Origin of the sequence: Neorhizobium sp. BETTINA12A, assembly GCF_023006485.1 — a bacterium.
Lineage (GTDB): Bacteria > Pseudomonadota > Alphaproteobacteria > Rhizobiales > Rhizobiaceae > Neorhizobium.
In genome coordinates this window covers 1-53,024 of sequence record NZ_JALBGW010000025.1, presented here as the reverse complement: position 1 = coordinate 53,024, position 53,024 = coordinate 1, and the positions used below count along the sequence as shown (strand labels likewise).

General features: G+C 59.6%; 31 protein-coding genes and 1 pseudogene. 12 read left to right on the top strand and 20 right to left on the bottom strand.

Annotated features, from left to right (window positions below; translation table 11 throughout):
* The 3 genes from MOV61_RS09845 to MOV61_RS09835 form a co-directional block, all read right to left on the bottom strand.
* The coding region (locus MOV61_RS09845; RefSeq protein WP_247136440.1) for a DUF5801 repeats-in-toxin domain-containing protein at positions 1 to 2,254 on the bottom strand (2,254 nt) is incomplete at its 3' end.
* A gap of 562 nt (positions 2,255 to 2,816) precedes the next feature.
* Positions 2,817 to 4,460 (bottom strand): glycosyltransferase family 39 protein, encoded by a 1,644-nt coding sequence (locus MOV61_RS09840; protein ID WP_247136439.1) that lies wholly within the window; start codon positions 4,458 to 4,460, stop codon positions 2,817 to 2,819.
* Positions 4,457 to 5,485 carry a glycosyltransferase family 2 protein gene (locus MOV61_RS09835; protein WP_247136438.1) on the bottom strand — a complete coding sequence of 343 codons (1,029 nt, stop codon included), beginning with the start codon at positions 5,483 to 5,485 and terminating at the stop codon, positions 4,457 to 4,459. Before MOV61_RS09835 ends, MOV61_RS09840 begins: the two co-directional genes overlap by 4 nt.
* 220 nt (positions 5,486 to 5,705) lie before the next feature.
* Here MOV61_RS09835 and MOV61_RS09830 point away from each other — a divergent pair, with 220 nt between their 5' ends.
* Positions 5,706 to 6,269 (top strand): GtrA family protein, encoded by a 564-nt coding sequence (locus tag MOV61_RS09830; protein WP_247136437.1) that lies wholly within the window; start codon positions 5,706 to 5,708, stop codon positions 6,267 to 6,269.
* 40 nt (positions 6,270 to 6,309) lie between these two features.
* Positions 6,310 to 7,380 (top strand): hypothetical protein, encoded by a 1,071-nt coding sequence (locus tag MOV61_RS09825; RefSeq protein ID WP_247136436.1) that lies wholly within the window; start codon positions 6,310 to 6,312, stop codon positions 7,378 to 7,380.
* Between the two features lie 396 nt (positions 7,381 to 7,776).
* Here the strand turns inward: MOV61_RS09825 and MOV61_RS09820 are convergent, their stop codons facing one another.
* From MOV61_RS09820 to MOV61_RS09805, 4 genes are all read right to left on the bottom strand, one after another.
* Positions 7,777 to 8,562: a response regulator transcription factor gene (locus tag MOV61_RS09820; RefSeq protein WP_038545991.1), complete on the bottom strand. Its 786-nt coding sequence runs from the start codon at positions 8,560 to 8,562 to the stop codon at positions 7,777 to 7,779.
* 228 nt (positions 8,563 to 8,790) lie between these two features.
* Complete coding sequence (locus MOV61_RS09815; RefSeq protein WP_247136435.1) at positions 8,791 to 10,191, bottom strand: glycosyltransferase family 4 protein; 1,401 nt, start codon at positions 10,189 to 10,191, stop codon at positions 8,791 to 8,793.
* Between the two features lie 310 nt (positions 10,192 to 10,501).
* A complete protein-coding gene (locus MOV61_RS09810) occupies positions 10,502 to 11,953 on the bottom strand; it encodes an oligosaccharide flippase family protein (RefSeq protein ID WP_247136434.1) in 1,452 nt (483 codons plus the stop codon).
* A 128-nt stretch (positions 11,954 to 12,081) separates the two neighbouring features.
* Positions 12,082 to 18,624, bottom strand: a complete 6,543-nt coding sequence (locus MOV61_RS09805; protein ID WP_247136433.1) for a type I polyketide synthase — start codon at positions 18,622 to 18,624, stop codon at positions 12,082 to 12,084.
* A gap of 433 nt (positions 18,625 to 19,057) precedes the next feature.
* Between MOV61_RS09805 and MOV61_RS09800 the strand changes: the two genes are divergently transcribed.
* The 3 genes from MOV61_RS09800 to MOV61_RS09790 all read left to right on the top strand — a co-directional run bounded on the left by MOV61_RS09800 (position 19,058) and on the right by MOV61_RS09790 (position 25,738).
* Positions 19,058 to 23,548, top strand: a complete 4,491-nt coding sequence (locus MOV61_RS09800) for a MupA/Atu3671 family FMN-dependent luciferase-like monooxygenase (RefSeq protein ID WP_247136432.1) — start codon at positions 19,058 to 19,060, stop codon at positions 23,546 to 23,548.
* A 2-nt stretch (positions 23,549 to 23,550) separates the two neighbouring features.
* Positions 23,551 to 24,201, top strand: coding sequence for a 4'-phosphopantetheinyl transferase (locus MOV61_RS09795; RefSeq protein ID WP_038546001.1), 651 nt, complete (start codon positions 23,551 to 23,553; stop codon positions 24,199 to 24,201).
* Positions 24,202 to 24,541: 340 nt separating this feature from the next.
* The gene (locus MOV61_RS09790) at positions 24,542 to 25,738 is read left to right on the top strand and encodes a glycosyltransferase family 2 protein (RefSeq protein WP_247136431.1); all 1,197 of its coding nucleotides are present in this window, start codon (positions 24,542 to 24,544) and stop codon (positions 25,736 to 25,738) included.
* Between the two features lie 39 nt (positions 25,739 to 25,777).
* Here the strand turns inward: MOV61_RS09790 and MOV61_RS09785 are convergent, their stop codons facing one another.
* Positions 25,778 to 27,367, bottom strand: a complete 1,590-nt coding sequence (locus MOV61_RS09785) for a GMC family oxidoreductase (RefSeq protein WP_247136430.1) — start codon at positions 27,365 to 27,367, stop codon at positions 25,778 to 25,780.
* Positions 27,368 to 27,726: 359 nt separating this feature from the next.
* Between MOV61_RS09785 and MOV61_RS09780 the strand changes: the two genes are divergently transcribed.
* Positions 27,727 to 29,166, top strand: coding sequence for an exopolysaccharide biosynthesis polyprenyl glycosylphosphotransferase (locus MOV61_RS09780; protein WP_247136429.1), 1,440 nt, complete (start codon positions 27,727 to 27,729; stop codon positions 29,164 to 29,166).
* 22 nt (positions 29,167 to 29,188) lie between these two features.
* On the opposite strand, the gene MOV61_RS09775 is transcribed toward MOV61_RS09780, so the two are convergent.
* The 6 genes from MOV61_RS09775 to epsE all read right to left on the bottom strand — a co-directional run bounded on the left by MOV61_RS09775 (position 29,189) and on the right by epsE (position 35,378).
* Positions 29,189 to 30,427 (bottom strand): type III PLP-dependent enzyme, encoded by a 1,239-nt coding sequence (locus MOV61_RS09775; protein ID WP_247136428.1) that lies wholly within the window; start codon positions 30,425 to 30,427, stop codon positions 29,189 to 29,191.
* Complete coding sequence (locus tag MOV61_RS09770) at positions 30,427 to 30,660, bottom strand: phosphopantetheine-binding protein (protein WP_038546019.1); 234 nt, start codon at positions 30,658 to 30,660, stop codon at positions 30,427 to 30,429. The genes MOV61_RS09775 and MOV61_RS09770 overlap by 1 nt, the downstream gene beginning before the upstream one ends.
* Positions 30,657 to 32,294 carry an AMP-binding protein gene (locus MOV61_RS09765; RefSeq protein ID WP_247136427.1) on the bottom strand — a complete coding sequence of 546 codons (1,638 nt, stop codon included), beginning with the start codon at positions 32,292 to 32,294 and terminating at the stop codon, positions 30,657 to 30,659. The genes MOV61_RS09770 and MOV61_RS09765 overlap by 4 nt, the downstream gene beginning before the upstream one ends.
* Positions 32,295 to 32,320: 26 nt before the next feature.
* Complete coding sequence (locus MOV61_RS09760) at positions 32,321 to 32,950, bottom strand: serine O-acetyltransferase (protein ID WP_247136426.1); 630 nt, start codon at positions 32,948 to 32,950, stop codon at positions 32,321 to 32,323.
* Positions 32,947 to 33,993 (bottom strand): glycosyltransferase family 61 protein, encoded by a 1,047-nt coding sequence (locus MOV61_RS09755; protein ID WP_247136425.1) that lies wholly within the window; start codon positions 33,991 to 33,993, stop codon positions 32,947 to 32,949. Before MOV61_RS09755 ends, MOV61_RS09760 begins: the two co-directional genes overlap by 4 nt.
* Before the next feature lie 143 nt (positions 33,994 to 34,136).
* The gene (epsE, locus tag MOV61_RS09750; protein WP_247136424.1) at positions 34,137 to 35,378 is read right to left on the bottom strand and encodes an exopolysaccharide biosynthesis GT4 family glycosyltransferase EpsE; all 1,242 of its coding nucleotides are present in this window, start codon (positions 35,376 to 35,378) and stop codon (positions 34,137 to 34,139) included.
* 335 nt (positions 35,379 to 35,713) lie between these two features.
* Between epsE and MOV61_RS09745 the strand changes: the two genes are divergently transcribed.
* The 4 genes from MOV61_RS09745 to MOV61_RS09730 all read left to right on the top strand — a co-directional run bounded on the left by MOV61_RS09745 (position 35,714) and on the right by MOV61_RS09730 (position 40,354).
* Positions 35,714 to 36,964 (top strand): polysaccharide biosynthesis/export family protein, encoded by a 1,251-nt coding sequence (locus tag MOV61_RS09745; RefSeq protein WP_080719223.1) that lies wholly within the window; start codon positions 35,714 to 35,716, stop codon positions 36,962 to 36,964.
* Positions 36,965 to 37,018: 54 nt separating this feature from the next.
* The gene (locus tag MOV61_RS09740) at positions 37,019 to 38,506 is read left to right on the top strand and encodes a hypothetical protein (RefSeq protein ID WP_247136423.1); all 1,488 of its coding nucleotides are present in this window, start codon (positions 37,019 to 37,021) and stop codon (positions 38,504 to 38,506) included.
* Positions 38,507 to 38,573: 67 nt separating this feature from the next.
* Positions 38,574 to 39,365, top strand: coding sequence for a hypothetical protein (locus MOV61_RS09735; RefSeq protein WP_247136422.1), 792 nt, complete (start codon positions 38,574 to 38,576; stop codon positions 39,363 to 39,365).
* Positions 39,365 to 40,354 (top strand): glycosyltransferase family 2 protein, encoded by a 990-nt coding sequence (locus MOV61_RS09730; protein WP_247136421.1) that lies wholly within the window; start codon positions 39,365 to 39,367, stop codon positions 40,352 to 40,354. Before MOV61_RS09735 ends, MOV61_RS09730 begins: the two co-directional genes overlap by 1 nt.
* A 24-nt stretch (positions 40,355 to 40,378) precedes the next feature.
* Here MOV61_RS09730 and MOV61_RS09725 read toward each other — a convergent pair whose 3' ends face one another.
* Positions 40,379 to 41,584: a glycosyltransferase gene (locus MOV61_RS09725; RefSeq protein ID WP_247136420.1), complete on the bottom strand. Its 1,206-nt coding sequence runs from the start codon at positions 41,582 to 41,584 to the stop codon at positions 40,379 to 40,381.
* A gap of 242 nt (positions 41,585 to 41,826) precedes the next feature.
* Between MOV61_RS09725 and MOV61_RS09720 the strand changes: the two genes are divergently transcribed.
* Positions 41,827 to 42,843: a glycosyltransferase gene (locus tag MOV61_RS09720; protein WP_309493798.1), complete on the top strand. Its 1,017-nt coding sequence runs from the start codon at positions 41,827 to 41,829 to the stop codon at positions 42,841 to 42,843.
* Positions 42,844 to 42,881: 38 nt separating this feature from the next.
* Here the strand turns inward: MOV61_RS09720 and MOV61_RS09715 are convergent, their stop codons facing one another.
* Entirely contained in the window at positions 42,882 to 44,456 is a 1,575-nt protein-coding gene (locus MOV61_RS09715) for an O-antigen ligase (RefSeq protein ID WP_247136419.1), read from the bottom strand.
* Between the two features lie 301 nt (positions 44,457 to 44,757).
* Between MOV61_RS09715 and MOV61_RS09710 the strand changes: the two genes are divergently transcribed.
* Positions 44,758 to 46,302 carry a hypothetical protein gene (locus tag MOV61_RS09710; protein ID WP_247136418.1) on the top strand — a complete coding sequence of 515 codons (1,545 nt, stop codon included), beginning with the start codon at positions 44,758 to 44,760 and terminating at the stop codon, positions 46,300 to 46,302.
* A 782-nt stretch (positions 46,303 to 47,084) separates the two neighbouring features.
* Here MOV61_RS09710 and MOV61_RS09705 read toward each other — a convergent pair.
* The 4 genes and pseudogenes from MOV61_RS09705 to MOV61_RS09690 form a co-directional block, all read right to left on the bottom strand.
* Complete coding sequence (locus tag MOV61_RS09705; protein WP_247136417.1) at positions 47,085 to 48,425, bottom strand: HlyD family type I secretion periplasmic adaptor subunit; 1,341 nt, start codon at positions 48,423 to 48,425, stop codon at positions 47,085 to 47,087.
* A gap of 10 nt (positions 48,426 to 48,435) precedes the next feature.
* Positions 48,436 to 50,589 (bottom strand): type I secretion system permease/ATPase, encoded by a 2,154-nt coding sequence (locus MOV61_RS09700; protein ID WP_247136416.1) that lies wholly within the window; start codon positions 50,587 to 50,589, stop codon positions 48,436 to 48,438.
* An 11-nt stretch (positions 50,590 to 50,600) separates the two neighbouring features.
* Positions 50,601 to 52,598, bottom strand: a complete 1,998-nt coding sequence (locus MOV61_RS09695) for a hypothetical protein (RefSeq protein ID WP_247136415.1) — start codon at positions 52,596 to 52,598, stop codon at positions 50,601 to 50,603.
* Positions 52,599 to 52,723: 125 nt separating this feature from the next.
* Positions 52,724 to 53,024: pseudogene (locus MOV61_RS09690) on the bottom strand (hypothetical protein); the annotation flags it as partial.

Sequence of the window (53,024 nt, the reverse complement as noted above, 5' to 3'; positions counted from 1 at the left end):
GATAGATGGTCATCACCTTGCCGTCTTCGGACGGCGTCGCGGTGAAGCCTTCAGGCAGCGTCAGGCCACTGCCGATCCACAGCACTGAACCGGCGCCATCGGCGCCGTAAGAATGCGCGAGTACGCCCGTGGCGTTGACGGAGTCGGCATCATCGCCGTTGCCTGCCGGATTACCGCCGGTCAGCGCATCGTCGTCGAGCTGCACCAGCGAATTCTCGCCGATCGTCGGAATATCGTCGTCGACATTGATGGTCAGCGTGCCCGGCGTTGCAGCCGCATCGCCGTCCTTGTCGGTGACCTGGTAGGAAATCGTGAACTGCACATTGTCTTCCGTCCCCGGGATCGTCCCCTGCGGATGGTTGATCGGTGCAAGCTGGGTGACCTCATAGGCGCCCGTCACCGTGTCGGTGATGGTGATCGAAACGACCGCGCGTTCGCCCTGATAGATGGTCATCACCTTGCCGTCTTCGGACGGCGTCGCGGTGAAGCCTTCAGGCAGCGTCAGGCCGCTGCCGATCCACAGCACCGAACCGGCGCCATCGGCGCCGTAAGAATGCGCGAGTACGCCCGTCGCATTGACGGAGTCGGCATCATCGCCGTTGCCTGCCGGATTACCGCCGGTCAGCGCATCGTCGTCGAGCTGCACCAGCGAATTCTCGCCGATGACCGGAATATCGTCATCGACCGTGACGGAGAAGCTGCCGGTCTGCGAATCGCCATCGGCGTCCGTTGCCGTATAATTGAAAGTCAGCGGAAGAGCATCGCTGTCGGAAGCATGGTCAAGCGGCCCCTTCAGCTCGAACGTCGCCGTGCCATGCTCGGAGGTCGGATCGAGGGTGACGGTGAACACCGCCGGACCTTCGACGCCCTTGTATGCCGTTATGGTCACCGTACCATTGGCCGAAACCGTCGCCTCGCCATAGACGATTCCAACGCCACCCGACGTCAGGTTCTGCGGCAGGCCGTCGCTATTGAAGGCAATCGAGCGACCGAAAGTGTCGCCTTCCGACTCGTCCTTGACATTGGCGTCGGCACCCCAGGAAATGCCAAGAGCTGCCGAACTGACGAGGCTCTCGTGCGGTTCTCCCTCGTCATTGCCATTCGAAAGATCGTCCTCGTTCACCGAAGCGAGCTTCACTGGACCGCTGATCGACGGACCGTCGTCGGCGATATCGATCATGAACGAACCGGTGGATGCGTCGCCGTCCTTGTCGGTAACCGTGAACGAGAAGTTCAACCGCAGAATATCGTCGGTGCTGACCTCGTTGCCATCCGGATGATCAAGCGGCTGGGATTGCGTGAAGGTGAACTCACCAGTGACCGCATTCGTGACGTGGAACGTGAATACCGCGGTGGTAACATCGCCAACCGTGATCGTCCCGGTGACCGTCAGGCCGTCCGGAGATGTCGTGACGGTGACCGGATGGCCGCCTGAGAACAGCGCCTCCGTGGCGCCAGGGGTCGGGGTCGGCCCCTCGTTCAGATCGTTGGCGTTGTTGAAATTGACCGAAGTCACAATTCCAAAGTCGTCGCCGCCGTCGAACTGCAGCACGCCGGTGATGGTCTCGTTACCGGAGATACCGTCAACGAGCACCGATTCGGTCAGAGCGAATGGCGTCGATATATTGATAGCAATCGGCTGATCGTCTGCGCCCGTCTGGGCGTCAAGCCCTCCGCCGCCACCAAAGTCCGTGTCGCCAAGCAGGGATGCCAGCTGAATGGGGCCGTTCTGGTTCCCCTGGATCGAGTCTTCGAACTGAGCGCCGGAGCTGTCGGGGCGGCCGCTTGCGCTATAGGATCCATCGGGGCCGGCCGCGACGTTGATGCCGCTGTCTTCCAGCGCTGCGAAAAGCACCTGCTGGGGAACCTCGACTTCGCCGATCAGCATCGTCGGGATCTTGGTGGCGCCGTTGAGGATGACAATCTCGGTGCCGTCCGCCTGGACCAGGATCAGGTTCGCGCCGTCGACGTGGACATCGTCAATCGCAACGTTTGCCGCCAGGTGAACGATGTTGTTGGCATCCGGGGTCACTTCCGCGGCCGGAGCCGCAGGAGGAGCCACCGGCGCGTTCGGATCCGTCGGGACGCGGCCCGTCGTCGGAGTGCGGCCATCGCCGGCCTGCGCCACCTGGATCTCGTGCTCGATCGGAGAAGGTGTCGAGGAGGATGCAATTTCCTCCTGGATATCCGACGAGAAATTCTCAGTCAGATTTTCTTCCGAGATGTTCGACAGGCGCGGATCTTCAACGGACATGACTCTAACCCCCAATAAAAACTGTGCCGCAATCAACTCCGCCCCCAAATATAAAGCAAGAGTTCCTTAACCTTCGGGATATAGCCGGTTATGTGCGGGGAAAGGAATTGTTGACGGAAGGTTAACTGGGGTCCCGGGAGACGTATTAAAGCCACACATCTTGCCCCTACCGGGCTAAAAACATGGTTTCCAAACGGTATCTTGGATGATTGCTACAGGCATACGCTCGACCTGATCGGGCTAGGGCCGTCTCAGGCAACCGATTCGCCGACGGGAAGAGGGTTGATTCGGCCCGCAATTTTGCCTGGCCGGTGAGCCACAGACCCAATCAGGTTGGGTGTTAGATAAGCCAAGCAAGCTATAACGCGATGATTTTACTGGCTGACATGCGAGGTCTGCTTTGACAGACCCGCGGACTCGCTGCCGGAAACGATGATTGTTCGGTCATTCAAGCAACTTCCGTAAGAAGCCGAGCAATCCGCAAACTATACTATATTAAATTTTAATAAAATTTGTATCATCTCTCTCGGACTCCGGCCTCACCGGATCAGCAAGCTGCGGTTTATGCTTTCGGGCCGAACCGCAAATTGCGGCATTCAGCAAGATGGTGGCCGCTGAGTGAGATATCGGCATCCTCCCGGTAGCCGGAGACATCCGCACCAATTCCCGCATTCGCCAAGGCGCAGCCGGCTTTTGGAGGATTGAGGGTCCAGAAGGCAGAAAGGCCGGACGCGACATCCTCGGCGAAATACGGATAGATCCTGCGGTTTCCGACCTGGGCATAATTCGAACGCCCGAACAGCCCCAGGCTTGCGGCGCCGACGCCCTCCAGTTTCTGTTTGATCCGCAGCATGCCGTCCCTGACCGGCGGCTGAACCTCCAGGGCGCTCCGTCTTCCCTCTCCGTTATTGAGGTATCGCAGGACTGCCCAGAATTCCGAAGGCCCGTTCGTCATGAGGACGGCGTCCGTCGGAGACTGTGCCTCCCATGCGGCTATGATCTCGCGATATCCTCGCTTTTCGAATTTCAGGGTGTAGTTCAGGCCGCCGGCCAACATCAGCAGAACAACGGCCGAGACGACAATCCGCTGTGCGATGGCATGCGTCTTGAAAACCGCATCGGCGTAAAGGGCAAGCGAGATTGCCAGAAACGGCAGGAAGAGCCCCAGCGTCCGGTAGATGAAGACCGGCTTGAAGAACAGCGAGATGGCGAGCAGCACCGCAAGCGGCAACAGGACCAGGAGACCGCCGGGCCAACGGGCCCGGGGTTCGGAAAGCGGCAGAAGTGTCACCAGCGGCAGCATCAGGAAGCCCGCAACGGTCGGCCACGGAAACTCCAGGCCGAGAAGCGTCAGCGTCAGATGGATGCCGATCGCCGGCAGATCGAAACCGGCTATACCCTCCGTCTGCCGGATTGCCCCGATCACCAGCGGATAGAGCGCGGCCAGCGCCACCACCACGTAGATCCCTATCAGGAATAGCAGATCCCGGCCGGAGGCGGCCCGTCTAAGCCGGATCGCCGCATGCAGGAAGAGGAAGAAGGTCACGAAGAACCCGAGCCCGTGGGTGAGGGTTACGGCAAGCCCGAGGCAGAGCGCCGCGATGAGCCGCCCTCTCGACGCATGGCGATCTCTCACCATCGTCTGCAGCACGTACCAGAGGGCGATCTCCAATATGGCGAGCATCGGGTACATGCGGACATTTTCCGCAAAGAAAAGCTGGAGCGGCATCACGGCGAAGATGGCGCCTGCCCAGAGCGCGACGCTGCGGTCGTAAATGCGCCTGCAAGCCTCGTAGATCGCCGCGATGGCTGCAATGCTCAGAAGCGTGGAGTTGAGGATGTACCAGCGGTCGCTGTCGCCGAACGCCGCCCATAAGTGCAGCTGGACATAATAGAGCGGCGGATGCGTGTCGAAGCGCAACGCCGCGAATAGGAGGTCGATCAGCGGGCTTTCGGCCAGCGCGACGGAAAACACCTCGTCTTCCCAGAGCGAGGCGTCGAGGGTCAGGTTGAGAATTCGGAGCGCTATGCCGGCGGCGATCAGCGCGAGGAGAAAGATCGGGATGTTGCCCCATCTCCGGGTATCGCCAGATACGTCCGATGGCTTTCCGCGCCGCGGTGAAGATTTCTCAAATTCGGCGGCAGCGTCCTTGCGCCTGATTGCCCTTTGATAGGCGGTTCGCACGGCGTCCATATTGGCGCTCATGTCGTGGCACGTCGACGGCGCACTCTCGGACCGATCGAAACGAGATTGTCCTGCGGAGCCTGCGCGGCGGGGTTCTGGCGCACGATATAGATCGGTCGCTGCTTGATCTCGGCATAAACGCGTCCGAGATACTGGCCGAGTATGCCGATACCGATCAGCTGGATACCGCCGAGGAACAGCATGCTGACCAGCAGCGACGCATAACCGGGGACTTCGACGCCAAAATACAGTGTCTTGAAGATGGTCAGCAGGCCGTAACCGAAGGACGCGAGCGAGATCGATGCCCCGACATAGGTCCAGATCTCCAGCGGCACGCTCGAAAAGGAGGTGATTCCCTCCAGCGCGAAATTCCAAAGCCGCCAGCCAGAGAATTTCGACTGCCCTGCGATGCGCGGCTCCCGGACATATTCGACAATCGTGGTCTTGAAGCCCACCCAAGCAAACAGGCCCTTCATGAAACGGCGTCGTTCCGGAAGCTGTCTGAGGGCATCGATCACCTGGCGGTCTACCAGCCGGAAATCGCCGACATTGGACGGTATCTCCTGCGAGGCGATCAGATTGTGCAGCCGGTAGAACATCGAGGCGGTGTGGCGCTTGAGAAATCCGTCGCTTGAACGGTCCGCCCGCTTGGCCAGCACCACATCGAAACCTTCGCGCCATTTCGCAATCAGCAAGGGGATGACGTGGGGAGGATCCTGCAGGTCGACATCGATCGGGATCGCGGCATCGCTCTGGCAGGCATCGAGCCCTGCCGTCATTGCCGCCTCCTTGCCGAAATTGCGCGACAGGTCGATAATCCGGATGCGCGGCTCGTCGTGCTGGGCCTCTGTCAGACGATCGAGGGTGCGGTCCCGGCTCCCATCGTTGATGAAGATGAATTCGAACAGGATACCGTCGTCGCGCAAAGGATCCAGGGCTTCCTGGGCCGCTTCGAGAAATGGCGCTATGGCCGCTTCTTCGTTGTGGACCGGAATGATCAGACTGATGGTCGATACGGGCCTGCTCTCGATTGGGCGCTTCGGCATCGCGGTCCTCGCGGGTTCGATGCGGCAATCCTAGGCCGACCTCTCCACCCTTGCCCACTTATGCTTTTGATGGAACCGCCTGTATCTCCGATACGGTCAGCCTTACGCCTTTTGGGCAGGATGATGGCGCGTCTGTCCGACGTGTATGGTCGTCTTGTGAAGATTTCGGCGGACTTCTCTGTCCGCGAAATCATTCGCACTCCTGATTGGGCAGGGTCTGATGATTGAACTAGCTAGATCAGCGGCCGGAACTCAACGCGGATCCGGAACGGCGGCGCTTATCGGACAGATCTGGCGCTTTGCAACCGTTGGGGTCCTCGCGACGGCCGCCCATCTGACCATCTATTCCGTGCTGAGCGAACTTTTCGTTGTCGAGCCCTTGGCGGCCAACGCCATCGCCTTTGTCCTGGCATTCGGAATTTCTTTCACCGGACAAGCGGGGTGGACCTTTCGGGACGATGCGGGTGGACGTTGGCTCACATCCGCCCGCCTGACGCGTTTTCTGGCTGCGAGTGTCGCGGGGTTCGCCTTCAATACGTCGATCGTCTTCGTGATCGTCACGTGGCTGGATTATCCAGGCATCTATGCCCTGCCCTTCATGGCGACCCTCGTCCCGGCCGCGCTTTTTCTTCTCAACAAGTATTGGGTGTTCGGCAACGCATCGGGCGCGGGCGAGATGGTCCCGACCGGGCAACCGGAAACCGGCAAGCCGGTACATTTCGCAGCTTTTCAGAGCGACACCTCCAGATCAAAGGAGAAGGCCGATGCTCCTGACCGGATCTAGAGGACGCAAGCGCCTCGTCATAGCATCTCTCGGATGCCTGTTGTCTGGCGCCGCACTGTCGCAAGAAACCAAGCCGGTCTCCGCTGCACGAAATTCCGCACAGGTGTTCTTCACCGGCCATAGCCTGATCGACAATCCCCTGCCCGACTGGGTGGAGTTGATCGCCAAAAGCCAGGGCAAGACGATTGCCTGGGAGGAACAGATCGTCATCGGCTCGCCCCTGAGGGTTCGCACCCGGGGCGACGACGCCGAAAGCAGCGGCTGGGCCGGATATAAATACGGAAAGAACCGCAATGGCGATGAAATGAATGTCATCGAGGAGCTACTGCACCCGACCCATGTCCGCACCGGACGACCCTACGACACGCTTGTCGTGGCGGAAGGCCACGGGTCGATCGGCTCGATCATATGGGAAAACGCGATCGGCTATCTGCGCCACTTTCACGACCGCCTTCTCGACGGCAATCCGAACGGCCGAACTCTCTATGTCCACACCTGGCTGGATGTCGACAAGGACAAGCCCGCGCTTTGGCTGGAACACGAGACAAACGCGTCGGTTGTCTGGCAATGCATAGCGGAGAAAGCGAGGCTGACGCTGCAGGCTGAAAAACGCCCGGCCAATCTCTCTGTCGTGCCGGCCGGAACGGCGCTGGTGGAATTGGTGAAAAGAACACTTGACGATAAGGTTGTCGGCCTGACCGGAAGCACCAGGCAGAAGCTGGATCGGATTTTCCGCGACAATGTCCATTTGACCGATATCGGCATCTATTTTGTGGCCGCAGTCCACTACGCGTCGATCTATCATCAGTCGCCCGAGGGTGCCGCGGCACCGCCGACCATACCCCGGGATCTTGCAAAGGAACTGCAGAAGATTGCCTGGACCGTGACTCGAGATTTTCTGAAGCAGGAAAGCCTGGACCCGCCGAGCATGGAAGAATGCCGGCACGTCATCGTCGAAAAGGTCTGCCGAAGCTACTGGACGCTGGCCGGTGAGCCGAACGAAGTCGGTCGCTGCCAGAGCTATTTTGCCGAAATCCATCCGAAACCCGGAGACAACCCGTTTGTCTGGCCGGATCCCAATTGGAAGGCCCTGCCAAAGCCGTCGCCCTAACTCCTTGTCATCCCGATGATGGTATGCCCGGCGGGGCCCGACGATCCCGCATCCGACCGCCAGGACACACGAATCCGATCTCACGGTCTCGGCACACCGAACCCCTATCGGCATTGCCCTGACTGCCAGATTGGATGGCGTACAGATTGAATTCGCAATTCGTTTCAGAACGCGCGCGCTGCGCCGTTCCTTCTCTCTCGCCAATGCAATGGCGCATGCACGACCACCAACGTCAAAGAACGATCCCTGCCGGGAGTTCTTCAAGGTCAGGAGGCAGTACCGCGGCGACGCCCCTGTCAGCGTTGACGTGGTTTTTGGTAGTCTTCATGCAGCTGCGAACATTCGGATTTCGCAGCCGTGATATCTTGGGGATGGTCCGTCAGGTGAACGGCGGATCTAGTTAGCCGCTCCGTACGGGAAGAGGTCATTGAGCTTGTAGGCGACCTCGGTTCGATTGGTCGCTTTCAGCTTCTTCATGATATTGCGGATATGAACCTTGACCGTGCTTTCCCGAAGATTGAGCTCGTAGGCAATGATCTTGTTGGCCTTGCCCCTGCGAAGCGCTTCGACCACCGCTTCCTGGCGCAGCGTGAACATCCCCGAGAGCGGCCGATGTTCAGCCGACGGCGTTGCAGCGCTGACCAGATGCCTCATGGAGAGGACGCTGCTTGCAGGAACGAAAATCCCGCCGGCAACTGCCAGGCCGATCGCTTCCACGCAGACGCCGATGCCGACGCAGGACGGAATGAAACCCCGAGCCCCATACTCGAGCATTTTCACGACCTGCGCGAGATCATCGGAGTCGGAGAGCACGATGATCGGCGGCGACTTGAACTCGGTCGTCAATTTCGAGATGTCGGCCGCGAGTGCTGAATCGTCGGCCTTTCGGCTGCCTATATTGAATAGAACGGCTTGAACGGGCGGATAGAGATCTTTCTCTAACTTCCATTCTTCGATGGAGCCGACAGCGCAGACATCCATCTCGAGGCCACGCCCGATGAGGGCTTTGGCAAGGCATTCGCGATCAAGCGCTCTCGCGTCGATGATCACCAGGCATCCATCGTGGTTTACCCCCTCACCGCCGCGATCATCTCGTTCGGCGAGCTTCGGGATGTCATTCATAATGCGAAAGGAATCTGCCACAGCAGGAGAACGGCTGTAGCCGCTTGGTGTGGAACTCATCTTACCCCCTTGCCTGAAGTCTAGGACTGATTGTCCCCTTCAGGAACCGCAACTATAAGTACGCCAACAGACTGTCTTACCACCTCATCAACCTTTTATTAACGTCAATATACAACTGATACGTAATTTAGTCTATCAGCAAGTAAGCAAATAGATAAAAATATTTATCAAAGTGGCGAGCTAAGTTCCGATAGGGAATTGGATATCTGCTTATAGTTAACGCGTACGTCAAAATATAGGCTTTGGACCGCCATACAGGATCCAGTTATAAATCTCGAACATCTGAACCGCCTTGGCATGCCAGCTGTATCTTTCCCGAACACGTCTTGAAGTTGCGTCGCTGAGTAAAGCGACAAGCCCGGGATTGCTTTCCAAGTATTCAAACGCCTTGGTGAAACCGGTAATCAACGTCTCGCGATCGTGGAAGTCTACCGCTATGCCGGATTGATCGTCGATGAGCTCCGGCGGGCCTCCGTAATTGGCAACGATCGGGACGAGGCCCATGGACATTGCCTCCAGAACGACTCCGCCGCCAAACTCCCGGACACTCGGCAATGCCAGCACCTGATATCCGGCCAGTGTTGAAGCCAGGTCCCTTTGCTCCACCCATCCCGCAAATTTGACGGAATCCCGAAGCCCCTTTCGACGCACGGTCTCCTCCAGTTCTTTTCGCTGGGGACCGTCACCGACAATGAGAACTTCGATGTTCAAACGCCCCCGATAGGCGGCCACGGCCTCGATGAGGATGTCTGCGCCCTTATAGGGTACCAGCCTGCCGATGAAGGCGACGGCCAACCTGTTGCCGGAGAGTTCGCGCAACTGAAATGGAAAACGATCCGGATCGGCCGCGTTTTCCGGAATGAGAAAAGCCCTTTCCGCACAGTTCGTGGGAAGCTCGCTCAGCGTATGACCGGACCCCGCAATAAGTGCTGCCGCTTCCGATCGCGTCGTCCGGTAATACGGCATCAGAAAATGGAGCTTCCGAATTGCCGACAGCCACTCGCGCTCACGGCTTCGCACGTCCGAAAAACCTTTCGGCCAAGGCACGCCGCCGTTGAGGGGGCCGAGGACAAAAGGGATGCCATATTTTTTCAGCTTCCTGGCAATCGGGCTTTGGCTCGTGGGACTGAGCGGCGTGATCCTGTGAACCAAGTCGAATTCGCCGGCCATCAGCCGCTTGCCCAGCAGCTTCCACACGTCCCGCTCGAAACTATAATAGGAGAACGAGGAAAAGGCCGTCACGACCGTCCAGCCCTTGTTCTCCCCGCCCCGCAGGCGTTCGCTGAGACGGTAGAAGGCGCGCGCTACCCTTTCGTTGTCGATGGCGACGAAATCGCGCCCCTCGACCAACCCGGCGCGCAAAAGCGCATCCCGGTTCCGTACCTGCGTGACAAGCAGAGCGTCGGTCTTCTGCATGATCGCATGCGCAAGGTTCCAGCCGACCAGCGGCACGCTGGTCCATTCCGGATTCGCTGCCTCGGCAATCAACAAGGGCCGGAGCGCCTTGCCCGGTGATTTCGCGACATTGGAATGAAGCCCGTTCCCGGCACGGCTCTGCTCGGAAAGTTTATCGGCGAAAGCGCGGAAGACCTGTGGAAGGCTATCGGAATGCGGCCCGGCCACGCTCATTGACAAACCCCTTTGCGGTCAACGCCACCAATCCGGTGGAAAAATCTCACCAACGCCAGAACATTCCGGAAATTTATGTTGCCACGCATGGAGTATTTCCAAATTGAATTGATGAAATCCTGCTGACATGACGGCTGAGCAAACACTACTCGCCGACCGTCACAAGTATGTATTGATGATGAATGTTATTTCGCCTTCCCCTCTTCATCAATCTATCGGAAGTGGGAGAACATTACTGCTTTAGGGGTAGGACGGAATCGTCCACCACCACCGCTCGACTGAGGACGGATCGCCTTCTGATTTGGATCGATCAGAATATGCTGCCGGCGTGCTCAAAAATCAGCGTCGCGAGGGTTCCGGCCAGAAAACCGACTGGCCAGGCCAGAAGCACGCCGACTTCATAGGACAAGCTGTGGAGCCCATGGCGCCGATTGAAATAGAATATCACGGCAAAAACTGGCAGCCCGTAAAGGGCGATCGCCCACAGCGCACCGTAAAATCCGAACATATAATAGGCGAGCGGAATCGAGACGAAAATCGAGACCGCCCGGACAAAATTCAGAATGGTCTGGTTTCTGGGTTCGTTGACGGCAAGGTATATCGCCGACAGCGGCCCGAAACGGGTGGTGAGAAGGCTGAAAGACAGTATCTGGATGATCGGCGCGGCCTCCAGATAACGATCGTCATAGAGGAACTCGATGATCGCTTTGCCGCCCGAAAAGATCGCCCCGGCGCTTCCTATGAACACGAGATCGAAGGGAAGGCGAATTTTCAGAAACATGCCGCGCAGCTGTTCGGGCCGCTCCCGCGCCACCTTGCTGAGTGCCGGCATCGCGACGGTTGAGAAAAGCCGTCCGCCTGCGCCCTCAAGCATCGAAATGAGATTGAAGGCCAGGCTATAGAGGCCGAGCATCATGGGGCTCGTCCAGCCGGCAAGAAAGACGCGATCCCCGCTGGCCGCGACCACCGTCAGGATCGACGACAGCATGATCCACCGGCCGAAGCGAATGAGATCCCGAACCGCCTCCTTCTCCCAGGAAAAGCTGTTATTGGCGCCGGGGAGCCACACATGGCTGAGCACGGTAGTGACGATACAGGATACATAGGTCGAAACGACGAAAGCCCAGATCGACCCCGTTTTCCAGGCGAGCAGAACCGCAACGGTAAGGCTGATCACCTGTGCCGTGATCTCGATAACCGTCAGCCGTCCGAGATCCAGATGCCGGAAGGCGGAGATGAGTTTCGTCGATTGCAGGCCCATGATGACCATGCAGAACGACAGTGCCATGATGATCGCAGGAAGCTCGGGAACGGTATAGACCGACCCGGCGGGAAACAGACCGTAATGGGCTGCACGCCCGATCCCGATCGCCACCAGCACACAGGTAAACCAGATCAGGCATCCATGCAGGATCTGCAGCGTCCACGCGGTATCGAGATAGGATTGCTCGTCTCCCATCCGGCTCTGGATCGCTGCCGGCCTGAGGCCGAGGTCGGAGAGCATCGACACCGAGACGTGAACCATCGTGGCAACCGCCATGATGCCGAACATTTCCGGGATCAGCAGGCGCGTCAGGATCAGGCTGCTGGCGATGCGCAGCACCTGCAGCAGGACATACCCCATCATCGACCAGCCGGCCGCCCGCATGATGATATTGCGGAAACGCGGCTGCGCCTCGACCGAAGGAGCGGGCGAGCCGAGCACACCCGCAGGACCGGAAGGTTCGCCATTCCAATCGGGAGAAACTGTTGCTTCGACCACCGCGGGCTCCTTATTTCACTACTCTATTGGCCTGGTTTTGCGTCTGGGAAAGATGTCGCGACGGCGGCCCGCCCAATGGCAAGGCCACGAGCGTGGGCGACGGCATCGAAACGGATTGCAGGGGAACGTTACGCAAGCTCGATCACCGGTTTCTGGGCAACGGTTTTGCTTTGAAGCGGCTGCGCCGGTACGGCGTCCTTTGACTTCCGTTTTTCCACCGCCTCGGCAACGATTGCGCGCATGCGCTCGGCGAGCACGCGAACATAAGGATCGAGCACCATGCTGTCGTGATCTCCCGGCACCTCGGAGACATTGAGTTGCACGACATGCTCGCTCCAGCCGTTGTCGGAAAGCAGGATATCGCGGTTCTCCTTGAGGCAGCGTCCGCCGCTGAGCCGGTAGAAGATGGCGGGCTTCGGTCGGAACAGCGTCACCGCTCCGGCATAGGGTTTCACCTGGTATTGATGAGCCGCCCGCCTGAACGCCACCTCGATCTTCTCGTTGTTGAAATGCTCCGTCGGGCCGGCCTGATGCTCCGCCTCCTGCTTGGCGCGGCCGTTCATCTTGTCGTGCAGACGGTCCTGGAGATACTTGGCGAGATAATTGGCTTTATGCCGGCGGATATCCTGCAGTTTCATGGTAATACGGTCGCGCAGATCCAGCCCCGGTTGCCGCGGCAGCGGCGTGTCCAGCATCAACACATGGGAAACCTCTTCTCCCGCCTCCTGAAGTTGTCGGGCCATTTCGAAGGCGGTTATGCCGCCACCCGAATAGCCGGCGAGAAGATAGGGGCCGTTGGGCTGAACGGTGCGGATTTCGGCGATGTAATCGACCGCCATTTGCTCGAAAGTCGCATGCGGCTCGTGATCTCCGTAGAGACCGCGAGCCTGCAATCCGTAGACTGGCCTGTCCGCCCCCATGGTCATAGCCAGATGGCGAAGGTTCAGGACATTGCCGAACATGCCGGCGCAGATGAACAGCGGGGTTGCTTTTGCATTCTTACCGGGGTTCATCAGTACCAGATGAACCGGCTTTGCCGTCGTCGTCGGCAGGCTCCCCGCGAGCTCGGATCCTGCGGCTTCGCCTCCATCCGGCAGTTCCACAGCGATGCGCTCCGCACATTGGGCAATCGTCGGCGCCTCGAACAGCGTCGAGATCGGCAGGTCGAGCGCGTATTGCTTCTTGATCATCCGAAACAGTCGAACTGCAATCAGCGAATGCCCGCCCATGTCGAAGAAACTGTCGTGGATGCCGACCTTGGCGATGCCGAGGAGCTCCCGCCAATAGCCGGCCAGCGTTTCCTCGATCGGGTTGCGGGGCTCGACGAACTCGCTTTCGAGGTCCGGCCTCTCGAAATTGTCCCCAGACGGCGTCGCGGTTTCGGCAGAGGCCGCGATCCATTCGCGCAGAGTTTCGAGATCGATCGAACTGATGATCGGCTGAGGTTCGGAAGTGGCGAGCGCGCGTTGCAGCGCCGAAAAACCCTCCAACGGAAGAATGCCGTTGCGCACCTGGGTGCCGAGCTTCAGCATCGCCGGAGACAGGGGGGCATGTTTCGGTTTCGCAGCAGCCGGTGCATCCGCCTGGGGTGCGAGACCGAGCGCAAGATCGTTCTCCAGCCTGCGCATGACGAATTTTTCGGCTTCGAAGACAACATTGCCGCCGGGGTCAGTAATCGTCACGTCGAAGGCCGCATAACCCTCGCCGAAATCGTTGCTGTCGGCGAGCCTGACGATGCTGATGATTTCGGCCGGCAGCGGCTCGTGAAGGACCACCCGGCCATAGGTTGCCGGCGCCCAAAGCGAGGTCTCGGCGTCGTAGTCTTTGGCAAGTTCCATGGCAAAGCCGGTCGCAATGTCGAGCAGGCCCGGGTGCAGCAGAACGCCTTTCGAAAGATCATCCGCATAGGAGGGGTCCAGTTTCAGCTCCGCAATCGCCTTGCCGCTTCCGATCGCCATGGAGCGCAACACCGACCAGCGGGGGCCGAAGCGAATATGCTTCTCCTGGACAGCACGAAGCGCGCTGCCGCCTCCGGCAACCCGTGTCTCGTCAAACGAAGAGGCTATAGTGGCGATGTCGATGGTCTCGTGCCTCTGTTGCGGCTGCGGCTTGAGGACGGCTTCGGCGTGCTTGACGAACAGCGCATCCTCGCCATCCGCCGGGCCCGCCAAAACCATGACGCGAAAATGCTCCGCCACCGGTTCCAGCCGGACGCGAACGGCTTTCATCTCTCCGTCGCTAAAGACAAGCGGTCTCAGAAATACGAGGTCCGCCACTTCCGCTGCAAACGGAAGTCCGTATTCCCGAGACGCCTGTGTAATCAATTCCAGATAGCCCGTACCCGGCATGACCGCCTGACCGGACAGAAGACGATGCTCGTCAAGCATCCATTCCGTCTCGGGGCTGACCAGCGCCTCGAGCCAGGGCAATCCCGTCTCGTCCTCTTTCCAGTGATGGAAGAACGGACCCGCTGCCGGGCCGGCAACCGGCCTGATCCATCCGCCGCCTTCCGACGCGCCAAGCGCTCGTGCCGCAAGACCGACTTCGTTCCAGACGCCCCAGTGCAGCGCGACGGTAGCGCGGTCGGTGCGATGGGAGCGGCTCTGCGCGAAGGCATTGAGATAGGCGTTGGCGGCGACGTAATCGACCTGTCCCGCCCGCACCATGTCGGTGCTGGTGGAGGAGAACATCAGGAAGAAATCGAGCGCGACGTTTTCGAATGCCGCATCCAGTACGGTCGTACCGAGAACTTTCGGCGTCAGCACCGTGTCGATACTGTCGCGGGTTTTGGTCTGGATGAGGCCGTCATCGATCGCGCCGGCCGCATGGAAGACACCGTTGATTTCCCCGAAACGGGAAAGCGACGTCTCGACCGCCCGGCTCATCTGCTCCGGATTACTGACATCGCCGACGAGATAAAGGACCTCCGCGCCCTCGTCTTCGAGCCTCCGGATCGCCGAAATCGCGCGCCGCACTCCGTCGTGGCCGTGGGTGCGATCGTAGAATTCCCAATTTTCGCGCGGCGGAAGAACCAGGCGGCCGACAAGCACGATCCGCGCCTGGAACTGGCTCGCGAGCTCGTCCGCAAGTGCCAGAGCGACGTCGCTCAAACCACCGGAGAAGAAATAGACGCCGCCTTCACGCAGTTTCGCCTGCTCGGATGACACTTCTTTTAATGGCAACCGCTGATGGATCTGCGACCAGCGCCGACCTTTACGCAGCGCCACCACTTCCGACCCCGGCTTGGCGTGCAGATCTTCCCAGAGCTGCTCGGTCAATGGCGCCAGGTCCACGGCATCCTTTTTCTCTGCCGAACGAGCAAAAGCGAAACGCTTGCTGTTCCGCTCAGCCCTGGACGGCAGATCGATATCGATCACCTTGACCGTCGCACCGCTCATCTCTTTCGGTAGCACTAGGCCGGGACCGAGAACGGTCGCCTTTTCGGGATAGGACAAGGGCTCGCCCGAAACCTGCTGCATACCGTTGGTGATAACGGTGAAATGTATGTCCGGAACGCTGGCGGCATCCCCCAGAGCCTGGGCGAGATGCAGCATGCTGTCGAAGCCGCACTCCTGGTTTCGATGGAAGAAGTTCGAGCCGGGCCGGAAGGTTTCCGCCTGGGTCAGAAGCCACATATGCACGATCCGCGACGGCAGTCCGCCATCGCCGACAAGTCCCGCAACAAGGGCGTCATATCCCGCACGCCCCAGTTCCGGGCAGAGCATATAATCCTCGGCGCTACGGCGAATGAAAGCATCGCCCAGCGACACCGTCACGACGCGGTGTCCTACCGTCCTCAGCGCATCGACCAGCCGCGCGCCGACGCCGGTATCATCGAGGAAGAACAGCCAGGATTGCGCCTCTTTCTCGGCACCGAGTTCGTAATCCGCAAGCGTCTGCTTCCAGGAGGGACGATAGCCCCAACGTGCGATATCCGGTTCCTTCGAAAGGACAGGCTCGGCGCTTTTGCCTCTCTCATTCGCTCCGGCACGGTCTATAAAGAAGCGCTTGTGCTGGAATGGATAGGCAGGCAGCCGGACCCGGCGCGGCGAACGGCCCTGCCAAAGGCGGTCTATGTCGACATCGAGCCCGGTCGCCCAGGCCCGTCCGACGGCCGAGAGGAAATAAAGCCGATCATCGCCGGCCTCGTCCGGATGCGGCAGGCTGTTGATCACCTGGTTTGCGGGGATCGACCCTTGCGCCTTCGTCAGTGACGACAGAACCCGCCCGGGGCCGACCTCGATATAGATCCGTCCGGGTTCGGCCGAAAGCGCGGCCATGCCGTGCGCGAAATGGACGGTCGAACGAAGGTGGCCAACCCAGTACATCGGATCGGTTGCCTCTTCGGCGCTGAGCGGCAGGCCTGTACGATTCGAGAGGATCGGAATTGCCGGCGCGCGAAGGGTTATACCGCGCAGAAAAGTCTCGAAGGCTTTGAGGATGGGCGTGACCAGCCGCGAATGAGCGGCGATATTGATCGGCACCCGTGTCGCATCGATGCCCTGCGTCACCAGGAATTCCCGGAATGCGTCGAGATCCTCGTTGAGGCCGGACACGACGCAAAGCGACGGCGCATTGACCGAAGCAATATCGAGCGATGACGGCAGCAGTTCGGAAAGCCGGTCGTGATCGAGCGGCACGCTCATCATGCCGCTCGGCTGGATCGTCTCGAACAGTTTCCCGCGCAGGTGCACGAGATTGACGGCGTCCTTGAAGGACATCACGCCGGCAACGCAGGCCGCGGCGTTCTCGCCCATGGAATGACCGATCAGCGCCTTCGGCTTCACACCCCAATCCATCCAGAGGCGGGCCAAACCGACTTCGGTGATCAGGATGGCCGGAAGCTGGAGCGACGGGCGGAGAAAGGCTTTTGCGGTCGCGGCCGTATTTTCCCCGAGCCAGGTGGCGCGGATCTCCTTTGCCGCATCGCTCGGCAGATGGGAAAGCCCCTCTTCGACGATCAGCCGGAATGTCTGATCCTCCTCGTAGAGCCGCTTGGCCATGCCGACATATTGCGCGCCGCCGCCCGGAAACAGGAAAATAGCACCGGCGTTGTTCGGCACCGGCTGATGAACGAAACCGCGGCCGCCGGGGTTCGCGAGGACCGCGACGGCGTCCTCACGGCCACGGACGGCGACCACCATGCGATGGTCGAAATGTTTGCGGCCGTGCTGCAGAGTAAAGCTGACGTCGTCAAGCGAAAGGCCGGGCTGGTTTGACATCGCCAAACCGAGCCGCTCGGCCGCCTGGTCGATCGTCTTGCGCTGGCGGGCCGAAAGGAACAGCAGCATCGGATCGCAATCGGCACCGGCCTGCGCGTCACTTTTGACCACATCCGGCACATAGCGGGTCGGAGCCTGCTCGATGATGGCATGCGCATTGGTGCCGCCGACGCCGAGCGAGTTGACGGCCGCCCGGCGAGGGCCCGGCGCATGCGGCCATTTCACCAGCTTGTTGTTGACCCGGAACGGGCTCTTTTCGAAATCGATCGAGGGATTGGGGCGCTCGAAGCCGAGCGTCGGCGGAATCTCCCCCTCGTTGACGGCAAGCGTCGCCTTGATGAGGCCGACGACGCCCGCTGCTGTATCGAGATGGCCGATGTTCGATTTGACCGACCCGACATGGCAGAAGCCGGTCCGGTCGGTGCTCTGCCTGAAGGCCGCCGTCAGCGCCTCGATCTCGATCGGATCGCCGAGGAACGTACCCGTGCCATGGCACTCGATGTATTGAATAGTGTCGGCATCGACACCTGCGAGACCTTGAGCCTCCAGAACCGCCTCGGCCTGCCCGCTGACGCTCGGGGCCAGATAACCCGCCTTGCTGCCGCCGTCGTTGTTGACGGCCGTGCCCTTGATCACGGCATGGATCACATCGCCGTCGCGGAGCGCATCCGAAAGCCGGCGCAGCACGACTACCCCGACACCGCTGCCGAAAACAGTCCCGGCAGCGCGATGATCGAAGGGCCGGCAATGCCCGTCGGGCGACAGGATCTCACCTTCCTGGAACGTGTATCCGCGCCGATGCGGGAACTCGATCGTCACCCCGCCGGCAAGCGCCATGTCGCACTCGCCTGAAATCAGGCTCTGGCAGGCATAGTGCACCGCGACCAGCGACGTCGAGCAGGCGGTCTGGACGTTGACGCTCGGACCGCGCAGGTCGAACGTGAAGGAGGCGCGAGTCGCCAGGAAATCCTTGTCGTTGCCGGTATGGCGCAACAGAAACATGCCCACCTGATCGATCAGGTTGCGATTGCTGCAGACGTTGAAATAGAAGTAGCTGCCCATGCCGCAGCCGGCGAAGATACCGACCGGGCCGGGCTGATTGTTCGGCGTCCGGCCGGCATCCTCCATGGCTTCCCAGGCACATTCCAGGAAATGGCGGTGCTGGGGGTCCATGATCGCCGCCTCCTTCGGGTTCAGACCGAAGAATTCCGCGTCGAACATTTCCATATCGGGAAGATCGGCGCCGCGTGGAACGTAGTTGGGATGATGGAGCCGCTCGGGATCTTCGCCTTCGGCGATCAGGTCCTCCGGCGAAAACGTGCGGACGGACTCGACGCCGTCTCGCAGGTTCTGCCAGAATTCCGAAACATTGCGCGCACCCGGCACTCTCAAAGCCATGCCGACGATCGCAATATCGCCGGCACTGACCTGGTTAGACCCCTCAAGCATCGATACCGTCCCAACCCGCGGAGGTCGGCCCGATGACATCACCCCAATGAGCCATTGGCCTCGTTCCGCTTCCATTGAAAAACCGCGAGCGCAAACCCGCATTCTCAATGTGCTTCCAGCTAAGAAGCAATCGCAATTACTCCTTTGGAAACCATCATCATCCGTATGGGGGAGAGGCAGGTAAGGCCCGCGATTCAGGCTTAGCCGCGATCATCCGCATGGGTGGTGAGGCGCATGTTGAGTTTTATACCGCCCCCCGTTTCTATCGAAGTGCCTGGAACAGCAACGAGTGGGGACAAGCTTTATGGGCGAATTGAAGTGTGTTTTGATCGGTGGCGGACTATTGCTGGTTCAATGCGCTGAAATTCTGCGGGGGCGCGGACACAAGATCCAGGCCATAGCGACCTCCAATGGATCGGTTCGAAACTGGGCGATGGCCCAGGACATTCCGGTCATAACACCCGAAGGCGATTACGCCGCCCAGCTGACGCAATATGACTACGACTGGCTGTTCAGCATCGCCAACCTGAAAATGGTCCCGGATGCGATCTGGCAGCACGCGCGCATCGGCGCCACCAATTTTCATGACGGCTTGCTGCCGGACATGGCCGGTCTCAACACACCCGCCTGGGCAATCCTCGAAGGTCACGAGCGGCACGGCATCACCTGGCACGCAATCACCGAAGGTATCGACGAAGGCGATATCTATGCGCAGCAGCATTTCGAGATCAGCGCGGACGAGACGGCGCTGACGCTGAACACCAAATGCTTTGAAGCAGGGATTGCGACTTTCTCCGAGGTGCTCGGCGACATCGAGCGCCGTACCCTGATCCCCCACCGCCAGGATTTTAAGAGCCGCACCTATTACGAGCAGCTCAAGCGTCCTCCGGCCGCCGGCACCCTCGATTTTACCGCTTCGGCAAGTGAGCTTTCGCGCCTGGTGCGCGGCCTGGATTTCGGCGCGACCTATCTCAACCCGCTGGCAACGCCAAAGGTCCAGTTTGGCAACGACGTCTTCACCGTCAGAAATCTTCGCGTCCTCGACGGCGAACTGAACGGCGAACCCGGCCTGGTCCTCTCGGTCGGCGCCCATGGCGTGACGGTCGGCACCGCGGACATGCCGGTCCTGCTCGAAGCCATCCGCAAGGACGGCGCCAGGCAGGTGGTCCTTTCCTCGGTGCTGCGCCCCGGCGACCGGCTGCCGCTTATGAACGACCGCGAGAAGGACACGTTATCGCAAGCGGTTTCCACTCTTGCGCGACATGAAGGCTTCTTCCGCCGCATGCTCGAAACCAGCACCGATATCACGCTACCCTATGTAAAAGCGCCAGAAGTCGGCCAGGTACCGGATATTCGCACCATCCCCCTGCCCTTTACCGGACAGCTTTCACGGCAGGAACGGGTTGCGCTGACGGCAGCCTTCCTGAACCGTCTTTCCGGTCAGCCGACGTTCGACCTCGCTTATACGAACGACAGGCTGATAGACCTTGGTGCCCGCCACCCCGGCTATTTCGCCAAGTCCATTCCGCTGCGGATCGACGCCTCGGGGCAGGTCTCGGTCGAGGACCTGCTCGGGCATGTCGACCGGTTGCTCAACGTGCTGGACGAACGCCAGGGTTATTGCCGCGATCTTGTCGACCGTTATCCCGGCCTGATCGCGGCTGAGCTGACGGTCGGTATCGCGGACATCTCCAATCCGGCGCTCACCGATGAAATCGACGGCTGCGCCCTGACCTTCCGGCTTGGCGAGACGAGGGCCGACCTCGTCTACGATCGGGCGCGCGTCGATGAACGGCAGGCGCAGGATCTGGCGACGGCATTTGCGATCCTGGCCTCGGCGTTCGAGGACCACGCGACGTTGCTGCAGGACCTGCCCTTGATGTCGAACGCCGACAGGAACATGGTCCTCTTCGACTGGAACCGGACTGAGCGGGTATACGATACGACCGCCTGCGTCCACCAGCTTATCGAGCGGCAGGTCGACCGGACGCCGGATGCCGAAGCCCTGGCATTCCACGGCCGTTCCCTTTCTTATCGCGAGATGGACGAGCGGGCGAACCGCATCGCGCAAGCGCTGGTCGCTCAGGGCGTCGGCCCGGACGTCACTGTTGGCCTGTACCTGCCGCGTTCGCTCGACCTTGTCGTCGGAGCGCTTGCGATCATGAAGGCGGGCGGAGCCTATATTCCGCTCGACCCGCATTTTCCAGCCGATCGCCTCGCATTCATGATCAAGGATAGCGGCGCCAAACTGGTTCTGACCGAGCGGCGGCTGGCAAAATCCGAGACGCTTGATGGCACCGATTTCCTGTGTGTCGAAGATATCCTGAGAAGCCAGGCCGCAGCCGATCGCCCGGCAACCGACGTGACTTCCAGCAATCTTGCCTATGTCATCTATACGTCGGGCTCGACTGGCCTGCCGAAGGGCGTGATGCTCGAGCATCGCAACGTGGTCAACTTCTTCGTCGGCATGGACGACCGGGTGCCGCGCTCCGCCGATCGTCGCAATGTCTGGCTGGCCGTCACCAGCCTCTCTTTCGATATTTCCGTTCTGGAACTCTTCTGGACCCTTGCCCGCGGCTTCAAGGTCGTCATCCATTCCTCAGAAGTCATCGAAGCCAAGGCAAAGGGCGCGTCTTCCGCCGGGAGAGGCACGCATCTGGATTTCGGCCTCTTCTACTGGGGCAATGACGGCGGAGTTGGTCCGGACAAATACCGTCTGCTGATCGAAGGTGCGAAATTCGCTGATGCAAATGGGTTCGATTCCGTCTGGACGCCGGAGCGCCATTTCCACGCCTTCGGTGGCCCCTATCCGAACCCGGCCGTTACCGGAGCGGCGGTCGCGGCGGTCACCAAAAACCTTTCGATCCGCGCCGGCAGTTGCGTTTTGCCGCTCCATCATCCGGCGCGCGTCGCCGAGGAATGGGCAGTCATCGACAATCTCAGCAATGGGCGCGTCGCACTTGCCTTCGCCTCCGGCTGGATGCCGGAGGACTTCGTGTTGCGGCCCGAAAACGCACCGCCGAAGAACAAGGCGAGCCTGACCCGCGACATCGAGGTCGTCCGCAAATTGTGGCGTGGCGACAGCGTCGATTTCGATTTCGGCGCCGGCACGGTCGCAGTCGTGACCCAGCCGCGGCCGGTCCAGAAGGAACTCCCTGTCTGGCTAACCACCGCCGGCAATCCGGAAAGCTATCGGGAAGCCGCTCGGCTCGGCGCCAACGTGCTCACCCACTTGCTCGGCCAGTCGGTCGACGAGCTTGCGGAAAAAATCCGAATCTATCGGCAGACGCTCACCGAGACCGGCCGCGACCCCGCCGATTACAAAGTCACGCTAATGCTGCACACCCTGATCGGCGAAGATCGCAACGAGGTGCGGGATCTGGCGCGCGGCCCGATGAAGGAATACCTGCGCAGCGCAGCCGCTCTCATCAAGCAATATGCCTGGGCGTTTCCGGCCTTCAAGAAGCCACAGGGCATCGCCCAGCCGATGGATATCGACCTCCAGTCGCTCGCGCCCGAGGAGATGGATGCCATCCTGGAATTCGCCTTCCTGCGTTATTTCGAAGACAGCGGCCTGTTCGGCACGGTCGAGGATGCGCTGGAAAGGCTGGATCAGGTCAAGGCGGCCGGCGTCGACGACATTGCATGCCTCATCGATTTCGGCCTGGCCGACCATATCGTCATGGAAAGGCTGCCGCTGTTGGCCGAAGTGGTCAAGATGAGCAAGAATCCCGTCAGCGAAGAGACCGGAGATGGTTTTGCAGAAGAGATCCGCAAGCATCGGGTTACCCATCTGCAATGCACGCCCTCGATGGCCCGCATGTTCATGATGATCGACGAGGATCGCGCAGCGCTCAGCGACGTCAGGCATCTCTTCCTCGGCGGCGAGGCGCTGCAGGGGTCGCTTCTCGCAGCCTTGCGAACCGTCACCGATGCGACGATTGAAAACATGTACGGCCCGACCGAGACGACAATCTGGTCTTCGACATTCACGGCCGGCCCATCGACAGGCGTCGTGCCGATCGGCCATCCGATCGCCAATACCCAGCTCTATGTGCTCGACAATGCCTATAATCCGGTGCCGCCCGGCGATGTCGGCGAACTCTATATCGGCGGCGACGGCGTCGCCCGCGGATATCACAACCGCGAACAGCTCACGCAAGAACGCTTCCTGCCCAACCCGTTCATGGAAGGCCGGATCTATCGAACCGGCGACCTTGCTCGCTTCGACAGGAACGGCGTCCTGCATTTCCTCGGCCGTACCGATCATCAGGTAAAGATCCGCGGCCATCGCATCGAACTTGGCGAGATCGAAGCGCGGATCGGCACATTCGCCGGCATCCGCGAGGCGGTCGTGGTCGCTCGCAAGGACAACCCCGGCGACGTGCGCCTGGTAGCCTATATCCGCACCGACGGGACGTCCGTCTCCGAACAGGATCTGCGTGCCTATATCGCCGAAACTCTGCCCGATGCGATGATACCATCGCATTTCGTGACGATGGAGGCCTTCCCGCTGACGCCGAACGCCAAGGTGGATCGCAACAAGCTGCCGGCTCCGACGGAAAAGGTCCAGTCCACGCCCGCGACGTTCATAGAACCGTCCAACAGTCTGCAGCGCGACATCGGCGAGGTCTTCAGCCGCGCGCTTGGGCTCGAAAAGGTGGGCATCTTCGACAACTTCTTTGCACTCGGAGGACATTCGCTGCTCGCTGTGCAAGTTCATCGCGAAATGAAGGCAAAGCTGGCACCGGATCTGACGATCACCGACCTCTTCCGTTTCCCGACAGTTGCCCTTCTGGCCGACCATATCGCCGGCAAGGGTAAGGCCGATATCCAGTTGAGCAGGGTGGCCGAGCGAGCCGCATTGCGCCGCAATGCGATGGAACGGCGCCCGACGCTGGTTCGCGTGGAAACGAAGGTCTAGCTATGCTGCTGGAAGGCATATTCGACCCTTCCGTGTCGGTCGCCGAATCCGACCTGTTCGGCGACGTTTCAAAACTCTATCCCGAAGAGAGAACGGCGATCGCCACGGCGGTGAAGAGCCGGCAGCAGGAGTTCACCGCCGGCCGCACCTGCGCCAGGCGGGCCATGGGTCATCTGGGCCTGCCAGATATGGCCATCCCCGTGGGGTCCGATCGTGCGCCGATCTGGCCGGCCGGCATTGCCGGAAGCATCAGCCACTCCACCACCCGCTGCGTCGCAGCCATCGGCCGCCATTCGGACGGCATCAAGGCTCTCGGACTCGATCTTGAGGAAGCGACGCCGCTTGACGACACCTATGCGCAGGAGATCTGCACACCGCGCGAGCGACAGTGGCTCAACCGGCAGCAATGGGGCACTCGCGGACGATTGGTGAAGGCGATCTTCAGCGCCAAGGAATGCACTTACAAATGCCAATACGGCCTGACGCGCACGATGTTCGGCTTTGAGGCGATCCGCATCGAATTGAACCTCGCCGACGGGCACTTCGCCGCTTATTTCGAGATCGATGTCCCGCCCTTCAGGACTGGTGACCGGCTTGTGGGCCGGATCAGGCTGCGCGACGGATATGTCGTCGCCGGCATGATCATCCGCTGAAGCATCGGCCGTAGCCTGCTCGGCCCCTGGCCCAGGCCGCCAACCGCCAAGAACGACGCAGTTCAAGCCCGTTTCAGCATGAGGCAGCCGGCCGGAAGCCAGTGGCGGCATTTTGCCGTAGCCGGCTGCATTCACTCGATCAATAACCATTTTGGCACGAAGAACAGGCTTCAATTGACCCACCTGCCATCAAATGGGCGTAGATAGGTTCGACCTGATCCTACCTGCCCCAAAATAGGATGAGCCCGCGCTCACTCGAACTGTGTAGCGTGGTCAGCTTAGAACGCTCGGCCCTCCCGTTATGATTGACTCCTTGAGACGCTATCGTCGGAGGGAAGTCATGCAACAGGACATACTGGTCGCCGCAGCATTGTTATTGTCCGTCGTTGTCCTTGTTCCGACTGTCTTTTTCGCGATTGAATGTCTCGCGGGAAGCATCGGCCGGCAGAGCACACCGCCGCGTCAGAACGGCCGACGACCGCAAGTCGCGGTTCTTGTCCCGGCGCACAACGAAGAGCTTCAGATCATTGGCACCCTGCAGAGCATCCAAAGCCAGATGCGCGATGGCGATCGGCTGGTCGTCGTGGCGGACAACTGCAACGATCTCACCGCCTCGCTGGCGCGCGAAGCGGGCGCGGATGTCATCGTACGGTTCGATCCGCTTCGCCGCGGCAAGGGCTACGCCCTCGACGCCGGCGTCAGGTATCTCGGCCTGCTGCCGCCGGACGTGGTCGTCATTGTCGACGCCGATTGCTGGCTGGAACCGGGCGCGCTCGATAACCTCGCCCTCATGGCCGCGGCAACGAACGGACCCGTGCAATCCCGCTATCTGATGTTCGCGCCGCCGGACGCAAGCATCAACCTCGCGGTTTCCGAATTCGCATTTCTCCTGAAGAACCGGATCCGGCTTCTTGGACTGGCTAAACTCGGGCTTCCTGCGCAATTGACCGGCTCGGGCATGGCATTTCCCTGGGCCGTCCTGCGTGACGCCGCACTTGCGAACGGCGATCTGGTCGAAGACATGAAGCTTGGGCTGGACCTCGCGCGGATCGGCCACGCTCCGCTTTTTTGCGATGCCGCAGCCGTAAGCAGCAGGTTTCCGTATTCGAAGAAAGGCCTAGAAACACAAGCCTCCCGATGGAACGCGGGCCGCTTGGCGTTAGCGGCACACCTTTTCTCGGCCTTGCTTGACGGCAACACGTTGCGGAACAGGGCCTATCTGGCGCTCGTCGTTGATGCGCTCATACCGCCGCTGACATTGCTGGCAGCGCTTCTCCTGCTCTCACTGTTTCCGGCAGTCTTCCTCGCGACTTCGGGAATTGCGATCGCGCCGTTGGCTATCTCGATCATCAGCATCCTGGCTTTCGATATCGCGCTGTCGGTAGCCTGGTGGCGTCACGGCAGACGCGCGCTTCCCATGCATGCCATGGCTGACATCCCCGGATACATCTTCAAGAAACTGAGGCTCTATCCGCGCCATGTCATCGAAGCCGGCGGGGCCACCTGGATCAGAACTGATCGAACCAGGGTCCACTGATCCGGGGCGAGAGGGGCATTCCCCTTTCGGAAAGTCGGCTCAGGACGCGGGGTCCGGGACGGCCTTGGCCTCCGTCAGGTTCGTCTTTGTCGCTGAGAGTTTCTGAGCAATATGCTCTGCAACACGCAAGGCGTTCGCGGCGACCGTGAGGCTTGGATTGGCCCCTCCGCTGGTCGGAAAGAACGAAGCATCGACGACATAGAGATTGTCCAGGTCGTGCACGCGGTTGTTGGTATCCAATACCGCAGTAGAGGGATCCGAACCAAACCGGCATGTGCCACAGGCATGGCCGTAGTTGAGGTTGACTTCGGAACCGAGCATCATCATCCGGTGCCACTTGAATGCTGTCCGGTATAGTTTGCGGAATGCCTGCATTCTTTGCCGCAACTCGGTATGGATGGTATATTCGAAATACATCCTGGCCGGATCTTCCGGATCGGGCCTGACGCGATTTTCGGGATAAGGCAGATCCTCGAGGATAGAGGTGAATATCGTCGCATTGCCTGAGATAAGGGCGCCGATCATCGCCGGGATGCGCATGAAGGGCTTCAGCGGCTTCAGCCAGATCCAGCCATTCCGGTCGATCAGCGATTTCAGGAAGTGAAGCACGTTGTTGGCGGTCGCCGTCAGACCCGTGGACTGGATGACGCCCAGCTTGAGGCCTTGATATTCGTAGAAATCGCGAAGACCGATAGCCTTTCCCGGCTCTGAAACACGGGTTCTGCCGCGAGGCCAGACAGCGAAGAAATCAGACGCGTGGAACATCAGATTGCGCCCCACGAGATCCGACGTGTTGGCAAGGCCGTTCGGCCAGAACTCGTTCGTGGAATTAAGAAGCAGCAAAGGCGTTGAAAGCGCGCCGGCGGCGAGCACATAGAGCTTTGCGACGATCGCCAGCTCGTTCCCGTTCTTCCGGCAAGACAATTGCGTGACCGCCCGGTCATCGGCCGAGATCTTTTCCACACTGCACTGATCGATGATCATCGCATTGCCCGTCGCGAGCGCCGGCTCGACGAATGCCCGCCGTGCGTCCTGCTTGCAGGACTTGTGACAGATGAAGCCGCCGCATTGGCTACATCCGTCGATATATCGACAGGCCGTGTGAACCCGATAGGGATGCATTCCATTCGACTGCGCGGAGTCGAAAAAGTGCTGGTCGCATCGGGTCATGGCGGGAGGCTCGATGACATCAGATTGCGGCTGCAGCGGGTCCTGGCTGCCGCGAACGTGCAGAAGGCCTTCCGCCTTGCGGTAAAAAGGCTCCAGATTTTCGTAACCGATCGGCCAAGCCGACTTGCCGGACTTGTCGACGATTTTGAAGTCGCTTGGGGAAAACCGTTCGAGCGCTGCAGCATAGATGAGCGTCGAACCGCCGACGCCGCAACCGAGTGCAGGAAAGAAGCGCACGGGATGGGCATCCACCGTGCCGGAAATCTGCTGCGGCCACCGGCCATTTCTCAGGCGTTTCGTTTCATCCGGACTGTCAGGATCATCAGCTTCATCCTGCGGGAACTCAGCCAGACCTTTTTCGATGAAAAGGACGCGATATCCGGCGGCTGCCAAAGCGTATCCCATTGCCGCCCCGCCCATTCCGGCGCCGACGATGGCAACGTCCCATTCAAATTCCATCCACACCCCCAACTCAAAACAAAGGGCTGTGGCGATAAGCCTTCAGCCGGCAGGACCCCTCCGGCGGCTGAGCCCCAATATCCAAAATTGCTGCTAATGTTCATTTTCATCGGCAGAGCAAGACAGTCCCGCCTTCTCGTTCAAAATATAAAATTGATCTATACCATTTAACTTAAGTCAAAATAAAATTACCTCGGAAATCTCGAAGGCAGATTCAACCCTATAGAGGAAAGATTGTATTCAATCGGTCCAGCAACAAAAGTAGGTAATAGGGAGATCATTCTTAGGAGGTAGGCTGGATACATTGTGCCCACCCTCTCCTCGGCTATACTCTTATCGCTGGTAGGGGTTTTTTAACGATGATCACACCATTCGAGCCGAAGATTGGAAATGATTACATCTCGTATGAGCAGAAGTCTCAACGCGGGGGGCCTGAATATCATGTTATCGCCTATGTGGCTGCCGCTGCCGACTTCATCTATCTTCTCGGAGCGACCGGCGTCGGTTTCACGGGTTATCAATATGCCGTTTTCGGATCTGCGCCCGATCCGTCGCTCTTTATCGGGATCGGCCTAGTTCTATCGACGATCTTCGTGCTCGCAATGCACAGCGCGCAGGCCTACAGCCCGGAGAGCATTCAGCTCCTGCGGCCACAAATCCGGCTGATCTGCATTCTGATTCCAAGCGCTCTCGCTTTCCTGCTGACGGTCATTTTCTTTTTGAAAATCGGCACGACCTTCTCGCGCGGAGCGATCTTGATGACAGCTGTCATCTCTCTGTCCGGGCTGATCTGCACCCGCCTGTTCTGGCACTGGTATCTGCCGTCGGCAGCGGCTGCGGCGTCCTTCAAGATGAAACGAGTACTCCTGATCTGTCATGAGGAGTTTTCAGCGGAACACTGGCAGCATAAGGCGGCCGCAAGCGGTATGACACTCGTGCAGGTCCTCCGCCTCTCGGATGAAAATCTGTTGCCCGTGAACGCTCTGCAGAGACTGGGGCAGAGCGAGACCGACAACATCGACGAGGTATTCATCATCTGGCGGGACCCGAATGTCTCCAAGCTCGAATTCTACCTCGGAGAACTCAGACGCTCTGCATCGCCGGTCAATGTCATCTTCGATGGCGTCGTCGGCCGGCTTACCAGTGCTCCGGCCCGCAAGATCGGCGGCATGACAGCATTCCAGACGCAGCGGCCGCCGCTGAACCTTTACGAACGCGGCACCAAGCGCGCGTTCGACATCATCTTCTCGCTATTGGCCATCCTCTCGCTGTTTCCGTTGTTGCTCGTCGTGGCGATCGCCATCAAATGCGATTCCAGGGGTCCTGTTCTGTTCAGGCAGGTCCGCAAAGGATATGGCGGCCGCTCGTTCCGAATTTTGAAATTCCGCAGCATGACCGTCATGGAAGATTCTGCCGATATTCGCCAGGCAACCAGGGACGACCCCCGCGTCACGAGGATCGGGGCCATCATCCGCGCTTCGAGTATCGATGAGTTGCCGCAACTCTGGAACGTCCTCCGAGGCGAGATGTCGATCGTCGGCCCCCGTCCGCACGCGCTCGCCCACGACGAACTCTATGATGCGCAGATCGCCAAATATGCCTTCAGGCGGCATGTCAAACCCGGGCTGACCGGCTGGGCTCAGATCAACAATTGCCGCGGCGAGACGCCGAATATCGAGAAGATGGAAGAACGGATATTCCACGACCTCTGGTACATCAACAACTGGTCGTTCTGGCTCGATATGAAGATCGTCGTCCGCACCGCAATCGAGATCTGCGATTTCGGCAAGGTCTACTGATTCACTGCAAGATCGGAAGGCTTTAAGCCGATGGCAGCGCCGGGATGTGGGTGACATCCCGCATCCCGGCGGCCTCGATGAGGACTTCGCAGGGCGGTGCGTGGCTGATGAAATGGATTGGGCTGGCCGTCAGCCCGTAGGCGCCGCTGTTATGCACGGCAATGAGATCACCCTCTTCGATCCGCGGAAGCATCGCCCCGACGGCGAGCCGGTCGATCGAGGTGCAAAGCGGGCCGACGAGATTGACTTTTTCCGGTTCACCCTGCCCACCGACCTTGTGCATCGTATAGTTCCGATGCATCACCATTCCGAAATGACCGGAAGCCGGCAGGTGATTGTTCATGCCGCCATCGCAGATACCGATCCGCACGCCGCGTGATTCCTTGACCGAAATGACGCGCGTCAGAAAATATCCGGCCTCACCGACAAGATAGCGCCCAAGTTCGAGCACCAGCCGGGTCGCAGTAAATTGCGGCAACGCCTTGAGACCATCGAAATTCGCCGCGATGCCGGCAGCGACGGCAGTCAGGTCGAGCGGCAGATCGCCGTCATGATAGGGAATTCCGAGCCCGGAACCGAACACCAGTTTTTCCGGCTGCGGAATGTAAGCTTCGCAGACCTCCCGGAAAATGCCGATGAAGTTGCGATAGTTCTCGCAGATGGCTTCGGGCTTCAGGCACTGCGTGCCGGAATAGATGTGCAACCCGACGATCTTGAGATTGGGCAGGGCCGCGATCTCAGGCATGTCTCTCGCAACATCTTCCCAGTCGATGCCGAAGGCCGAAGGCCGGCCGGCCATCTGATCGCCAAACCCTTTGGGAACCGTGGTCGGAGCAATGCGGACGAGGACATGCTGGATACGCCCAAGTTCGGCGGCGATGGAATTGGCAAGTACGGCCTCGCGCACCGATTCCAGGATCAGTTCGCCAATGTCGCCTTCGATCGCCTCCCGGATTTCGAACTGCCGTTTTCCCGGACCTGTGAAACTGATGCGCGCGGCTTCCCATCCCGCTGCAAGAGCTGTCCTGAACTCGCCGATGGAGGAGACGTCGAGATATTCAGCCTGTCCCCTCATCAGGGAAAGCAATGCCGGATTGGGATTGCTCTTCGCGGCAAAGCTCAGCGCGAAACGCCCCTCGAAAGCTTGCCTCAGGAGCGCTGCCCGGCTTTCGATCGCCGATGCGAGATAAACATAGGAGGGGGTTCCGAATGATGCCGCCGCAGTCTGCAGCCAGACATCGAGCGCCGAAGAGTGGTTCATCAGGCGCTGGCTTCGGCAAAACGGATGATCCGGGACGGCGTATCGAAATTCTCGAGCGTCACGTCCTCGGCGCGGATGGCAAGGCCCGTCGTCTGCTCGACAAAGGCCAGCAGGTTCACCATCGAGACGGAATCGAGAAGCCCCGAGGAGAACAGTTCGCTCTCGCTGTCCGCATGGGCGATATTCAGGGATTCCCGCAGGTAACCAATCAATTTTCCATGGGTAAGGCTCATTGCAAGTTCTCCCTCGTTTCGGTCACCTTGACTGGGACTGCTGGCGGAGGCGCACTGAGGACAATTTCCCCGCCTTGCATGCATTCGCGGGAAAGGCGCACCACATCCGGTCGCGCCAGTTTGCCGCTCGACGTCCGGGGCATTCCTTCCGCCCACACATGGAACTGGCGCGGCACCATATAGGACGGCATCGCGCGCCGGCAATAACGCAGCAAGGCTTCCTCATCGAACTCGCCGATCGGCGTTATCGCCACATGCACGGTTTGCCCCAGTTCCTCGTCGTCGACACCGAAGGCGACTGCTTCCGCCACCACGCCGCTGCGGCAGACGAGATCCTCGATCTCATCGGGACTGACGCGGAAGCCGCTGGTCTTGATCATCGCGTCGTTACGGCCGATGAACCACAGGTCGCCATCGGCATCGATCCTGACGATATCGCCGCTATAGACGACCGGTTCGTCGCCGATCAGGTGCCAGAGCTCCGGACACGGCCTGATCTTTTGCTCCGTTACCTCAGGCTTGCCCCAATATCCAAGGCTCACAAGCGGGCCGCGGTGAACCAGTTCACCCTGTTCGCCGGGATAGGCGATGCCTTCGCCATGCTTGATGACATACACTTCGGCGCCGGGGATCGCCTGGCCGATCGCGCCCATCTTGCGGGTGAACTTCTGCGGCGAAAGATAGGTGGAGCGGAATGCCTCGGTCAGCCCGTACATCAGGTAGACATCCGCATCCGGGAAAACCCGCGGTATCTGCTCCAGGATATTAAGCGAAATCTTGCCGCCGGAATTGGTGATCCGCCTGAGCGCAGGAAATTCCACGGGGTTGTCTTTCAGCAGCCGCACGATCTGGCTCCAAAGCGGCGGCACGGCGGCGACGCCGGTCACCCGATGCCGCTGCATCGCCAGCACGATTTCAGTCGCCATCGGCACCGCCTGATGAACAACCGTGCCGCCCATCAGCATCATCGTCGTCAGCTGGTTCAGGCCATAGTCGAAGCTGTAGGGCAGGACGCTGAGCAGCCGATCGTCCTCCCTGAGGCCCAGATAGCGCGACACGGACCGGGCGCCGGCAACGATGTTACGATGGGTCAGCATCACGCCCTTCGGCATGCCCGTCGAACCGGATGTGTAGATGATCATTGCAAGTTCTGTGTCGAGGCGCGCAATTTCGTCGCCGGAAAAGTCTTCCGGAAGATGATCCCAAACATCGAATATGGTGTCGGCCGGCAATTTGCCTTTGACCAGGACATTGTCGACCGTGTCGGGTAGTTTGCGTGCGCCAAGCGCCTCGGCGACCCTTGCCTCGACGATCAGCAGGCGTGCGCCGCAGTCGTTGGCGACATATTCGAGCTGCTCGACCGTCCATTGCGTGTTGACGTTGACGATCACTCCACCGACCTTGGCGATGGCGAACATGGCGGTGACTTCTGCGATGCTCTTGCGCAGGTGCACGATCACCCGGTCGCCCGGCCGGATATTGCGGCTCTGAAGATAGCCCGCCAGCCGATCCACCTCGGCCACCACAGCGGCATAGCTCGCTGCACGATGACCGTCGATGATCGCCGGCTTGCCCGGCCTTGCATCAAGGTTGTCAGCCAGAAGCTGATAGAAGTTGGTGGTCAACGCGTTCATGGCAAACTCCTCCAGCGATGGGTGGATCAAGGGCCGGCATCAGCCTTGGTGTGCTCGCTCAAAAACGGGCCGAGGCGGGGATAGATCCTGGCCGGTGAGCCGACGACGATCGAATCCGACGGGACATCGGTGGAGACCGCCGTATTCGCTCCTATCCTCACCCGATCGCCGATCCGAATGTCGCCAAGAATGGTGGAATTTACGCCGATAAAGACGTCATCGCCGATCCTGGGTGCGCCGGCGCTCATGTTCGTGCCGATCGTGACATTGTGCATGATGCCGCATCGTTTTCCGATCACGACCGCCGGGTGGATCGAGATCGACCCCTCGACGTGGATGATGTGAAAACCCTCGCCAAGCATCACCTCGGCCGGGATCCACACGCGCGTCAGCGTTGAAACGACCATGTTGATCGCGCCGTAGATCTTCTGGAAGAACCGCCTGGCGACGTAGCTTCGGCGGCTGCCCGCCCATCGACCAAAGCGATAGACCAACAGCGCGATAAAGGCGGCATTGAGGACCGTCCCGCCGTGACGGTCATAGTCCTTGCGCACCAGTTGGCCGAACGGGACGGGAGGCGCCTGCAGAGATGCCGTACTATTGTGGTCCTGCATCGCAACCGATTGAGGGTGGAGAAAACGAAGCCGTGAGGTCATGCGAACACCATCTCCAATGTGCGGCCGATATCATCCCAATCGACCCTGAAGTTTTCGCAGGTTCCCTCGCCGATGACGAGAGCGTAGCCCTGTCCCTGACGATCGGTGATGATCTTGAGAGCTGAAACCGCCCGGTCCGGGGGCTGGATGACGAAGAGGGTCGCGTCCGGCGGCATGACGGTGAGGCCATGCACCAGATGGCTGCCTTCGACGCCGGCGACGATGCGGGCGCCGGCACAGGCAAGAATAATGTCGTCTACCGACGACGCCATCGGATCGAGGATCCGGAATCCGAGTTTCGATGCGAACTGTTCGGCGATCTCGGCCTCGTTTGTCAGGTTCCGGCTGCTTCCCCCGTTTCCCCGCAGGATGAAGACACCGGGATGAACGGGAAAAGGCGGCACCGACGCCAGCAGCTTTTCGCGCAGCTGATCGGCCCGTTTCCTCTTGCTCGCGTTCTGCCCCTTGTCCCGGAAAAGGACCACTTCGTTGAAATGGACGTCGCTGACCTGGATCGGCTTGAAGCCCAGTTTCTGGGCGTATTGCGGCTCGTGCTCCCACGTGGCCAGCCGCGTCCTGACCGGCGTCTGATATTCGTCCGCCAGCGAATAAGTCAGACAGTCATCCAAAAGCCAGTTGCCGAACCAGCGATTGCCGACCCAGCTCTCGAACAGTGCCCCACTGGCCGATTGCTTGGGGGGCACATAGACCGGCAGCCGGCGGCTGCGAGGCCTGAGGCTCCTCGACGACTTCTGCCCATAGAGTACGCCGTCGATCAGGTCGATATTTTTGACCCGGTAACCGACTGTTGCCTCCTGGATGGTTTCGTAATTTCCCCTGAAGCCCTTCAATATCTCGGCAACGGAACCGAATTCCGCACCCGTGATGCGATCGAGATGATGCGGAAGAAATTTGGCAGGGTGGATGAAGCGTCTGACTTGCGGAGCGATCGTCCAACGTTCGCATGCGACCGCCTCGATGTCCGGAACAGAGATCCGGGCCGCTCTTCTCAAAGAATGCATGATCGGCGGAAAAGATATCAATCAACCATCCTCCCGGGGCCCACGACGGCGCTTCGAACGCTGAGGCTCCATGCCCCCAAACTACCGCCCTGGGCAGGATAATCGCATAGCGGCCAATGGTTTCGCCGTGATCTTTGGGTTATCGGCCTACTCATTTCGAAGTATCAGATAACGATATTTTCCTCGTGCTCCAGCAGTGAAGCAATCGCCTGGGCGCTGATGCGATGGTGGAATTTCGCGGCGATCTTGGCCCGCGATGCCTGCCTCAACCGACGTGAGAGATCATCGTTCAGCAATACTCTTTCGATAGCGGCTGCCATCTCCTCCGGACGCTGCGCTTGAACCAGCATGGCGTCCACACCATGGTCGACGAGCTCGCTATTTCCACCGACATCGGTGACGATCACCGGCATCTCCATCGCCATCGCCTCCATGATGGCGACCGAAATCCCTTCGTTCAGACTGGCGAGCACGAAGATATGCGCGTCCTCCAGCCCTTGTCGCACCCGGGTTTCGGAGACCGCTCCCAGAAGTTCGACACAGCCGGTGAGCTTCTTTTCCGCAATCAGGGCTTCCAATGTCCTGCGATAGCCGCTGCCGCCCTGCTCGTCTTCGCCGGCAATCTGCAGGCGGACGTCGATGTCACGCCTTCGCAGAATTTCGACGGTTTGAAGCAGAAGGTCATGTCCTTTCACCGGATTGAGCCTGCCGCAGGTAAAGATCCGGCATGGTTCCCCAGGTTTCCAAGGGTTGTAGGGACGGCTCCTGCGAATCTGCTCCAGATCCACCCCCATCGGCGCAATCGCGATCCGGGACGGTTTCGAGCCGTTTAGCTTGACATCGATATCGTTGAACAACCGCTTGGAGATCACCGTCGCAAAGGCGGCATTCTTCCATTTCTGCCGCTGGTTGGGACCATAACCCTCGAGTGTCGGGCCATGAAGCGTCAGGCTATAGGGTATTCCGGACAAGAGCGACGCCAGCGCCGCGACGTTCGCCGCGTCGGCGCAGGAATGGACATGAATATGGGACCAGTTTCCACGACGCGCGAGCCGCACGAGCTTGCCGGCAACCAATAGGATGGCGAGCATGCGCAGTCGACCGACTGGAGATTTGATTTCCGCACCGAGAACGGCGGCAAGACTCCGGCCGACCCGACGCGGACCGGCGCGAACAATTTCCGCCATCGCGACAAGCGCTCCGCCAAAGCCGAGCGGCAGAAGGTAGTCGGTCTCTCTGCGGGCTTCGTCGGCCCAGGCATGTGACGCGATCGCCTTCGGAGGAGGCGCCGTGGAAACGAATTGAGCCTCGATACCGAGCTCGGACAAGGCCTCGTGTTCACGCCACAGGAATATATGGGTCTGACCCGGAAATTCCGGTATGAAGAAACCTATCCTGCGACCCATCACCCCTCCTTGTTCCGACGCTCCCGCGACACGCGACCTTGTCGGCTGCGGCACTCGCATGACAGACCACGCGCGGCCGGTAACCGCAGGCACTAATCGGTTGAATGCAGAAGGATCATGGTCAGCGCCAGGTCGCCATTTCACAAGCTTTCTTGGCGGCGGATGGCCTTATCCTAAAGGGGACGGATCGCTTGGCACTCATCCGTTCGGGTTAGGAACGGGGATCGAACACGTACCTCTTTGTGCCTTGTTTGCAGGTGCCCGACGCGGCCGTAGTATAAACCGTCTTATCCCAGTTGGATGGGAAGGGGTTACCAATCACCGGGGGTCTACAGATGCGTGGGATAACGAGTCTCGCGGGGCTATTGCTCTGCCTGACATTTGGGGACGTTGCCGCCCAGACAGCCTATCGCCTACAGCCAGGCGATACGCTTCAGGTATGGATTGCCCAGGAGCCAGAGCTCACCCGCGAGGTCGTCATTGCTCCGGACGGATGGCTGTCATTCCCCCTTGCAGGCCATATTCAGAGCGCCGGGCTTTCCCTTTCGGAACTGGAGGCGCAACTTCTCGATCGGCTGAAAACCTATTTCAACGACAAACCCAATCTGACGATCATGTTGCGGCCCAACACTCAAAACCCGCAGCTGATCTACGTTCTTGGCGAGGTCGCCACACCCGGCGCATACCCGTATCGGGCGAACATGACTGTCCTTCACGGCCTCAGCGTTGCCGGCGGCGTTTACCGCACGGCTTTACTGGCCGCCGATCAGGACCGGTCCGTGATTGTACGCCGCGACGTCGAACACTCCCAAAAACGCCTGCAGGAACTGAAGGCCCGCATCGTCCGCCTCGAGGCAGAACTGCGGGGCGAAAAATCCATCGGCACGACCGAAGCGCTTGCCGCCGATCCGGCCCTTGCCCAGGAACAATCGCTGTTGAACGCCCGCATGGAAGCGCTTTCCATGGAGGAAAAAGCCCAGGCACAGGCAAACCAGCTCACGGAGCGAAACAGTCTCGCGATGCAGGAGCAGGTCGATACCATGACGAAACGGATCGACCTGGCCAAACGCCGCCTCCAGAGCATCACCGGGCTCGTCGCCAAAGGCGTAACCGAAGGCTCGCAGCAGATGGTCCAGGAAGGCACGATCGCCGAGCTCGAGGGACAGATCAGCCGACTGACATCTGAAATTGCAGTCGCCGAGCGCACCAAGATGGCGGAGCTCGCCCGTTACGATAGCGCTCGACAGGCACAGCGGACCCAATTGCTGGTCGAACTCAACGCGGCCCAGCGCGAGCAGGAAGAAACCGCAGCGCGGCTGGCCGACAGCACGCGGATCATGACCATCTATGGGGAGAGTGCTGCCTCAAGCCAGCAGAGGGAGCGGCGGCAGCTCGGCTATCACGTCGTGCGGACCACGAACGGCGAAACCCGCGAGTTCGTCGCAACCGAGATGACCCCGATCCTGCCGGGCGATCTGTTGCGGGTCGTCTACACAGACCCGACGAAGACCGGGGATGCGGGGGCTGGTCAGCCGGTGGCTCGAGCCGAAACCCGCTCGTCCGAAGTAACGAGGGCAGCTCGATGACGGAGACTTCGTGATGACCAATGTATCTCGTACGCGAAGCAATGAGGCGACAGCATGATCAACGAGTTAGGACGCAATATTCTCTATTATATCGAAATCGCCCTCGCCAAACCTCTCTACGCCATCGTACCAGGACTGATTGCCATTCTGGTTGGCGCCTATTTCATCTACACGATGCCACGGAGCTATTATTCCGAGGCGCTGCTGCTGATGGAATTTCAGCAGATACCAACGACGCTCGTATCACCGACCGTATCGAACGACCGCCTGCAATTTATCGAGCAACGGGTATTGTCGCGCAATAACCTGCTGGCACTGGCCGAAAAATACCGTCTCTTTCCAAATATGCCGGATACCTTGGCCAAGAACAATTTTGCGGCCTTGATACGCAACCAGATCACTCTGCTGATATCGGTGACCGAGGGTGCCGACCGCGTCGCAAGCAACGCCTCGGTCAGAATTGGCTTCAAATATGGCGATCCCATCATTTCCGCGAATGTAGTTTCGGACCTCGTTTCGCAAATTATCGAAGAAAACCGGCGCATCCGCATGGCACGCGCTTCGGAGGCGACGAAATTCCTGACGCAGGAGGCCAACAACGTCACCCAGCGGTTCCGCGATAGGGAAGGCGTCTGGACCAAATATCTCGAGGAAAACAAGGAATCTCATCCCACACGAATCCCAACCTTGCTGATTGAGCTTCAGGCAAAGGAAGTGGAACTCGCGGCACTCGACCGGGCCGCCGTTGCGCTGAACGAAGAGATAGGAATCTACGAAGCCCAGCTGCGCATGGGCGTCGGACAGACGACCGAAAGTACGCGCTTTCATGCACAGCTTGTCGAGCTTGAGCGTGATTTCGCAGTCAAGTCGGTCATTTATTCGGACACGCATCCCCAGATTCGCGCCATGAAGCAGCGTCTCGATGAGATGCGGGCTCAAGTTGCACCGGCACCGCGCGACACATCGGGGAATATGCCGACGCCTGAAGAGATCAAGACGCTTTCGCCCGAACTCATGCTGATCGCAGAACGTATCGCGATGGCAAAGCCGCGCCAGCAACAGAATATAGCCCAAAGGAGCGCCCTTACGGAACGCATCGCCAAGCTGCGGGAGCTTGTCTCTCACGCTCCCGAAGTTGGAGCACAGATCGCGGCGAATGAAGCCGAGAAGGTGTCGTTGCAGCGAAACATGGACGAGATGCAGACTAAGCTCGACGCGGCACGCCTTGGCGAGCGACTGGAGGACGGCGATGCCGCACAGCAGATCGAGGTGGTCGAGGAGCCAGAAGTTCCCAAAGCCTCTACGGGACCACGGCGACTCCAATTGATCGCTGGAGCTTGTGCCGCAGCGGCCATGGCTGCGGCGGCGGGCATCTACGGCGCGCATCTGTTTGACCAGACCATCCGCGGCACGTTCGATCTCGGCGACGCTCTGGCCGGAGAAACGCTGGTGGTCATTCCACGATGGAAGCCGAAGCGGCGTATTGCCAGGGCATTCCGGAATTCCGCTTTTGCGACCCCAAGTCCGCTTGCGGGAGGGTGACGTGGTTCGACTACGGCCGAACCGCCTCTAGTTGAAAATGGTATCGATGGGACAGGGCACGAATTTCATGGAAGTCATCAAGAATATTTCATCTCGGGGAAGAATGGCGGAGAGGCTGGATGGGACCGGCCTTGCTGAGCTGAATACCAATTACCTCAACGGCTCGGTCATCCACTCCCATGAGGAATGTCCGCCGCTGCCGGGCGTCTCTCCAGTCTCCCCCACCTTTCTGTATTCCAATCGCATCATCGCCTTCGACAGCGACAGTCCGATGGCACATTCCTACGACGTCCTGCGAAACCAGTTGCTCAACGCACACAAGGACCGGGACACGCGGGTGATTTCGGTGACCGCCCCGACGATCGGATGCGGCACCACCGTAACCGCCATCAATCTGGCGCTCAGTTTCGCCCGCGTACCCGGCGCTAATGTCTTGCTCGTCGATGCGAACTCCCGGGATCCCGCAATAGGCAATATACTCGGGCTGTCGCCTCGTCCGGTATCGGACGATCCGGTTCACGGCTGGCTGACGACGGTGGATATTCGAAGCGTCCGTTGTCATCTGCTGCGCGCGGCCTGGGGCCCGGGCAAAATTCCGCTGCCGGCGGACCTGGCGCGGATGACGGCGCAGGTCGACTTCGCGCGACAGACGCTGAAACCGACGATCGTTCTCTTCGATCTGCCGCCGATGTTGAGTTCGGACGAGGTGATCCCGTTTGTCGAGATGTCGGACACCGCCCTGATCGTACTCGCGATCGGTAAGTCAAAACTTGCGGAACTGGAGATCTGCCGGAGCTATCTTGGCCCCGAGAAAAGCATGCAGGTGGTCCTGAACAAAACGAAGAGGCACGGCCTTTGATGGATGTCGAACTTAACCGGCAGGACAACGCCCCTTCTCTGAAAATGGTCGTCGTCATCGTCAACTATCGGACCGCCGATCTCACCATCGATTGCCTTGCATCCTTGAGTGTCCCCGGCACGGTCCCGGACGGGACGCGGATCGTTGCCGTCGAGGGGGGATCCGGCGATCGCTCGGCCGATCTCATTGCAGCAGCCATAAAGAAGAACGGCTGGACGAATGCCGTATGCCTTCCGCTGGAAGTGAACGGCGGCTTTGCCTACGGCAACAACCGGGGCATTGAATATGCGATGGCAAACTTCGGTCGACCAGACTATGTCCTGCTCCTCAATCCCGATACCATTGCCCGCCCCGGCAGCGTTACGCGCCTGGTCGAATTCATGGACCGCAAGCCCGACGCCGGCATTGCCGGCAGCCGTCTGGAACATCCGGACGGGAAAGGTCAGGCCTGCGCTTTCCGATTTCCCTCAATTGCCAATGAATTTGAAAGCGAGGCGAAGCTGGGGCCGGTTACCCGCCTGCTCGGGCGCTGGCGCATCGCTCCGGATATGCCGCGGGAGCCCAGCCGGATCGACTGGGTCTCCGGAGCCAGCCTGATGGTCAGGACAGACGTCCTCGATCAGATCGGCACCCTCGATGAAGGATATTTCCTGTATTATGAGGAAGTGGATTTCTGCATTCGGGCAGCGCGCGCCGGATGGTCCTGCTGGCATGTGCCGCAAAGCCGCATCATCCACCTAGTCGGCCAGTCGACGGGCGTGACACGACACGTCAAACCGTCCAGGCGACCAGCCTACTGGTTCGAGTCCCGGCGGCGTTACCATCTCAAGCATCACGGAGCCGTTTTCTCGGTCCTCTCGGACCTTGCCTGGCTTTGCGGACACATCGCCTGGCGCATCCGGCTTCTCGCCGAAGGCAAAAGCTCCAGCGGGCCACCGCATCTGCTGCAGGATTTCATCCGTCACTCGGGGCCGTTTCGCAGGATCTGACCGCTTTCACAAACAACATCCGGCTCAAATGATGCCCGGTCTGGCCATCAGTATTTCCAATGCCGCTGCCGACTTGTTGATGTCGTGCCGTTCGAGCGCCCGCCGCCGCCCCGCCTCGCCCTTGCGGAACAACTCGACATCGCTTGCGAACAACGCTTGCCGCATTGCGCCGGTCAATGCCTCTAGGTCGCCGGCTGGAACGAGCCAGCCATTGTCCGGTTGAACAAGCTCCGGGATGCCGGCGACATAGGTCGAGATCACCGGGCGCTTCAACGCCATGCTTTCCATCAGCACGACGGGAAGGCCTTCCGCGAAGCTTGGCAGAACCAGAGCCTTGGCGCGAAGAATTTCGTTGCGCACATCGTCCTGCGAGATCATGCCCATCAGTACGACTGTGCCACCGAGTCCGAGCCGTTCGATCTCGCGTCCGATTTCGGCCCGCAACGGGCCATCGCCGACAAGAACGAGTTCGAAATGGGTCCCCTCGGCGCGCAGGTTGGCCGCCGCCTGAAGCAGAAGGAGATGGCCTTTTTGCTCGGAGAGCCGCGCGACGCAGACAAGACGCGGATCGGAGCGGTTTAGCTCCACATCGTCGCTCAGATAACGCTGGTCGATGCCGCAGTGGACCACCTCGATCTTCCGCCAGTCTCCAAGGTCGGCCCAGCGCAGCAGCTGGCTGCGGCCGTAGGAGCTGACGGCGACCACAAACGACGACGCCCGGATCTTGTCGCCAAGCCCCAGCGTCTCAGGCCGGTCGAACTCCTCCGGCCCGTGCACCGTGAAACTGAACTTCATGCCGCCGATCTCATGCGCCAATGTCGCGACCGTCGCGGGGTTGGTGCCGAAATGCACATGCAGGTGATCGATCTTATCCCTGCGGCACCAATCGGCCAGGATCATCGCCTCCCAGAAATAGACCAGGTGATGCAGGTAACGCCCTCCGGACGTCCTCGCGAACCGGAGCGCAATTCCTAAGGCTTTCAACGAAGGACCGGGGCGGGCAAGCGCTTGGCGAACGACGCTTGCAAAGGCTCTTATCATCGGGGTCCGCAGGATATGGCGGGTGCGGCGGGCTTCCCCGATATCCTCGGGATCCTTCAATGTGCCGCGAAAGGGGCGTATCGCATATCTTTCGACCCGATGCCCCCTCGCCTCCAGCGCCACGATTTCGCGCCGTATGAACGTGTGGCTCGGCGCCGGATATTGGTTGGTGAAATACGCAATCCGCATTCCACAAGCGCCCCTTCATGTTTGCCTATCGCCGGCAATTCCCCTGGATCAGGTATAGCAAAAAGGGTTTCGCGGGCTCAGTGCAACAAAGAGCTTAGGAGCGCGGCATCGGCTTCCACCAAAGAGGTAAATTTACACCAGCGAGCCGAAATTATACAGACAGTATAGAGGCTTATCACGTTCCGGGGCCGAGATCGCGACAGATGACCACCAATAAACCAACGGCCGGGGGATACGCGCACATGGACATGGATATCCAAATGCACCGCGGCAGCTATTCGGGGCTCGGGGCTGATGTCTGCGTCGTTGTGATCGGACGTAACGAAGGGCAGCGTCTCATCGACTGCCTCAATTCGCTGAAGAACCATCGGGAGCGTACGATCTACGTGGATTCAGCCTCGTCGGACGGCAGCGTCGAGGCGGCCGCCAAGCTCTGCGCAGAGGTTTTGCCGCTCGACATGGCAATTCCATTCACGGCGGCGCGCGCGCGCAATGCAGGTTTTGATGCTGTCATGCGACGCTGGCCCGACACGGCCTTTGTGCAGTTCCTGGATGGGGACTGCGAACTTGACACCAGGTGGATCGCGACGGCCACAACTTTTCTAGTCATGCGCAAGGATGTCGCGCTGGTCTTCGGAGATCGGCGCGAACGGCATCCCGACCGCACGATCTTCAATGCCATGTGCGACCGCGAATGGGAGGGCCCGCCCGGCGAAGTCCCGGCATGCGGCGGCGATATCCTCATCAGAGCCTCTGCCCTCAAGGATCTCGGCGGCTACTCCAACGAGCTGATCGCGGGAGAGGAACCGGAACTTTGCGTGCGCCTGCGTGAAAGAGGCTGGAAGATCTGGCGCCTTCCCTGCGAAATGACGCGTCACGATGCGGACATAAGCCGCCTGAGCCAATGGTGGCGGAGAAGCGTGCGTTGCGGGCATGCCTATGCACAGGTGTCCCATCTCCACCGGAAATCTCCATCCAGGATATGGACCAGGAATTTCAGGCGCGCGGTTTTCTGGGGCGGTTTGGTACCACTGGCAGCGATCTTCGGCACGGTTCTCGATCCTGTAGGCCTCGCGCTGCTGCTGGCCTATCCGCTTCAGATCCTGCGCCTGGCGTTCAGAACCGCATCCAAACCAGGTGATAGATGGATCTTCGCCACATTCGATGTCCTCGGCAAGTTCCCGGAGATGCAGGGCATCGCTCAGTTTTATGTAAACCGGCTGATCAATCGCCAACAGCGGATCATCGAATATAAATAGTAGCCATTGCTGAACACCGGCGCAGCGGTTGTCCGCCGCTAGTGGCGCGACCCCAGAACCCGCATCTTTTTGACCTCGACGGAGGTCCGCATGACCGGGTATGGCAGCCCGGTTCCCATGCTTTTCATCCCTGCCCTGGCCATCGGAGAAAACTCCCACTCCATGCCCGCGCCTCGTCTCAGAAGTGCGGCGCAGAGACCAGAGAACGGCCAGTAGATATAGGGAATGATCGAAACGCTGCTGGTGGTCGCGATGGTGAAAAGCATGGCGGCTAGGAGCGCAAGCACGCCCTCATAGCTGACGATATCCGATTTGCTCGTCCAGAACATGGCAGCGAGTTTGATCGCGAGCACGCCAAAGAACATCGCGAACAACAGCAGGCCGATCAATCCGTAATGGAGTGAAATCTGCAGGTAGGTATTCACCACGTCCACGATGCCCTGCCCCTGGATCATCGTTTGCATCTCCGGCTCGCGCACGAATGTGTCCGATCCGAAAAGCGGATAACGCTCGATGACGATAATCGAGTTTTCGAAAAGCCTGGAGCGATAGGTCTCGCTGCCCTTGTCGGCAGAACCGACAAATGGAAGCAGGTTGGTAAACCGGTCGATGAATGGCGGATGCACAAATATCAGAGTGGCAATACCCGGGATCATTCCGACCAGCAGCTTGAGCGAGACCCGCAGATTGGTCAGCAGCAGCACCATTGCGCAGAGCGCGAAACCAAGCCAGGGGCCGCGCGAGACACTGGACAGAAGCCCGATCATCAGCACGCCGAGCGCCGCATATCGCCAGAGGCCCAACGACTTTGGCGTCCGCAACGCCAGCAGACAGCCACCCGCGGTCATGCAAAGGAATCCGAACGCGATGGACTCCACCGACGTCGTAGCGGCACGCAGAAAACCGTCGCGGAAAAGATAGACGGTGATCAACACCACGTCCCATTGCAGCACCACCACGTAATAGATCCGCCAGTTTCTCCAGATTTCGAAAAATCCGATCGCGGCAAGCGGCAGCGCCGCTACGACGAAGGCGAGCAATACCTGGTTTATTTCCAGCGCCGAGCGCAGCGATCGGCTGAAGACGAAGTAGGGAAGCAGAATGTCGAGAAAATAGCCCGGTACCACGCGCAGAATAGAATTCAGATCCCCCAGACGCAGGGCGAGCAAGGATATATAGACGAAGAAGGCGATGACCAGGACGTCCGGGCCGCGAAGTTCTCGATTGTCGTGCTCCCTCCAGAGCCTGATCGCGATCGGCAACAGGATGACGACCGCCAGCAGGCGCGGCGGATCAAGATCGATGATCCTGTTGAAAACGCCCGGAATGCCCACCCCGATCGGAACGCAGGGCGCCACGAACATCAGGATCACGTAGAGCAGGACGGGCTGCTTGGAATTTCGATGGATATATAGGCTCATGATCGCAAGCGCGGCAGCGAAATCGAAGAAACTTCGCGACAGGAAAGTAGCGCAGGTCGCGATGACCCAGCAATTGCGCCAAAGCTTGAATTCAGCTTCGCCTATGAGGGGCACGGCAACCTTGCCGGCGATATAAAGCGCGGGAGCACTGATGATCAGAACGTAGAGGAGAGCACGGAGATACTCAGGCATTTAAGCTCTCGCGCCTGAAACCGCGCCCGTGCTAAGACGTCTCGCGCTGCGACTTTTCCCCATATGGCTGCCCCTTGCCAATGCGCAACCCCGGCTGCGCGCCTCGACTTAGGCTACACGCCCGGCTCGCCTTCCCACACATATCCAAAAGAGCTAACGCCTACTTCGATCGTAGCCCCCGTACCGCCATTTGCCTTGCTTGCCTGCGCTCCTGCTATGCCGTTCGATTCAAGACGGCCGCGCCACAGCTCCTGCCCATCGAAACCGACGACCCAACGCCAGCATCAGGAAAGGATCCGCCGTGAACCGCCGAATGTTTCTCCAAATGCTGTCGAATGTCGCGATCGCACCAGTCCTGAGCGGCATCCCCTCCGGCGCCAACGCGGGCGACGAGATTTTTCCCGAGCAAGTGGGACTGAACATCACCGGAATGAGCTATTGGGCAACCGAGCAGGCTTTTTCCAACCTCGCCTACAATGCTTCGCCCTGGCGGGTGCAGGTCAAGGACGCCCCCTTCACATGGGACACGCCGCTGCCGCCGATGACCAAGGACGGGTATCCGACGCGAGTTCCGGCCGGATCGTTCGTCGAGAGCTTCCTGATCTTCACAGCGCATCGAAAAAACCTGCCGGTCCAGCTTTCGGTCCACTACGACGGCAAGGGCAAGCTTGGCTACATAGCCGGCGCCGAACTGGAGTCTCGGTCGCCGGGGCGCGACGATGTGCGCAATCTTCGAAAGGATGCTCCCTTCACCTCCATGGTGATGGAAACCGATCCCACCGATCCGATCCGCAATATCCGGGTGTATGAGCGCGGACCAATACCGAAGGAGACGTTCAGGGCGCCATTTCTGGACCGGCTGAGCGGCATGTCGACGCTGCGCTTCATGGACTGGATGGGAACCAACAATTCGAAGGTCCAGAGCTGGAGCGACAGGCCAAGGCCCGGCCAGTTCGGTAAATCCGAACTCGGCGTACCGCTCGAACACATGATCGAACTCTGCAATCTGGTAAAATCGGATCCGTGGTTCAACATGCCCCATCTTGCCGACGACGATTATGTTCGTCATTTCGCGGAACAGGTCAGGAAAGACCTCGACCCGGATCTCAAGATCCATGTGGAATATTCCAATGAAGTCTGGAACACCAGCTTCGATCAGGCCGACCATGCCCGCAGCCGCGGCCTTGCTCTCGGCTTCTCGACCAATGACTACGAAGCGCAGCTCCGCTATTACGCACAGCGGACAAACGAAATACTGGCAATCTGGGAAGACATTTTCGGTGCCGCCAGACAGAGGATCGTCGGCGTCTATTCGGCACAATCCGTAAACGTCTGGACCAGCGAGACGATCCTGTCGTGGAAAGGTGTCAAGGCGCATGCGGATGTGCTTGCGATAGCTCCCTATTTCGGTGGGGGCTTTGGCGCGCCGGACCGACAGGAAGAGGTTTCGAGATGGTCGCTCAACCGCCTCTTCTCGGCACTCGAGAATGAAGTCGAGACAGACAACAAGAAAACGATTCAGGAGCAGGCAGCGATCGCCAAACAATACGGCGTCAAGCTCTACGCCTACGAAGGGGGCCAGCACCTGGTTGGCAGCAGCGGAGCGGAAAACAACGAAAGACTGACAAATCTCTTCGTTGCAGCCAATCGCGACCGCCGAATGGGCGAACTCTACCTTCGCCATCTCAAGAACTGGCGGATGTCGGGCGGAGACCTCTACGCCGTGTTTTCGTCGATGAGCGAACCCAACAAATGGGGCAGCTGGGGATTGCTGGAAGAAGAGGGCGGCAGCCACCCGAAATGGCAAGCGATCCAACAGGTTCTTAAGCGCAAACCTGCCCTGTAAGCCGTCTCATCCGCTTTCTGCTCGGCAGTTGGAACCCGCGACATCACCCGAAGGCGGAACCGCGAAAGGTATGGACATACGTCCTTGCCATGGACGCCGGTTGGCGACTGATGCGCTCCATCCCCAAAAGCAATGGGCCTGAAATCCGATGTCCTCGAGGAGCGGATGCCCGCCAGACTTTGGTCGTCGAAAGATTGAGCGGATGCGATGAAGGTATTCATCAAACAACTGACCGGCTGCCTGGGTATGGCAACCGGTCAGCCTACCACGCCGAAACCCGAGGCGTTCTGCTCAAGTCCGCACTACAAAGTACCACAATCCTAGATCGGCGATATTGCAAACGGGCCACACCTCAAGTGTAACTTTCCGATGCCTAATTTAGCTCAATAAATTTTGAGTGAATAGCGATCTACCTCATGTACATCGCCTCAAATCCTATGTGGAAAAAGAGGAATCAACCGGTGATTATTAAATCACATACTTACTGCAACGTTTGATAGAACCTAATCCTTTTGATTGAGTTGATATGGTGTGCCAGATAGGGGAATAATACTTTCGCCAAACAGACTGCTGAAGGCTCGAACGGGAAAAACGGTCGGGCCTTCTCCTTTTGGTGAACCTGACATTTCTCATGGCTCGTGGTGTTATGGTGTGCGAGGCGTCCTGTCAGCCTCGATGACTTCCCGTTTGTGGACGCCCTCGCTGTTTGATCGGCGAGGGCTTCTTTTTGGCAGCAGCGGGGAAGCACCAAGTGCGGGCGTCCCCACGAGCGTTATACCCTGTCAGCGTTCGGTGAATGCTCTCGACATGCTGTCGACAACCGGCTTGATCAGATAGCTGAAAAAAGTCCTGACCGCAGTTTGAATCATGATTTCCGCAGGCATGCCGGGTTGCGGGGTAAATCCCTTGATGCGGGCAATCTCCTCTGACGAGATGTTGATGCGCGCGACATAGACGTCGTGGTTTGAGAGCCCCGCCTTGCTATCTTCCATTGCGTCCGCAGAGACATAAAACACCTCACCCCTCAGGACCGGGGTGGTGCGCTGGTTCAAGGCGATAAGACGGATCGTCGCCTTTTGTCCGACCTTGACGCTGTCGATCTCGTTGCGCGGCACCTTTGCCTCGATGATCAACGGCACGCCGGCAGGCAGGATCTCCATGATCCCCTTGCCGCTTTCGATAACGCCACCCGTCGTATGGTAGTACGTCCGCACGACTGTGCCGGAGACCGGTGCAAGAATTGTCGCCCGGCGCAGCACGTCGTCGGCTTCGCGTGATTGTTCACGCGCCGCATCACGCTCGCCTTGGATCGATTGCAAGCGGTCGAGTGCCTCCTCCCGATACGTTTCCTCCGCACGCGTGATCTCCTGCTGCCCCTTCAGGAGCTCGGCTCCGGTTTCCGAAACTTCTGCCTCCAGGCGGCCGATCTGCCCCTCGGCATCGGCGATCGCCCGCTCAAGCGCTCTGACCTCGGTTGCGCGCAACAATCCCTTGGTCAGCAGGACCCGCTTGGTATCGTATTCGTCCTTGAGCAACATGAGCTGCCGCGACATGGCATCGCGATGGCGGGTGTAACCTTCGCTCCGGAACTCCAATGCCTTCATATTCTGCTTCAGCAGAGAAAGCTCGGTCGCCAGCTTCATGCGCTGGGCCTTGAAGTTGAGCTGTTGCGTGAGGATGATCGCAGAAACATCCGGGTCATCCCTGAAATCGTTCAGGTATGGCGAAATCATCATGGAGTCGGCGGCCTCGGATTGAGCGGTAAGCCGGGCGGCCGTTGCTTCCAACCTGACACGTCTGAGGAAGAATTCCCGTTTCTTGGCCTGCGACGCGGTCTCGTCCAGCCTGATCACCGGCTGGTTTTCGACAACCTGGTCGCCTTCGTTGACCAGCAGTTCCCTGATGATGCCGCCCTCGAAATGCTGAACGATCTTGTTGCGGCCGGTTGCGACGAAACTGCCCTGGGCGATGACGGCAGCCGCAAGTGGGGCGGTCGCAGCCCAGGTACCGAAACCGCCAAAGGCTATGGCCGTCAGCGCGAGACCCGCGACCGTCTGTTTCCAGACCGACCGAGGAACCTCCGAGTACCATTCGAGATCGTGTACCTTCGCGACAGCAGACATGCCCCAACCCCTATAGCAACTGATGGCCGAATGAACCGGTATTGATATCGATGCCGCGCGCTTCGATGGCTTTCAGCACGTCCGCCCGCATTCCGAACAGCGCGACGGTGCCGTTGACCAACAGCAGGACCTTGTCGACACTGCTCAGGAGGGCCGGACGTTGCGTGATCGTTGCGACGGTTATCTTGTGTTCCTTGGCATGCTGAAGTGCGTGGAGCAGCGCCGCATCGCCCGCATTGTCCAGATTGGAATTCGGCTCATCCAGCACCACCATCCTTGGATCGCCGAAAAATGCCCGTGCAAGCGCAATACGCTGCTTCTGGCCGCCGGAAAGAGGAGAGCCGTCGGCCGCCACCACGGTTTCGTATCCGTGCGGCAGGCTGGCTATCATTTCATGAACATCGGCAAGCATTGCGGCCCGGTAGATCTGCTCATCGTCGGCGTCCATTCGCATGCGGGCGATATTGGACTTTATCGTGCCGGGAAAGAGCTGCACATCCTGCGGCAGGTAGCCGATGTTTTCGCCGAACTGGCGTTGATCCCAGTTCCTCAGATCCATCAGATCCAATCGGACACTCCCCGACGTCGGCAGGATCGATCCGACGAGCATTTTTCCGAGTGTCGTCTTGCCGGCACCGGAATTGCCGATGATCGCCAGGGAATCCCCCGGCTGCAGGGCAAACGAAACGCCGTTGAGCACGACGCGCTTGGTTCCCTGGGGTACATAAAGGAGGCGCTCGACGTCCAGGCGCCCTTCGGGCTTCGGCAGGTTCAGGCGGTCGAAATTCAATGGCGAGGATTTCAGCAGCGCCGATATGCGCCCGTAGGCCGCGCGGGACTGGCTGTATTGGTTCCATCCTTCGATGGCCCCTTCGATCGGCGCCAACGCGCGACCCGCAATGATGGAGGCAGCGATCACCATGCCCCCGGTGAGCTGACCTTCGATCGACAGGAAGGCGCCCCAGCCGAGCATCGCGATCTGCGTCAGAAGGCGGCAGGCCTTCGATATGGCCGCAATGGTGATATTCCGGTCCTGCGCAATGACCTGCGACTTGAGCGAGGAAGCCGTGTCTTTGCCCCAGATCTGCACGGTCTCCGGGATCATGGCGAGCGCGTTGATAATCTGAGAGTTGCGCGACATCGATTCCAGATGAAGATTGGCCTTCACCTGCGCCGTATTGGCTTCGGCAAACGGCTCGGCGGTCATGCGCTGGTTGATCTGGGTGAAGGCCAGCAGCATGAGGGCTGTCAGGACCACGATGAAGCCAAGATGCGGGTGGATGAGGAAGACCGCCACCACGAAGAGAGGTGCGATCGGCGCGTCGAGAAACGACAGCAAGGTCCTGGAGACGAGGAACGAACGAACCTGCTGAAGATCGCCCAGCACCTGATATTCGCGGCCATTGCTTTGAAGCGAGGCGCGGGCGGCCGCGCTCAGGATCGGAGCGCCAAGTTGTGCCGCGATTTCCACTGCGGTCCGCATCAGGATGAAGCGCCGAAGAGCATCGAAGGCGGCCTGCAGGATGACCGCTCCGACGATCACGATCGTCAACATCACCAGTGTGTCGAGAGAACGGCTGGTCAGCACCCGGTCCGATATCTGGAACAGGTAGGTCGGAATCGCAAGCACGAGAATATTGCTGGCGACGGTGAAAAACATGACGATTGCCAGGTTCCGCCGCACCGCAGTAACGCCCGCCCGCAGGCTGGCCGAAAAGTCGACCGGCGCGAGGCGCTTGTGAAACGTTCCGTCGCCACCGCGCCCGCCACCGGTCGTCGGCGGCTTTCCAAAGGGCTTTGTCTCCGTCCGCAATGGCCCGGTGTCGGCATCGATCGTGATCATGCCTTCCGGCGCCTTCGCCACCGTCGCTTCGCGCTGCGGGGGCTTCGGCTCGATCTCCGGTTCGATGATCCGGCCATTGGCAGGCATGGCCAGAATATCGGCTCCCGACGTGCCCTCGTTTACGCGCAATGGACTCGGTGGTGAGTTCTTGGGTTCCAGCCTGGATATCGTTGCTGAAGGGACTGCGTCACCGGATGACATTTTCAGGCATTCGTCCACGGCGCGCTCCAATTTTGCATAAAATTCCTCCCCGGCAAGTTGCCGACTTTCATCGTGATCGTGGGCCTGTACTAGGTCGGCCCTCTTTTGGGCGTCCAACATGTTTCCCCCCATTATCCGAGCACATGTTGCAGTCCATCGTTCTGATAGTGGCCGTCATGATCCACAGGCACGCCATATCCAGGCTCGGTTGGATTGGCCTCCAGCATCGAATCGTCGAGAAAGGCCACCGCTTCGTTGACCAGTGCATCGGGATCGTGCGCCGCCAATTCCGGATGGCTTGAAATCAATCCCGATTGGAAAAGCGTTTCCTGGGAGTATTGCTCGCCACCGACATAGGTATGGCCGAGAGAGTCCAGGTCGGCGATCGCAGCATTGTTGATGAGCGTATTTCCTCCGGTCGAGATCGACCATGTCGCTTCCGCGTGAGGATTGACGGCATTCATCGCCAGGGCGATCTGATCGCTGTCGCCGACGATGCTGGTCTGGCTGATATACTGGATGTTCAGCATGTCGCCGCTGATATAAAGAACGCGCAGCCCGGCCAATCCCGCAAACGCCGGATCAGTCAGAACGCCGCTGGAGAGATTTCTTCCGCCGCCGGCAAAATCGGCGGCCGTGTCCAGGTAGGCGGAAGGCAACGTGTCGAAACGATCGGCGCCGCCGATATTATAGATATGGGCCTGGTTCCAGAGCAGGTTCCCGGCGCTGGAAAACGTGCCCTCGCCGGTCGTTCCGAAACCCGTAACCGCGCCGACAACATCGTTGTCGAACAATATGTTCATCTGGTGGATGATATTGGCGTCGTAAAGGCTGCCGCCAACCAATATCAGATCGTAGGCATGGCTGAGCTCGTAGATCGAGGTCTGGTTCACGCTCATGTTGTCGCCGCCAATGACCTTGGTGGTGGCGCCGGAGGACGACAGGATGCCGACGTCATTGTCGGACATGAAGATGTACTGCTCCAGCCAATTGACGATCACCAGGTCGCCCTGGATCTCCGTGACGATCCAGCTTCCGGGATAACCTCCGCTGGCATGCGAGGAGGCACTGTCGTCCTGCAGCGGATCGACCCTGTGGAATGTGGCGATGTTGAATATTTCGTCGGGTGCGCCGTCGTTCGTCCAGCTGCTGATCGCCGAGGTAATGGCGTCGACATCCTGAATGACATTGACCTGGATGATCGCGTTGATCTCGAAATGATCGCCGACGACCGCCGTCACCGTTGCGCCCGTCCAGATATTCTTGAGGACGGCATCGTTGACGGTGGTATTGGCGCCGCCGATCAGTTCGACCGAGGCGTCTACCTGGACGGAGCCATCCGCAAAGATCTTGGCGTTGGATGAATGAGCATCCTCCTCCGCGTCGGCGTCATCTGTATCCTTACCGAAGGAGTGATAATCTTCCAGCTTCGGCGCCTCGTCGACGAGCACTCCGTTGACGTAGGTACCTTCGATCGTCGTGGATTGATGGACGAAAGCTTCCATCGGCCCGCCGGAATCGGCTGAGAGGGACTCCAGCTCGCTGGCGACGGACTTGATGATCTCGATAAGGTCTGCCGAGGATTCGGGCATGTCGAGATGGCCGACCGGCGCGTCCGACAAGACCTCCTGCGCCTTATCCAGCAGCTCGCCGTTATCAACCGGAGCAGGATTGAACGCGAGGCCGTGTCCCCCGACGCCGAAGCTGTCATTGTCGGAAAGCGAGGCGGCCTGAACGATGAAGTTCACCACCGAGCCAAGAGGCTGTATCCCCAATGTAAATGACTTGCCGCTCGCATAGGACGGATACTCGTGCCGCGGCATCTCATGCCGGCCGTAATGTGTCCTGATTTCTACGATGGGAATTGACGGATGGTCATATCGACCCACAAAGTGGGGATGCCAGATGGGCGTGAAAGTGGCGGGAGCCTTGTAGACCACCGACGGATCGAAGCCGAGCAGGTCGTAAGGCGCCTCGAAATGGGATGGGGTCGCGACAGATGGCGGGATGAATTGTTCGGGCGTGTTGAGCGAGAAATCGGTATAATTATCCCGCAGGCGCGCATCCTCGACGTTCGTGTGGAAGAGCCCGATGAAATGAGCGATTTCCTCCGTGATTGTATCCATCATCGTCATAACCGCTGCCTCTGCATTGGCATGCCTGGACCACAGGTCGTTCGGAATGAGGGACTGCGCAGGAGGTCTGCGCAGTCCGCGATGTGAAGGTCTCTGCCTGGAGCAGGGAAAGCGACGGCTTAGAGACTGGTGCCGTCGTGGGTGTCGTCGCCTGCCACCGTGCTGTGGAGGTCGCCGCCGACGATCGTCATGTCGATTGCGTTCTGCTGCAGGTTCGCACCCATCACGATTTCCTGGTTGAAGGCGTGGGTGTCAATCGACGCATCGGCCGAAGCGGAGCTTGTGCCGGTCACGAAACCGTCGTCACCGTTGTGCGAGCCCCAGACACCGCCGTCGCCGCCAGCTCCGCCGGCGCCGGTATAGGCCAGGCCGCCATCGCCGCCGGCAGCACCAGCACCACCGAATGCCCAGCCACCTACC

Bases quoted from the DNA above. Each gene is read 5' to 3' on its own strand.
- MOV61_RS09840 (WP_247136439.1), bottom strand. From the start codon at position 4,460: ATGAGCGCCAATATGGACGCCGTGCGAACCGCCTATCAAAGGGCAATC.
- MOV61_RS09835 (WP_247136438.1), bottom strand. From the start codon at position 5,485: ATGCCGAAGCGCCCAATCGAGAGCAGGCCCGTATCGACCATCAGTCTG.
- MOV61_RS09830 (WP_247136437.1), top strand. From the start codon at position 5,706: ATGATTGAACTAGCTAGATCAGCGGCCGGAACTCAACGCGGATCCGGA.
- MOV61_RS09820 (WP_038545991.1), bottom strand. From the start codon at position 8,562: ATGAGTTCCACACCAAGCGGCTACAGCCGTTCTCCTGCTGTGGCAGAT.
- MOV61_RS09815 (WP_247136435.1), bottom strand. From the start codon at position 10,191: ATGAGCGTGGCCGGGCCGCATTCCGATAGCCTTCCACAGGTCTTCCGC.
- MOV61_RS09805 (WP_247136433.1), bottom strand. From the start codon at position 18,624: ATGCTTGAGGGGTCTAACCAGGTCAGTGCCGGCGATATTGCGATCGTC.
- MOV61_RS09800 (WP_247136432.1), top strand. From the start codon at position 19,058: ATGGCCCAGGACATTCCGGTCATAACACCCGAAGGCGATTACGCCGCC.
- MOV61_RS09795 (WP_038546001.1), top strand. From the start codon at position 23,551: ATGCTGCTGGAAGGCATATTCGACCCTTCCGTGTCGGTCGCCGAATCC.
- MOV61_RS09790 (WP_247136431.1), top strand. From the start codon at position 24,542: ATGCAACAGGACATACTGGTCGCCGCAGCATTGTTATTGTCCGTCGTT.
- MOV61_RS09785 (WP_247136430.1), bottom strand. From the start codon at position 27,367: ATGGAATTTGAATGGGACGTTGCCATCGTCGGCGCCGGAATGGGCGGG.
- MOV61_RS09780 (WP_247136429.1), top strand. From the start codon at position 27,727: ATGATCACACCATTCGAGCCGAAGATTGGAAATGATTACATCTCGTAT.
- MOV61_RS09775 (WP_247136428.1), bottom strand. From the start codon at position 30,427: ATGAACCACTCTTCGGCGCTCGATGTCTGGCTGCAGACTGCGGCGGCA.
- MOV61_RS09770 (WP_038546019.1), bottom strand. From the start codon at position 30,660: ATGAGCCTTACCCATGGAAAATTGATTGGTTACCTGCGGGAATCCCTG.
- MOV61_RS09765 (WP_247136427.1), bottom strand. From the start codon at position 32,294: ATGAACGCGTTGACCACCAACTTCTATCAGCTTCTGGCTGACAACCTT.
- MOV61_RS09760 (WP_247136426.1), bottom strand. From the start codon at position 32,950: ATGACCTCACGGCTTCGTTTTCTCCACCCTCAATCGGTTGCGATGCAG.
- epsE (WP_247136424.1), bottom strand. From the start codon at position 35,378: ATGGGTCGCAGGATAGGTTTCTTCATACCGGAATTTCCGGGTCAGACC.
- MOV61_RS09745 (WP_080719223.1), top strand. From the start codon at position 35,714: ATGCGTGGGATAACGAGTCTCGCGGGGCTATTGCTCTGCCTGACATTT.
- MOV61_RS09740 (WP_247136423.1), top strand. From the start codon at position 37,019: ATGATCAACGAGTTAGGACGCAATATTCTCTATTATATCGAAATCGCC.
- MOV61_RS09735 (WP_247136422.1), top strand. From the start codon at position 38,574: ATGGAAGTCATCAAGAATATTTCATCTCGGGGAAGAATGGCGGAGAGG.
- MOV61_RS09730 (WP_247136421.1), top strand. From the start codon at position 39,365: ATGGATGTCGAACTTAACCGGCAGGACAACGCCCCTTCTCTGAAAATG.
- MOV61_RS09725 (WP_247136420.1), bottom strand. From the start codon at position 41,584: ATGCGGATTGCGTATTTCACCAACCAATATCCGGCGCCGAGCCACACG.
- MOV61_RS09720 (WP_309493798.1), top strand. From the start codon at position 41,827: ATGGACATGGATATCCAAATGCACCGCGGCAGCTATTCGGGGCTCGGG.
- MOV61_RS09715 (WP_247136419.1), bottom strand. From the start codon at position 44,456: ATGCCTGAGTATCTCCGTGCTCTCCTCTACGTTCTGATCATCAGTGCT.
- MOV61_RS09705 (WP_247136417.1), bottom strand. From the start codon at position 48,425: ATGTCTGCTGTCGCGAAGGTACACGATCTCGAATGGTACTCGGAGGTT.
- MOV61_RS09700 (WP_247136416.1), bottom strand. From the start codon at position 50,589: ATGTTGGACGCCCAAAAGAGGGCCGACCTAGTACAGGCCCACGATCAC.
- MOV61_RS09695 (WP_247136415.1), bottom strand. From the start codon at position 52,598: ATGATGGATACAATCACGGAGGAAATCGCTCATTTCATCGGGCTCTTC.